This window comes from Desulfobacula phenolica (genome assembly GCF_900105645.1).
Taxonomy (GTDB): Bacteria; Desulfobacterota; Desulfobacteria; order Desulfobacterales; family Desulfobacteraceae; genus Desulfobacula; species Desulfobacula toluolica.
Genome location: NZ_FNLL01000016.1, coordinates 1 through 57,671 on the forward strand (window position 1 = coordinate 1; position 57,671 = coordinate 57,671).

A 57,671-nucleotide genomic window follows, 5' to 3' on the forward strand; every position below is an offset into this window, starting at 1 on the left:
AATGGCTGGAAAACACCTGCTCATTGTGAGCAGGAATGGTATAACTTAAAAAAAGTGGCTTAACTCGCTCTCCAGTTTTTTGGGGGAGGATCAAATTTACAGAAACACGCTTACACTATTTTAAAAAAAGTTTTATCCGTATAAGCTTGCCGCCCGGGATGCCATTGTTTTGTTTAGAGATTCTTAATTTTTTTTGCGGACAAACCTGGGCGAAAGACCGGGTTTGCCCGTGACAGTCATACTGAACCTAATTAAAAGGATTCAAAATCATCATCTCCGGCAAACCGTATCTCCTGGTCTGACCTGACTTCATTTGCACCGGACAAAAATTTATTGCCCTGACCTGAAGCCGCGTCATGTTTTTCTGAAATCGTTCGGGTTATTATCCCATACGATCTTCCGGAGTTTCTATTCTTGTCTCCGGTAACAAGGGAAACAAGATCTGCTACAAATTCTTTGAGCTGTTCTGCCTGGGCATTCAACTCTTCGGATGCGGAAGCAGACTCTTCGGCATTGGCTGCATTTTGTTGAATAACCTTATCCATCTCACCGATAGCACTATTAACCTGTTCAATTCCATCAGACTGCTCTTTGGAAGCATGTGATATCTCTGATATTAGAGCGGCTACCTTGCCTGAACTTTCAGTAACTTTACCAAACGCTTCATTGGCAGTTAAAACCAGCTTGGAACCATTATTGACCTTGTTAACGGTTCCTTCTATCAGCGAAGACGTATCATTTGCAGCATTTGCCGCCCTCATGGCCAGGTTTCTTACCTCATCTGCTACAACGGCAAATCCTGCGCCTGCTTCTCCTGCCCTGGCAGCCTCAACAGCAGCGTTAAGCGCCAGAAGATTGGTTTGAAAAGCAATCTCATCAATGGTTTTTATGATTTTAGAAGTTTTTTTACTGGCGGTTGAAATCTCTTTCATGGACTGGATGAGTTGATTCATTGATTCATTGGCAGCGCTGACAACCTGACTTGAATCTTTCATGATCATATCGGCCTGTCCTGCATTTTCAGCATTTTTCTTTGTCATTGAAGACATCTCCTCCATGGAGGACGAGGTCTCTTCTATGGAAGCTGCTTGCTCTGAAGAGCCTTCAGCCAGGGACTGACTGGTTGAAGACACTTGGCTGGAAGCTGAGGCAACTTGGTTGGCTCCTTCGCCCAGGCCCTGGATTACTATGTTCAGTGGCTTGGTAATGGTTCTTGTTATAATGAATGCAAATAAAAGACCCAGAAAAATCGCAATAATTGTTCCGGTTAGCATGATGCGGTTTGCAGTTGAAATCTGGTGTCCCATTTTTGCCTTTTGATCCACCCTTGCTAACGTACAGACTTCATTGACACCCCTTGCTGATTTGACCATGCTGTTATCGGCAGTTTCTTGTGCTTTCATAAGTTCTGTAAAATTATTAAACGCTTTATCATATTGCCGGATAGCAGCAATAACAGAAGTTATTTGTTCAATATTCCGGCTTTGTTTAAACCGTAATTTTAAATCATATGACAACGCCAGGATCTTTGCTATGTTTGTATCAACATTCTCCCGCCATTTGTTTTCTCCTTTGGTTATGATGAATTCTTTTTCGCTTTTACGACCGTCCATAAACCATTTGATAAGCCTGTTAGCATCATCCGCTTTTTTAAGCTTATCATTGATAACATCATAGCCGGCAAAATTTTTCATTGCTTGAGCCAGTTCTCGTTTTTGATCTTCCCTGATGGCTTCAGACTGTGCTAAAACTTTTCTTGCCATGGAGCGCATTTCTTCCATGGCCTTCTCTTTTTGATGATCCAGTTCCACATATTCCTTAAATGAATTGGAATAAGCAGTTGCTTTTTCAATCACCTGGTCCATCTGGTCTTTGTTGATGGCCTGATCAAACTTGTTTTTTGTTTTAGTAGCCTGTTCAACAAGCTTTTCCATATCTTCTTCAACTTTTTTTATATAAGAGTGATCCCCCCTGATAATATAATTTTTCTCCTGCTGGCGAGTGTCCAAAATTATTTTAACGATACGATTCACGTCATCGGCCTTGTCCACCCGGTCAATCACTCCTGACAGGCTTTTAAACCCGATAAAGGCAACGATACAAAGAAAAACAAGTACCAGGGCGAACCCACTGAAAATTTTCGTACCAAGTTTCATGTTTTTAAACATTTGCTCTTCTCCTTTTTATGATTTTAAATGCTTTTATAAAACTCAATTGTCCGGTTTTCAGTAAACTGAAAAAGGCTGGATAAACAGTTGTTTTAAAAAATCAGAATAAAAAAAAACGGAGCATTGAGTAAAATATAATTATTTACAAGTCTCCCTGAACGGATGAAATCGTGTTTGTTGGCAGCACCTGATCAATATTTTTGAATTGGCGGATCAATTTGTGAACAATACAAACTGGAGACGTGAAATAAGATTGATTTCATATGTATTATCAATATATTATTTGATTGTCCAGTGTTTAATTCGTTATTTTATAAAAATCAGATGAATGAATTTTTTGAAAGGAAATTAAGACCGTTTTTGAATCCAGGCTAAAGGCATAGGATCGCAAAACCCTATACATAATCAGGGGCCATAATCAAATGCCCCCGGGCGAATTGCATATCGGGAAAAGCAGGGGAAGCGCCAGTTGCGATAAATAATTTATAATAGTCAAAGCTGAACGTGTCTCCTTGCACTGTGATAACGGTTACCTTTTTTTGACTCACGGTCTATAGCTGTTGCGCGATGCACGGTCAAAAGATTTATTTTATTATTCTCAATAAACGGCCATGGCAGATTGATCTGCCACAACAAGAAAAATTAAAACTCTCATTATTACAAAATGTTAGACGGGGTTTTATATAAAAACATATAGGCTGTTTTGACGATAAATTTTTTCATGTCTCTTTTCGGGTTGGCGATATTATAGGGCATACCACAGGCAATATACGAAACATCATAGGTTTGTTCCAATACAACAACTTCAATATTGGGATCAGTTCTCTTTGACCGGCTTGCAGCAATTATCTGTGATGCATCACCACCGATAATAACAAGATTCATGATTTATCTTTTTACAGGGGGCGACAATATACATATCATGGTTTATCGCTGGTTAAAGCATTTAGCGCATTTGTCAGTAATCCTTTAAACCGGTCCAGCGTAATTGGATATGACTGCATGGGTATTCCCATCCAGTCACAATATTCAAGAAATTCTTCCGGGCTTTCCTCCATATACCGATCCAGGTATCCAATACCATCAAGAACAATGGCACCCCCGGTATGTCTTGGAAAATTTTCATTGGCAACCCCTTTGTCCCAGCCTTTAAACACCTGTCTGCGATATTTTATCCAGCCCGGTGTCATAAACCAGACCGGTTCACCACCGGCAAGTTCATTTGCCGCCTGCTCCATTTCATTGTCGTCGGCAAGCATTCCCATACAATGGGTTGCCTCAATCCTGACTACATTCATCCCTTGTTCCTCAATAATTGTTTTCATTAACCGGGTCGGGTTATCTGGATTAACATAACAGTACTTGCCGCCGTAGACCACAATCACCCCATTGGCAATGGTCTTGGCTTTTTCTATGAATTTTATAAGTTGTTTTTCAAGTTCCATAATATCCTGATGAAGACCCGGGGGTGTAAAAAAAATGTGTCGGGTATCAAGAAATCCTTCTTTTACAAGAAAATTAATTTCAGGACTCAAGGTTCCACAGGATACTATTGCAGTATTGCCAAATGATTTTTGTTCCATTTTACCTTCCTATTTTAAAATAATTATTTGCATGCCTGTTAAATTCATAACAACAATTATGCCATGAATTGAAAAAAAATCAAAATCAGCTTTTAAGAAGACAGCTTCTAAGCCGGATAAATTTTATTTTATCAATTCATGCTCTTTACTCCAGGCTTTGACTGGTTTTAAAAAATGGTACTTTTTTATAGTTTCTTAAAAGTAACGCTACCTGCTCTCTTTTTTTGATAAAAAGATAGGTGTTATAAGCGTTATACGATAATTTCATCTTATGATTCAAATTTCACCCACAAAGGGTTAAATTATGGCTTTTTAATGGTTTCAAAAAAATTCAAATCTGGTATGCTATTGACCCTGAGAGAAGGTAAAAAAGCGATAAAGGCCACTATTATGGCCGATATCAGGCCGGACCGAAAGGTAGAAAACGGCAAAAAAAATAATTAAAATTTTTATTTAATATTGGAGGTTCTTATGAAGGAAATAAATGATCTCAATTTAGCAGATGACGTAAAATATACAAAAGACCATGAATGGGCAAAATTATCAGGTGATACGGTAACCATAGGTATTAACGATTACGCCCAGGATCAGCTTGGGGAAATTGTGTTTGTTGAACTTCCTGAAATCGGTGACACTTTTTCCATAGGAGATGAATTTGGAAGCGTGGAATCGGTAAAAGCGGTTTCAGAAATTTACATTCCAATCTCAGGGGAGGTTGTAAAAATCAATGAAAGCCTTGAGGATTCACCTGAAATGGTGAATGAATCCTGTTATGATAACGGGTGGATTATCAAAATCAAACCCGATGATGTTTCACAACTGGATAACCTTATGGACAAAGCTGCATACCTTGAAATGCTGAAAGGATAAGATCCTATGCGCTATCTTCCCCATACCAAAGAAGATATTGAAAGTATGCTCAAGGTAACAGGCAATTCTTCGCTTGATGATCTGTTTGATTGCATACCGGATGATCTGAGGACAAAGGAGAAAATTGATATCCCGGAAAGCCTGTCAGAGTGGGAACTCAATACCCATATGGAAGCGCTTGCATCCGCCAATATCGCCTGTAAAAACTACAAATGTTTTATCGGTGCCGGCAGCTATGACCATTATATCCCGGCCATTGTCCCCTATTTGATTTCCCGGTCCGAATTCATGACCGCCTACACCCCCTACCAGCCTGAAATCAGCCAGGGAACATTGCAAGGCATTTATGAATTCCAGACCATGGTGACCCGGTTGCTGGGAATGGACATTGCCACGGCATCCCATTATGATTGCGGAACAGCTCTTGCGGAATCCGCCTTAATCGCCTTGAAAAAAAACAAAAAAACAAAAAAAATAGCCGTATCTTCCCTGGTTCATCCCAGTCACCGGCAGATTGTTCACACCTATCTTGCCCCTGCAGGCTATGAAATGGTTGAGATCCCCTATACAAAAGAGGGACTCACTGACATCGACGCTATTGAAGCCATGGGAGATCTTGCAGGCATTGCTGTTCAGTCTCCGAATTTTTTCGGCAACATAGAAGATTTAAGCGCCTTCAAAGCAATTGCAGACGCAAAAAAAGGGTTGTTCATTGTCTCTTTTACTGAGGCCATGGCCTATGGGCTTTTGAAAAGCCCCGGCAGCTTTGGTGCAGACCTGGTTGCAGGTGAAGGCCAGAGCCTTGGAATCCCCAAATCATTTGGCGGCCCAGGTCTGGGATTGCTTGCCGGAACCAAAAAGCAAATGAGAAATCTTCCCGGCCGGTTTGTAGGAAAAACAAAAGATGCAAACGGAAAGGACGGATTTGTTTTGACCCTTGCCACTCGGGAACAACATATCAGAAGAGAAAAAGCCTCTTCCAATATCTGTTCCAATAACGGGCTAAATGCCATGACTGCCGGGATTTACCTTGCCACGGTTGGAAAAATCGGCATCCGGGAAATTGCACAGCAAAATCATGACAAAGCCCAGTATATGAAAAACAGCCTGCTGAAATCAGGGTTTGAACCCGGATTTAACACTCCGTTTTTCAATGAATTTGTTTTAAAAGTACCAAAAGGATTTGAACAGAAAAGATCTGCCATGATTCAGGACAGCTGTATTTTTGCAGGGCTGAACCTTGAACCTTTCTATCCTGAACTCAAACAGCATTATCTGTTTTGTGCAACCGAAACAATTTCAAAAAACGACATTGATCAACTGGCAAAGGAGGTGCAATAATGAGTCAGCAACCTGGAACAAGCGGTCTTGTGTTTAATGAACCGCTGCTGTGGGATAAAAGCCGTGAAGGGCGGTGTGCCGTATCCCTGCCAAAACCGGATGTTGAACGTGCAGTTCTGGACAAAAGCCTCACAGCAGATGCACCTGAACTGCCCCAGCTGTCTGAGCTGGATGTGGTCCGGCATTACACCCGCCTTTCCCAGTGGAACTTTGGAGTGGATTCAGGCATGTACCCTTTGGGGTCATGCACCATGAAGTACAATCCCAAAACCAATGAAGTTCAGGCGGCCCGCCAGGGATTTGCCGGTGCCCACCCCTTTGCAGGAGAAGAATTTTCCCAGGGCGCGTTGGAGATGATGTATAATCTTGAGCAATATCTTGTCCGGATTACCGGATTTGATGCTGCAACCCTTCAACCGGCTGCCGGTGCCCACGGGGAATTTGCAGGCATACTCATGATCCATGCCTATCATGCAAAAAACGGAAAACAGCGTTCCAAAATAATCGTCCCGGACACGGCACATGGCACCAACCCTGCCAGTGCAAGCCTTTGCGGGTATAAATCCGTTAATATCAAATCCGGAAAAGACGGCATTCTTGAGCCGGAAGCGGTTGCAGCCGTCATGGATGAAGACACGGCCGGCATCATGGTGACCAACCCCAATACTTTGGGATTTTTTGAATCCAATATCAAGGAAATTGCAGAGATCGTACATTCCAAGGGCGGACTTGTGTATGGAGACGGTGCCAACATGAATGCCATTATGGGGATTGTAAAACCGGGGCAAATCGGTATAGATGTCCTTCATTTTAATCTTCACAAAACATTTTCAACTCCCCATGGCGGAGGCGGCCCGGGATCTGGACCAGTAGCGGTTGTCAAAGCCCTTGAACCATTTTTGCCCATACCAAGAGTGGTCAAAGAACTTGATTCCTACAGGTTTGAGACAAACTGCCCGGATACCATCGGCAGGCTTCATACCTTTTACGGACATGTCGGCGTCATGATCCGAGCCTATTCCTACATTCTTTCCATGGGAGGCAAAGGACTCAAAGATGCCAGCACACTTGCCGTTCTCAATGCCAATTATATCAAAGAAAGCCTGAAAGGCACGCTCAATCTGCCCTATGACAGCCCCTGCATGCACGAATGCGTATTTAATGACGAGCTGCAAAAAGAAAACCACATTACCACAATGGATATGGCAAAACGACTTCTGGATTACGGATTTCACCCCCCCACGGTTTATTTCCCACTTGTGGTTGAAGGCGCGTTTATGGTGGAACCCACGGAAACCGAATCAAAAGAGGATATTGACCAGTTTATTGACGCTGTCAAATCCATTGCCAAAGAAGCTGTGGAGGAGCCTGAACAATTGAAAACCGCTCCTCATCTGTCCAAGGTTACAAGGATGGATGAAGTGACGGCAGCAAGGAAACCATGCCTGAAAGGATAAACTCATCAAAGCGCTCTGCCGTATTTACAGATCTTGGTCTGATGGATTACAGCAGGGCACTTGATCTTCAGATACAAACCTTGCAATCAAAGGTTGATAACCATCTTATTAAAGACAGGATTTTTTTTGTGGAACATCCTTGTGTATTCACACTTGGAAAAAGGGGCGGAGAAGAAAATTTAACTGTTTCAAGAAAATTTTTAAATTTGAAAAACATTGATGTTGTTCAAACCGATCGCGGCGGGAACATAACCTATCATGGTCCCGGCCAGGCCGTCATGTATCCCGTTATTGACCTTGAGAAAAATAAAATCGGTATAAAGGATTTTGTCCACGGTCTTGAAGAGATCATGAAGCTCACTGCAATGGAGTTTAACATTGCTGCAGACAGAAATCCGAGAAATCATGGCATCTGGGTGGGAAATTCAAAAATCGGCAGCGTCGGGTTATCCGTCAAAAAAGGGATCTGCTTTCATGGACTTGCCATGAATATCAATACGGATCTTGAACCTTTTTCATGGATTAATCCTTGTGGGCTTACCAATGTATCCATGACATCCATTAAAAAAGAAATGGGCCTGCCCAATAAAAGGCTTGGTAAAAGCTCCAATAAAAACCCTGGTAAAAGTCTTGGTACAAGCCCTGGTGAAAATCATGATGATATTTCCATGGACCGGATAAAGAAAGCTTTTGTAAAATATTTTTCATTTGTATTTGATTATTCAATTACAATTGGGCAAGAGGACAGATTTGAAACCTGTTACCGCCATAATCCATTATCTTAAAAGGAGGAGCGATGCAGTCCCGAAAAAGACAAAAAAAACCTTCATGGCTTAAAAAAAGCCTTCCCAAAGGCTCAGATTATCAACGGGTCAAAAGCCTTCTGTCAAATGCGGGCTTGCATACGGTGTGCCAGGAAGCCAACTGTCCCAATATGTTCGAATGTTTTTCCAAAAACACTTCCACATTTATGATTTTAGGATCTGAATGTACTCGAAACTGCAGGTTCTGTAATGTTGTCTGCGGCATCCCCTTGCCGGTTGACCCGGATGAACCGGCAAGGGTTGCCAGGGCCGCCCGTGATTTAAACTTAACCTATGTCGTGGTGACATCCGTGACAAGAGATGATCTTGAAGATGGCGGTGCCGCCCATTTTGCAGATACTATCCACGCCTTAAAATCCACCCTTCCGGGCAACCCGAAAGTGGAAGTTTTAATCCCTGATTTTCAGGGAAATGTTGAAGCATTAAAAATTGTATTATCTGCAAAACCGGACGTGTTGAACCACAATATTGAAACGGTTACCTCACTGTATTATCGTGCAAGGCCAGAAGCCGATTATCAGCAGTCTCTTGATCTTTTACGCAATTCCAAAGCCATAAACAGTTCAATACCAGCAAAATCAGGTATAATGGTCGGTCTTGGAGAAACCATCAAAGAACTTGAGCAAACCATGAAGGATCTTTTTCATTATGGCTGTGATATCATCACCATAGGACAATATCTTCAGCCCACAAGAGAGCATCTGGATGTTCAAAAATATTATTCTCCCGAAGAATTCAAACTGCTTGAACAAAAAGCCAGGCAAATTGGGTTTAAAAAAGTAGCTGCCGGGCCTTTTGTTCGAAGCTCCTATAATGCACAGGATTTATTTGAAACCTGAACAGTTCCCATAAGTCATCACGAACACGGGCAGACCCTGGATTTTATACGGGTTAGCCCGCAACACAGGAAACACAATCCCAATAAACCCAAATCTATCCGTGAATCGGCATACCGGCAGCCTTTAAAGAGACTTCTCCCATAATCTCAGCCAGGGTGGGATGGGCATGGATGGTATGGGCGATATCCTCGGCACTTAACCCTTTTTGGATTGCAAGGGTTGCTTCGGCAATAAGATCGGTTGCATGGGCACCGATCAAATGAACACCCAACACCTTGTTTGATTTTTTTTCAACAATCATTTTTGCCATTCCTGCCAGTTCATCTATGGCCTGGGCTTTGCCAAGAGTCCTGAAATTAACACTGAACGCCTCCACCTCATACCCTTTTTTCTTGGCCTCAACCTCACTCAATCCAACCGTACCTATTTCCGGCATGGTAAAGATACCTCCTGGAATGACATCATAATTCATGACACTGTCTTTGCCCATGGCATTTTGGGCCGCAACAATCCCTTCATGAGATGCCACATGGGCCAGCATTACTTTTTGAGGCCCGAGGATATCTCCTATGGCATACACTCCTTTGATATTGGTTTCCAGGCGCTCATTAACATCAATCCATCCTTGTGCTGTTGTATTCAGATCAATATTTTCCAGCCCCAAATCAGAAGAGAGTGCAGACCTTCCTATGCAGACCGCCATTTTTTCAGATTGGATAACACTTGTTTTTAATTTCTTGGGTTTTGGATTGTCTGTAAACGGGGATATGTCAAGATGGATAAAAATTTGATCATTTTTTGTTTCCAAAGATTTGACAATGGTATCACAGAATACAGAAATTTTTCTTTTTTTCATTTCTCTGAGCAGCAATTTGGAGCAGTCTTCATCAACTGAGGGCAATGGAAGCAATCGTGACATGGCCTCAACAATGGTCACCTTGGAACCTAAAGCTGAAAATATGAACGCAAACTCGCATCCAATCACCCCGCCCCCGACAATCACCATGGATTCAGGTATGTGATCAATCTGCAACAGATCATTGGATGATATAACCCGGTCATGATCAAAGGGAAAATCCGGCACATTCAATGGCGTTGTTCCTGTGGCAATAATCAATTTTTCATACTCAAGCTCTTTTTTATTGCCGTCATCAAAAATAACTTCAACGCTTTTTAATGATTTTATAACCGCCCTGCCCATTTCCACGACAATGCCATTTTGTTTTAACAAGCCGGCTATCCCTTTTCTCTGGGTGTCCAGAATTTTATTCTTTTTTTGCATCAAGGCCGGCATATCAGGAGTTATTTTACCTTGAACATTGATGCCAAATTGTTCTGCTTTGAGAAATTTAAGAAAAATATCTGCCGAATTTTTCATGATCTTTGATGGAATACACCCCCAGTTCAAACAGGTACCGCCCAGATTTTCTTGTTCAATAAGTGTGACTTTTGCTCCAAGAGCAGCAGCCCTAAGTGCGGCAACATATCCGCCGGGACCTGCACCGATGACAATGAGTTTTGTTGTCATAAATAACTCCGGTTAAATTATGATTATTTTAAATTAACTGCATTTTTCCTTAAATTTTTTGGCAGTACTGATTTCAATATAAGAGGCACCCTGATCAACGCCAAAACTGCTGGCAAGGATAATAATCAAATCATCCGCCTGGAATTGTTTTTCATTCAGTAACCTGCAAATAGCTGTTTTTAAGGGTTCAGTGCTGGTCGTATCCATAGGGATATGATCGGCGAACACCCCAAAGGAGAGAGCCAGTTGCCGCATTAAACGCTTGTCGTATACCTGGGCATATATTGGGCTGTCACCCCTGTAGGCGGCAAGGGAAAGAATGATTTTTCCTTTTAATGAGCCAGCTATAATCGCCCTTGTATTCAGCCTCAAGGCGGCTTTAACTGCAGATTTGGCAAGATAAGCTGTTATTTTATTTTCAAGAGTATAGGGGACATCAAGAAAGCTGCTTTTTTTACTCTCCACTTCCTGTGCGATTTTTGCCATGGTTCTGACAGCTGTTTCCGGATATTTTCCATTGGCTGTTTCCCCTGAAAGCATTAGGGCATCCGTATGATCCAGGCAGGCATTAGCCACATCCGACACTTCTGCCCTTGTGGGCCTGGGTGATTCAATCATGGAATGCAGCATCTGGGTGGCAACAATCACTGGTTTGCGTTTTTCAATGCAGGTACTGACGATTTGTTTTTGAATCAGCGGGATCTGCTCTGTTGGAATTTCAACGGCCAGATCCCCTCTTGCAATCATCACCCCATAAGCATGATCAAGAATTTCATCCAGATTTTCTACCCCTTCGGCATTTTCTATTTTTGCAATGATTTTTATGGCGCAATTTTTTGTATCCAATATCTTTTGAACTGCCAGTACATCATTTTTATTTCTCACAAAAGAGTGGGCAATAAAATCCAGATTATTATCAGCTGCAAATTCAATAAATTTTTTATCTTTTTCACTTAAAGCCGGCAGTTTTACATGAACCGAAGGAATATTGATGCTTTTCCTGGCATTGATCACCCCGTCATTTTCCACATGGCAGCTCAAATATTCATCATCTTTTTTCATGACCGTCAAGGCGATATATCCGTCATCAATGAGTATAAAACTGCCTACGGGAATATCTTTGACAAAATCCTCATAAGACACACAGATGATATCATCCGTTGATGTTTCACCAGGAGCCCCCTTGATTCTTACCATGTCACCGTATTTTACGGCCAGGGGGGTGTTATTTTTACAGGTCCGAATTTCAGGGCCTTTGGTGTCCAGTAAAATTGCTATTTTATCCGACACCTTTCGTGTGTTTTCAATCACTTCCAGCGCATCATCATGTGTCATGTGGGCCGTGTTCAGCCGGACAACATTCATGCCTGCCTTATAAAGCCCTTCAATAAATTTTGGTGAACAATTTAGATTAGATATGGTGGCGACGATTTTTGTTTTCCTGGGCATATTCAAATCCTCCTTTACTGCAACTTTTGATGATAAAGCATTCAATTTTTGTTACTGCGTCAACCGATGAAGATTTTAGCTGGTAATCCAGGTCGCTTAAAAAAAACAGTGCGTGATTGAGTTCAATAAAAGAAAAATTTTCAGACTTTTGAAATACCTGGAAAACAGGATATGGATTTTTGGAATTGGGTGCAAGGAAAAGATCGTTGGATGTCTCTTTTTTTTTCTTTAAGGGCTTTTTATCGTTTGGATCTTGTTTTGATAAATACTCATTTCTGGCTGTAATGTCTGACTTTGTCCGTTCATCATGCTGGATGACTTTTGGCATAACAGTTTGTTTGAATGAATTAAAATTGATGTTTTTAAAATTAATGGTATGATTTTGAGAAAATTGCCGGGTAAAAGATTTTACAAGGATAAGCTTGCGAATCAGGTTTTCAAAGGATTTCAGGATCTGTAGAGGATGAAAACCCTCATTAAAAAGTGAATTTAAATAAAAAAGTGTTTTTGTAACATTTTTTTCCATAAAAGCATTTGTTAAATTAAAAATCGGATCTTTTTTATCTCTTATAATCACAGCTTTTACATCTGTGATTGAAACTGTTCTGTTGTTCCCGGAATAAACAACCAGCTTTTCAAGATTTTGAGCAAAAAGTTCCATGTTAAACCCTGTCAACTCCACCAGAGAGTTGAAGGCCTGATTATCCATGGTTTTTTTATAGCGCGTTAAAATCTTGCCGGCAACAGTTTGCAAAACAGATCTTTGCTCATCAACATCTGCTTTTCTTGCTCCTGTTGCAACAGAACCGTCTATAACCAAGCCCATGTCGGCAATAGTTTTATAGATCTTTTTTCTTTTATCAATATGGGGAGTTGTCAAAATCAAAAAATGATTTTCAGGTATCCCTTTTTCAATAAAATCCATGAAACGATCAAGGTCTGCCGGAGAAAAACCTATTTCCGGGCCACCCTGCTGTGCCTGAAACAAGGGAATATTTTTGACTGCCACAATTTTTTTGGAAACAAGGAATGAAAACGTGGACACCTGCTCAATGATATCACCCATGGAAACAGATCCGCCTTCAAGGGTTTCTATAGCAAACCGGTTCTGTTCAGATCCAAGCAAAAAGGCAGATATTATTTTGAATGACTCACGGATCAGATAAGGCTCCCCGTAAATAAGAACCAGAGGGGGGATATCATTTTGATTAACAGAACTTAGAAAGGATTCCAGTTCATAAAATTTAACATTATTATTTTTCTTTTGGGCCATAAAACAGGTTTGACCGTTTAAGTATAATAATAAGGGCAATCACAAAGACAAAAAATCCTATTCCCTGTGACATGGATATAAAATTAAAAAAGAAGGTTCCCCGAAAATCACCCCGGAAAAATTCAATAATAGACCGGAACAAAGAATAGAGCATAATATAGCTTAAAAATACCATGCCGTTGAATTTTTTTCTTTTTTGCAGCCACAGGAGAATAAAAAACAAAATCATGTTTGAAAGCACCGAATAAAGCTGGGTCGGATGCAGATAGACCCCAATGGGAGCCAATGACTCCGGGTTTGTAAATTTAACAGCTATGGGCAGATCGCACTCTTTTCCATAGCAGCATCCGGCAAAAAAACAGCCGATTCTTCCCATGGCATGGCCAAAGGCTGCGCCCGGTGAAATGATATCTGCAATTTTCCAGATGTTAAGATTTCTCATTTTAAGATAAACAGCCGTAACTATTACGGCGGCAAGAAATCCACCAAAAAAAACCAGCCCCCCGTTCCAGATCTTAAAGATATCCAGCCAATTGTTTTTATATGCGTCAAAATTGATCAATACATATAAAAACCGTGCGCCGACAAGTGCGGACACCAGGATAATAAAAAAGACATCCGTAATGGTCTGATCGGATATGTCATGGGATCTTGCATTTTTCTTTGAAATCCAGATAGCAGTCATGAACCCGATGGCAACAAAAAGCCCATAGGTGTAAAGTTTAAAACCGTAAATTTGAAGTAAAATAGGATGCATAAGTTTAAAAATCAGGAATTTTGTTAAACAGAATATGATAAATTAATATGCCCATCCCAATGCTGATGGCACTGTCGGCAATATTAAATGCCGGCCAATGGGCAGACCCAATATAAAAATCAAGAAAATCCAAAACCTTTCCATATCGGAACCGGTCTATCAGATTTCCAATGGCACCACCGAAAATCAAGGCAAGTCCATAGGACAGGAAGACAAAGTTTGCGGCACACCGTTTGTAAAACCACAAAACAAAAAGCGCAACCATAGACGACATAAACAGAAAAATAAATTTTCTGATTCCAGGGGACTGGGATGCAAAAAAGCCAAAAGCACCCCCCGGATTAAGTATATGTGTCAGGTTGAAAAATTTTTCAATAACAACGATATGATCATAAAAAGCTAAATTCAGCTTGATCATATACTTGGTGACCTGGTCAGCGACAACAATGCCACCGCTGACCAGAATCAATCTAAGCCATATGTTTTTCAAGGCTTTGTCACCTGTTTTGTTTGAGAAGCTGATATTCAATTTACACTATCTTTTTTAATGCTGCAGAACACCGTTCGCAGGCGGTTGGATAATCCGCATCAGAGCCGATACCTTCGGCAAACCGCCAGCATCTCTCACACTTGACGCCGGTTGCCTTATTGACCTTTATGGCAAGACCGTCAATCTCCTGTCCCTGATATGAGGCATCATCAATGGACTCTACCAGCACTGCATGTGAGACAATAAAGATATCACTGAGATTTTCATTTAATTTTTGAATATGCGCTTTCAATTGTGTATCCGGCAGTTTGATTTCAAGAGCTGCATCCAGGGGATGGCCTATCAGCTTATTTTTCCTTGCTTCTTCCAGGGCTTTTGTCACTTCCCCTCTCAGGGTTCTGATATTTTCCCAAATATCTGCCAGCTCTTTGTCTTCCCACTCATCATTGAGCTCAACCATGGAATCAAGGTGAATACTCTCTTTATGATCCAAACCTTTAGGAATATGCCGGTAAATTTCATCGGCTGTAAACGGCAGAATCGGGGCCATGATTTTTACAACGGCATCCAGAATAATAAACATAACTGTCTGGGCATCACGCCTTAACGGGTCAGACGCAGGTGAGGTATACAGCCTGTCCTTAATAATATCCAGATAAAAAGAAGACAGATCCACCACACAAAAATTATGCAGAGTATGATAAATGGTATGAAATTCATAATTATCATACGATGAAAGAGTTTTCTTTACCACATGATGAAGCCGGTGAAGAATAAACCTGTCAAGCCCGGACATCTCTTTGATGGGTCTCAAATCCTTTGTAATATCAAAATCTGAAAAATTGCCCAGCATGAACCTGCAGGTATTTCTGATTCGCCGGTATGCGTCTGACAATTGTTTGATAATGTTATTGGATATACTCACATCTCCCCGATAGTCGGCCGAAGCTGCCCAGAGTCTTAATACATCCGCACCATACTGCTTGATAACCGAATCCGGTGCCACGACATTGCCAACAGACTTGGACATTTTATGCCCTTTTTCATCCACAACAAATCCATGGGTGAGAACAGCTTTATACGGTGCTTTTTTGGTTCTTCCAACACTGGTCAGCAAAGAAGAGTGAAACCATCCTCTGTGCTGGTCACTTCCCTCAAGATACATGTCCGCAGGTCTTTGAAGGCCTTGCCTTTCATCCAGAACAGCCGCATGACTGACGCCGGAATCAAACCAAACATCAAGGATATTGTGATCTTTTGTAAACTCAGTCGATCCGCATTGTTCACATTTTGCACCCTGGGGCATCAAGAATTTTGCATCCTTGTCAAACCAGATATCAGAAGAGTGTTCAGTGAACAATTCATGTATTTTATCCACAGATTCTCGTGTAACATAAACTTGCTTGCAGTCTTTGCAATGAAATACCGGGATGGGAACTCCCCAGGATCGCTGCCGTGACAGACACCAGTCCGGCCGGTTTTCGATCATGGCATAAATTCTTTCACGGCCCCATGACGGAATCCAGTGAACATTGTTGATTTCATCAAGGCTTTTCTGCCGAAGGGCCATTTTATCCATTGAGATAAACCATTGAGGCGTTGCCCGGTATATTACCGGTTTTTTACACCGCCAGCAATGTGGGTAGGAATGAGAAAGATTTTCATTTTTCAGCAAAAGATTCAAGCTTGCAAGCTTTTCATTGATATTCTTATTGGCCTTAAAAATAAATTCACCGCCAAAATGCTCAACATCTTTTGAAAATACCCCATTGTCTTCAACCGGTGAATAGCATTCCAGTCCGTATTTATTGCCTGCAACATGGTCATCTGCGCCATGGCCGGGTGCAGTATGAACACAGCCTGTTCCGGCTTCAAGCGTTACATGGTCACCCAGAATGATCAAGGAATCTCTGTCATAGATCGGGTGTTTGCATTTTTTATTTTCAAGTTCTCTGGAAGAGATCTCTTTTATAATAGTATAATCCTCAACTCCAACGGTTTTCATCACCTGGTCTGCCAGATCCCTGGCAACGATCAGAACCCCTTGATTTTGAGTTTGGACTGCCGCATACACAAAATCAGGATGAAGGCATACCCCTAAATTGGCCGGAATGGTCCAGGGCGTTGTGGTCCAGATCACGACAAATATATCATCTTCAACATCCGGGAGAAGGGCTGACAGATCATCTTTGACTGGAAATTTTACATAAATGGACGCAGAGGTATGATCATGATATTCAATCTCGGCTTCGGCAAGGGCTGTCTTGCAATTACAGCACCAGTAAATGGGTTTTTTGCCTAAAAACATATCCCCGGACAATGCAAACTCTCCGCACTCTTTGGCAATCCTGGCTTCGTAAGGATAGTTCATGGTCAAATAAGGATTATCCCATTCTCCCATAACACCAAATCGCTTGAATTCATCTCTTTGAATATCAACAAATTTGGCCGCATAAGATCTGCATTCTTGTCGAACCTGGACGTCTGTCATATCTTTTTTCTTTTTGCCCAGTTTTTTGTCCACGTTATGTTCAATGGGCAGTCCGTGGCAATCCCAACCCGGAACATATGGGGCATTAAATCCGGCCATCTGCCTGGATCTGATTATAATATCTTTTAAAATTTTATTGATTGCATGTCCCATGTGCAAATGACCGTTTGCATACGGAGGGCCGTCATGGAGAATAAAAGGAGGCTTGTCTTTGGATTGTTCCCTTAATTTCTGATAAATTTTTTGTTCTTCCCATTCTTTTAATTGCTGGGGTTCGCGTTGTGGCAGATTGGCCTTCATGGCAAATTTTGTTGAAGGCAGATTCAAAGTTTTTTTATAATCCATTATTCCTCCGATATTCGGATCAGTTGATTTTCAATAATTGAACTTTTCTTTGTACGGACAAATTGGTAAAATGTCAAGAAATAACAAGCGTTTTACCTTATAGCAACTGTGTCATAAAAATTATAGTTGTTGCAAATATAAACATCAAAGTAACTTTTCTTGTGTGTCTTTAATTCTATTACACTCACAGATTCTGCTCCTTCAAAATTTTTAATTGACTTTTCATATTAAAAATGATCCTATCCTGACAGACGAAAAAATGTCCTGACAGACGAAAAAATGAATAATCTCTCATAAATTTAGGAATGGTCATGTTTAAAAGAATAACTTTTCTGCTTGTTATTATTTTTTCAATTTTTGAAGCATCAGCCTTTGCCCAGAACTATGTTGGCGGACTTAGAAACGTTAAGGGTTCGGGGGCTGTTCTTCGAAACGGGGATCAAATCACGGCCAGAGACGGAGTCAGAATCCATAAAGGGGATAAAATTATCACCGGAAAAAATGGAGCCATGGGCATCATATTTACAGACAATACAAGGATTTCCCTTGGCCCGGATAGTGAAATCATTATTAACGACTATATTTTCAACCCGGAACAAGGTAAATTCGCTTTTTTGACCGATATGGTACAGGGAACAGCCTCGTATCTTTCAGGAGCCATCGGCAAATTTTCCCCCACGTCTGTAAAGTTTAAAACGCCAACGGCTACGGTTGGAATCAGAGGTACTTTTTTTTTGGTCGAAGTTGAATCAAAATAATAAATTATGAGGTTTGAAATGTATAGACAACTTGGCATATTTCTTTTTACCTTAACTCTTTTGGCCGCCTGTTCTGCTAAAAAGGATCTATTTGTGCTTATGCCTGATCCTGGCGGCAAAGTGGGGGCGATTACCCTATACAATAATGTTGGAGAGGTTAAGCTGACAAAGGCCTTCGAATCCGTTCGATTTGCAAAGGCAAAAGCGCCCAAAGTGCCTGTTGTTATTTCTGCAGAGGAAGTTAATAAAACATTTAATGAGGCTTTGGAAGTTCTCCCCCAAGCTCCTGACAAATATATTCTTTACTTCATTTCAGGAACAACCACCCTTACCCAGGAATCAAAAAACAAATTACCCGACATCCTGAAAAATATAAAAAAAAGAATCCCATGCGACGTGTCCGTAATTGGACATAGTGATACCAAGGGAAATTATAAAAACAATTTAAAACTCTCTTGGCAAAGGGCTGTTAAAGTTAAAGAGGAACTTTTGGCCATTGGGGTTTATCCTGAACTAATCGAAGTGGCATCTCACGGAGAAGCAGCACCTCTTGTTCCAACCGGTGACAATGTTTCAGAACCTCAAAACAGAAGAGTCGAAGTTTCTGTCAGGTAAAATTGAACAATTCGACTGCAAATGATAAAATACCCGTCTACAATTTTAATTTATACCATGCAATCCGGCCTAAAAATAAAAGGACAGCGCTGCTCTTTTTTTTGGCCGGACTTTTTCCAACATTAATATTTACAATTCTTTGTGCCCTGAATCTTCCAGTATTCTCAAGCATCAGCCTTAAAATTTACGACCATTATTTATGGTCTTCCCACAATGCAACCACAACCGGAATTCCTTTAATTGTTGATATTGATGAAAAAGCCCTTAAAAAATACGGGCAGTGGCCCTGGTCCAGATTTAAAGTAGCTGATCTTATGGAAAAAATCAACAAAGATGCTCCACTTGCCGTGGGAATAGACATTCTTTTTTCTGAACCTGATGGAACTTCTTTAAAAAATATTTATGAAGATTTATCAAACCGGTTTGATTTTAAAATCAAAATTTCAGAGATTCCGAACTATCTTCATGATAATGATACATTCCTGGTAAATGCCCTGGCTCAAGGAAAATTTGTCCCAAGTATTTATTTAACTTTTACAGGTGAAAAATCATCTTATAATTGCAAATTGCACCCCTTAAAGGTAATTGTCAAATATGATAAAGGAGCCTGTGAAGATAATTTAAACTTATTTAAGGCGGATGGTATTGTCTGTAATCTGCCTATTTTTGACGATGCCGTGCAAATGTCCGGTTTTATAAACATGAATCCTGATGCTGACGGAATTTTGCGCAAAGCACCCTTGCTGATGGAATACAAAGGAAATATTTATCCCAACCTATCCTTGGCAACACTAATTTTGGCTTTGAGTCCCAAGAGCCAAGTACTTATGGTTTCCGAATATGGTGTGGAAGGCATTCTTTTGGACAAACTTTTTATACCATTAGATGATCATGGATATTTTCCCATCAACTTCAGGGGGCCTTTTCGCAGCTTTGAATATGTCTCCGCTGCAGATATACTGAGCGACAACATCCCTCAAGGTAAATTTCAAAATAAAATTGTTTTTATAGGGACTTCTGCTGCCGGGCTTAAAGATAATCATCACATCCCCTTTGATTCAACTTTTCCGGGAGTGGAAGTTCACGCCAATATTGCAGACAATATTCTAACAGAAAATTTTCTTAATCAGCCTCACGGGGTAAAGGTAATGGAAATTGCCATTGTCCTCATAACCGGATTGATTGTCGCTTTTCTTTTTATCCGGCTTAACGCCGGTAAAGGGTTGGCTGTATTTGCAATTGGGGGAGCCGGAATTTTTTTTGGTGCCCAAGCCCTCTTTGCATCTAATGGTATATTTATATCACCACTTTATCCTACCATGTCCCTTGGTTTGAATTTTTCCATTATCTATCTGCTCAAATATTATATTTCCGAACTTAGAAGGAGCAAACGAGAAAAAGAAATTGCCCAGATGCAGGAAGCTATTATCGAAGCAATCATAACGGTAACAGAGACACGAGATCAGGAAACCGGCGGACACATCAGGAGAACTCAAAACTACATTAAGATTATGGCTGAAAAACTATTGATAATTGAAAAATATAAAACAATTTTAACACCAGAGGAAACAGATGCCATTTGCAGAGCCGCCCCTCTCCATGATGTGGGCAAAGTGGGTGTATCGGATATTATTTTATTAAAACCTGGAAAACTTACCAAAGAAGAGTTTGAAGAGATAAAAGAACACACAACTTGTGGAAAAAAAATCATTGATTCTGCTTTAAATAAAGCTGAGAGAAACTATTTTTTGGAAACCGCTCTTGACATTGCTTACACTCATCATGAAAAATGGGATGGAAGTGGATACCCTCAAGGTATTTCCGGTGAAAAGATCCCTTTTTCAGGGCGACTGATGGCAATTGCCGATGTATATGACGCACTAATCTCAAGGCGTCCATACAAAAAACCCATGAAACATGAAAAGGCTGTCGATATCATAAAAGAAGGTAGAGGAACTCACTTTGATCCAGATCTCATTGATGTTTTTATTCATGTACATGAATGTTTTAGAAAAATAGCGATAGAATTTGCTGAATCTGAAGAAGATAAAGTATTTTTAAATAACGGCCATGGCAGATCAAGCCGCCACAACAAAAAATGAAAAATATTAATTTCAGCAGGTTAAAAGTTCTTTCATGTAACCGCAACGGGCAGGCTTGGTCTTTCAACCTGGCTTTCTCACAACAAAGATTGAAAGTCACTGTTTGAATCTTTGAAGACTTTCACATAAAAAACAAAGATTTAAATACATGCCGTCAATAATTTGTTGGATAAGACTCTCAAGAAACTTTATTGCCTGACAACTTGATCAGTAACCTATCTGATTTTTCAAAAGGAAGCTTGTAGTGGTCTGATTTTAAATTAAAATTATTTAATATTGCCGGTGTTATTTCCTGCTTTGCATTTTTCCCTTTCATGGCATAGATTGTACCCTTTCTATTTAAAAAAGGAGCTGCTAAGTCAACAAATCTTGAAAGGTCTGTAAATGCCCTTGATATGACAGCATCAAATTTATTTTTATAAGCATTGTTTTCATGGAGATCTTCAACTCTTGAATGGATCGCATCAATCTTATCAAGATCCAACATGCGTATGACATGCTTGAGGAAATTTATTTTTTTTCGGGAAGAATCTATGAGGACAACATTCACAGAGGGATTCATGATCTTAATTGGAATGCCTGGAAATCCTCCGCCTGATCCCAAGTCAATAACGGACTGTTCATTTCCAAGAAAAGAGGCGGCGGCAATGGAATCAATAAAATGTTTTTCTGCAATTTGTAACGGTTTCTTAATGGCTGTCAGATTTATTTTTTTGTTCCACACCATCAGCTCTCTTGAATGCACCAGCATCTGTTCTGCTTGATGATCGGATACCTTGATTTCCAAAGCATTTGATCCGTTTATTAAATGATGTTTAAATTCCCGGACGGATTGTTCTGATAAAATAGTCACAATTAATAATTTTCACTTGACAATTTAGTAGGTTAAATATATAATATTCGCTTTCATAAGCTAAGTTGAACTTCGGATTCACATTAACAAAATCGTAATAATTTAGCAATATAAAAAATATGGCAAAGCCTTTGCCAATAATTGCGTTCTTATGTCTATTATTTATGCAAAGGCAACTTTTATATTTATAAGGATGACTTTAAAATGATCAGAGATCTAGAAAGAGTAAGAAATATCGGAATCAGTGCACATATTGATTCCGGTAAAACCACATTGACCGAACGAATCCTTTTTTACACTGACAAAATCCACAAGATCAATGAAGTCAGGGGTAAAGACGGTGCAGGTGCGATCATGGATTCCATGGAACTTGAGAGAGAAAGGGGCATTACCATTGCATCGGCTGCCACCTATTGTGAATGGGACAAGCACAACATTAACATCATCGACACCCCGGGCCATGTGGATTTTACCGTTGAAGTTGAGCGATCCTTAAGGGTTCTGGACGGAGTTGTACTGATCCTTTGTTCTGTATCCGGTGTTCAGTCCCAGTCCATTACGGTTGATCAGCAGATGAAACGCTATCAAGTCCCCTGCATTGCCTTTGTAAATAAATGTGACCGATCAGGTGCCAATCCCGTCAAGGTCAGCGGACAGCTCAGAGATAAGCTGGGCCATAATTCCGTCATGATGCAACTTCCCATAGGGCTTGAGGATAAACATGAAGGCGTTATTGATCTTGTTACCATGAAAGCCTATTATTTTGAAGGTGAGAATGGTGAGAAGGTTGTCACTAAAGATATTCCGGCAGAAATGATGGATGATGCGCAAACAGCCAGGGAAGAAATGATTGATGCAGTCTCTCTTTTTTCAGATGAATTGACTGATGCCATTCTGGAAGAAAAAGAGATAACCAAAGAATTAATTATGCCTGCAGTTCGAACAGGAACCATTTCAAGACAGATGACCCCCGTATTTCTGGGATCTGCGTATAAAAACAAAGCTGTTCAGCCTTTGTTGAATGCGGTAATCGACTATCTGCCAACCCCGCTTGACATTGAAAATGAAGCCATTGACCTTGATAATGATGAAGAAACCGTTATCCTGGAAAGCACTTTTGACAAACCCACCGTTGCGCTTGCTTTTAAACTGGAAGACGGTCAATACGGCCAGTTGACCTATATCAGGGTCTATCAGGGATGCATTAATAAAGGCGATACACTGGTAAACTCAAGGGATGGAAGAAAATTCAAAGCTGGCCGTCTGATCAGAATGCATTCTTCTCAGATGGAAGAAGTAGAATCTATTCCGGCCGGACATATTGGTGCCATGTTTGGGGTTGACTGTGCGTCCGGAGACACATTTGTATCTCCAACAATCAATTACTCTATGATTGCCATGCACATTATGGAGCCGGTTATCTCCCTTTCCATAGTTCCCAAAGACAATAAAGCCCAGATCAATATGTCAAAGGCATTAAACCGCTTCACCAAGGAAGATCCTACATTTAAAACCTACGTTGATCATGAAACCGGTGATACAATTATCCAGGGCATGGGCGAGCTTCATCTTGAAGTCTATGTGGAAAGGATGAAAAGAGAGTATGGCGCAGAAGTCGAAACCGGTCAGCCAAGGGTTGCCTACAGGGAAACCATTACCAGAAAAGCTCTTTTTAATTATACCCATAAAAAACAGACTGGTGGTGCCGGGCAATTCGGCCGCATATCCGGGTTCATGGAACCGGGTGAAGAAGAGTTTGAATTTGTAAACAAGATTACCGGCGGCAGAATCCCCACACAATATATCCCGGCATGTGAAAAGGGATTTGAAGCGTGTATGGATAAAGGCCCCAAGCTTGAGTTCCCTGTAACCGGCATTAAAATCACAATTGATGACGGTGCGTTTCATGCTGTCGATTCGTCGGAGATGGCTTTTAAAGCCGCAGCCAGAGGAGCTTTTCTTGAAGCATATGCAAAGGCAAAACCGGTTATCAATGAGCCAATCATGAAAGTTGTGATTGAAACTCCCAATGAATTCCAAGGTGCCTGCATGGGCCTGATCAACCAGAGAAGAGGCATTATTCAGGGGTCTCAGGAAGAAGGCGTGATGTCTGTTATTGAATCCCAGGTACCCTTATCTGATATGTTTGGATTTTCCACTGTGCTTAGATCCGCCACACAGGGAAAGGCACAGTTCACAATGGAATTTTCAACATACAAACAGGTACCGCAGTCCATTGCAGAAGATATTGCCAAGACAAAACAGGAAGAAAAAACAAAAAAACAATAAGACCTTTTATACAAAAGAGAGAGGAAACATGCTAAAAAAAGATCTCATGCTTAAAAGCCCGGTTTCAAAAACCATTGGGATTGAAAATCTAAAAGACGGCGGGTTCGGTGCTGTTCTTTCACGAGCCGGTGTTGGAAAGACCAGGTTTCTTGTGCAAATAGCACTTGCACAACTTTTAAGCGATGAAAAAATACTCCATGTAAGCCTTGATGATCCGATAGAAAAAATAAATTTAAGATATAGCGAGGGATACACTAACCTTGTGGACAGTATCGGGTATGTTGATCCCCAGAAAGCTGTCAGGCTCTGGGAAGATATCAATCTCAACAAGGTGGGAATCAGTTACAATGAATCCACCTTTGATACGAACAAGATCAGGGATTATCTGAAAAGTTTTAAAAAAGCCGACATTCCCCTGCCCTCGATCATGATCATTGACGGTCTTGATTTTGATACTGATATTTCAGACACCCTTGAAAAACTTGAAGCCCTGCACCGTGAATTTTCCGTTTTCATCTGGTTTTCCATGAAATGTCATAGGGAAGAAAACCTTTGTGAAGATGGATTTCCGATCCAGCTTGAAACTTATAAAGACAGTTTTGACAAAGCTGTCTTTCTTCAACCGGTTGAAGATAAAATAGAGGCGGTTATTTTAAAAGACGGCGACAGAACCGATCAAAGATACCAGATGTATCCTGCTACAATGACTATAATTGAATAATTGCCCATCTGGGTTTGCTTTAACTTTTACTTGATTTTCAAACTTAAATCATAGCAGGCGTAACAAACTTGGACTTAGCAGACCCTGATTTATCTGACTGGATCAGGCTTGTTTTATTGTGATTTTTATCAAACAATACCACCAAACCGATAAAAACATGCAATAATGCAAGCCTGATTTCCACCATGACAACCACATAAACTTATCCCCCTCCCATTATTTAATAAATTGTTTAACAAACTGTTCAATGGCCTTATAAATTCTTTGAACGCCCTCCCCTGTTAAGATCCCGTGCCTGTCATAATCAAAGATATAATATTCTTTATTATCAGATCCCAATTGTTTAAATAATTTAAGGGTTCCCTTTGGATTTACCACAGGGTCTTTTCTGGATTGGATCACCAAGGTTGGCTTTGTGATAGTTTTTAGTTTCGGTTCAAGGTATTCCATGAGTTTTTCAAGCTGATGGATGCCTGAGACAGGATTTCTTCGATAGTTGATATGGGAATTTTCAGGATGGTTTTCAATAAACTCTTTTGCAATGGTGTTCAGATGAATCTTTTTTATCATGGCATTCCATGCATCAATGGCAGGGACAAAATATGATCCTAAATCCTTGAGTCTCATAGGCGGTGCCACGGCAAATACAGCAACGATATCATTTACTCTTGCGGACAATTCCAGAGCAAGTCCGGCACCGGTTGAAAAACCGCCGACAATTATTTTTTTACACGAATGCCTTAAAATAATAAACGCCTCTTCCACCGATTCTATCCATTGTTCATAAGTGGTTTGGGCAAGATCTTCAGGTGCCGTTCCATGTCCTTTTAGCCGAGGCACATAAACCGTAAAAGAATTTTCATACAAATAGTTTGCAAAGGGTTTCATCTCTTCAGGGGCAGCCATGTACCCATGAATCAGCAGGATACCTGCAATTTCATTTTCATGCTTTAAAAATATAGGGCTTCCGATTCTTTTTCTTTTAGACTCCTCCACAATATAATGATTATTATAATCCCGGGAAAAATCATTTGCTGTCTTTTCAATAATTTTATCTTTTACACAGCTGATAATTTTATCATAAGAGGTTTGAGCAATTTTTTTTAAAACCGTCCCAACCTCTTTAAGGGGTTCAACCTCATTGGCCATTACAAGAATGGGATTTTCAATCCGGATGGTATGAAAATTTGACCGGGTCATAAATTTGGTCTGGTCTTTAACTAATTTGTTATCTTTTAGTTTGATAACACCAGTATTTTCAGCAATAGTTAAAAAATTTTCAAATCGATTGAATCTGTCATCAATTAAAAGATGAATCTGGTTGTCATGAAATTCCTCAGACACGAAATATGTTTTATCCGAGACCAGCCAGCAAATTGCAATATACGCCTTGCATTTAAACTCATATATATCGATTCCCTGTTTTCTATAGGGAAAATGCATCAAGATGCATGCCAGAACATGGTCATAATTCAAGCATGTCATGGCGTATACGGCCGACATATATTTTTCCATAATGATGTTGGAAAATTTTCTTGTAAGCTGTTTTGAAATGATATCATCATCAAATTTAACTTTGCGCTTGACCGTCAGCATGCTTTCAATATAGGGATCATTTAAATACCCTTTTACTTTAATGGGTTCTCCGAATCGAATATTGATACTCACATCGGAAAACAGAATGCTGCCTTCTGTCATCAATTCCTCCATCACCCTTTCTGAGGGGGATTTCATTATAATACGGGCAATTTTGCTTAAAATATTTTCCTTTGGGCTTGCCGGATAATATGTAATGTTAACCGGAACAATATGGGTTTGCCCGGAGAGAACCAGGTCGATATTTTTAATTTCAAGTTCATGAACCAACCGGTCAAATTCAGGAGCCCCAATGGTTTTCATTCTTCTGAGTCGTTCCCGGTAAAATTCACATCGCAAGGCTATGATAGCAGCACCAGTATGCGGCCGCGTTACGAATGTATCCTCAATCAAAGCAAACCGGTTTTTTCTGATCAGCTTCTTGTTTTTTACCATCATGCCTTCGGGAAATATTACCCATTGCACATTTCCGGAAAATAATGTTTTTAAAATAAGGTCATCCCTGTTCGGATCTTTAGTTGATACTGCCCCCAGCTTATCTAAAACGCCTTGTAAAATCGGCACATTAAATAATCCTTCACTGGCAAGTGACCAGACCTCTTTTTTGGTGATATTATGAATATGATAGGGTAAAAAGATAGTCTCTATCCGTGTGAAATGGTTGGCTGTAAAGATAACGGAACCATTCGGGATATGATGCTCTCCGAAAATTCTAATCTGTGATTTTGAAAATCCTGAAACCGTTTTAAAAGTGTAGCCGGATAATGCAAATGCAAATCTGTTCATGGATCACCACCTTTAAAACAACATTGTTTATCTGTTTAAATTGTTATATAACTGCCATGGGCAGACTTGGCCATTTTATACTACAATCTGGTCATCCTGGTTTGCCCATAAAAAAAGGTTGAAAGTCTGTGTATAAAGTTTTTAGACTTTCATATAAAAAAAATAAGCGATATTAAAATAAATGGGCATGCACACAACATGGGGCCAATGCCCCTCCCAAATGGCCGAAATTGTGATAAAGCTCAAATAAATCTTGACCTAATAAAAATAATACTTAATATGAGGGGTTTGTCAAAGAGAATTATTTGTATCGGTTAAAAATCGGAGGTTTAAATTGTATTCAAAAATAATCATACTGAATTTTCCTGCAGAGGTTACGCAAAAAGCGATAGTATGCCAGTTAACAAAAAAATATGATCTTTTATTTAATATTTTGCGTGCCCAGATATCTAATAAAAAAGAGGGCTACATGGTGATGCAGATTTCATCAGAGTCCAAAGCTGCGTTCAACAAAGGGGTGAAATTCCTTAAAGATCAGGGAGTCTCAATTTCCAGCCCGGAACATCAAATCTATAAAAACGAGGAAATCTGTACCCATTGCGGGGCTTGCACAGCAGTCTGCCCGACTGACGCTCTTTATATCAAACGACCTGAGATGGAAGTTATTTTTGATAAAGAAAAATGCAGCGTATGCGAGCTTTGTATTGTAACCTGCCCAACACGGGCAATGGGACTTTTCTCTGAAGAAACCCAAGCACTTGTCTGATGAAGCATCCTGTTATTGCAATTGCTGTAAGCGGCGGGATTGATTCTCTTGTTTCCGGCTATCTTTTAAAACAAAAATACAAGCATGTTTTCGGCATTCATTTTACAACCGGATATGAAAAAGACTTGGCAGATATGGCACGGCTTGAAAAACAGCTTGGGTTTCCAGTGACCTACATTGATCTTTCAGATGCGTTTGAAAAAAAAGTTGTTGATTATTTTATCCGGACATATCTTGAGGGCAAAACGCCAAATCCCTGCATTATCTGCAACAAAGAAATAAAATTCGGGGAACTGCTTAAGCACGCCCAAAATATGGGAGCGGATTTTCTGGCCACAGGACACTATGCCACCATAATCAACCCCATCTGTTTTCCAGATAAAACGATTTGTCATTGTTATCTTAAAAAAGGGATGGATTCGTTAAAAGACCAAAGTTATTTTCTTTCCCTTTTATCTGCAAACCAACTTGAAAAAATTATTTTTCCATTGGCAGGAATGACAAAAAAAGAGGTTAAACAATTTGCCGGCTCAAAGAATCTGATCCCCATTCACCCCAGTGAAAGCCAGGATATCTGTTTTATTCATGACAACGATTTTTCCGGTTTTATAACTGATAAAACCGGTCATCATCCCAAACCCGGCAATATTATAAATCACCACGGAAAAATAGTGGGCCGTCACAAGGGACTGCATAAATTTACCATAGGACAAAGACGCGGCATAGACTGCCCTGCAAAAGAACCCTATTATGTCAAAAAGATTGATGTTAAAAATAATATTCTCGAGGTCTGTTTTAAAGAAGATCTGTCTGAAAAAAAAATGATTGTTGACCAGATAAACTGGAATGTTTCAGATCAAAAAAATCTCTCCAATATTACAACTGATATGATGGCCAACATTATGACTAAAATCAGATATAGCCACAAAGGCGCCTTGTCCAATCTCTCTTTGAAAGGGGCTACAGTAAAAGTTGTGTTTGATGAACCCCAGAATGCGATTACTCCCGGACAGGCAGCCGTATTTTATAAGGATTCCAGGGTCCTTGGAGCCGGCATTATTCAATGAAAAAATTTTATATCCAAACATTAGGCTGTAAAGTCAATCAATATGAAAGTGATGGCATTGCGTTAAGCCTTGAAAGACAGGGCTGGCAAAAAGCCAAAAAAAAGCAGGCTGCAGATGTTTTCATCATCAATACCTGCGCTGTTACATCCAAGGCAGGCATGCAGTCAAGGCAGGCCATTCGTAAGATTATCAGGGAAAATCCAAATGCAACTGTCATTGTTACAGGATGCCACGCCCAGACCGACCCTGATCAGATAAAAAAAATTGATCAGATGAATCAGACCGGTCACATTGTCTGCCATAAAGACAAGACCAAAATTGCAAAACATATTACGGATATCTGTGATAACTCGTCCCCACTGAACTTTAAAAAAACCGATCACACCAAAGCAAGTGTTTTTCACGGGTTTGATCATGCGGTAAAAGGGGAAATGACACGGGCATATCTTAAGATCCAGGATGGGTGTAATGCGTTTTGCACCTATTGCATTGTCCCCCATGCCAGGGGAGCTTCCGTGAGCATGCCGGAAAAAGAGGTTTTTAAACATTTAAAAGAGCTTAACAGTTCAGGATTTAAAGAGGTTATTCTTACCGGAATTCACACGGGCATGTATGGCATTGATCTTGAAAAAAAATCATCGCTTGTGCAATTGCTTGAGAAAATCAACGACCAACGGCCCGTTCACAGGATCAGGCTCAGCTCCATTGAACCTGCAGAACTCAACGATGGGATTATAAATCTTGCCGGACAGGGAAATATTTTATGTGATCATTTCCATATCCCCCTGCAGTCCGGGGATGATGATATTTTAAAAAAAATGAGGCGGCCCTATGATGTTGGTTTTTTTAAAGAAATCATCCATAAAATTCATAAAACCATACCCAATGCAGGCATTGGGATTGACACATTGATCGGATTCCCTTCGGAAACCCAAAAACAATTTGAGAATACCTATAATCTTCTTGAAACTCTTCCCATATCTTATCTTCATGTTTTTCCATTTTCTGCCAGAAAGGGCACCCCGGCCTATCATTTTGATGATAAGGTTGATGCCGGGGTCATTAAACAACGATGCGAGGCAATGCGAAAGCTTGATAAAATCAAACGAAAGTCCTTTATTGACGCAAATCTGAACAGGAGGCTCGAAGGTCTTGTTCAACACAAGCCTGATCTGAAAACAGGCCTGCTCAAAGCAGTAACATCAAATTACCTCACTGTTTTTTTAAACAAAAATCATGATCATAACCTTAAAGGGAAAATCATTGATCTTGTCCCTGCACAATATGACAAAGATATGAACATTCTGGGAAAAATCATAGAATAATTATAGAATATCGAATAGTGGTGCCATATAACATATACAGCAGATTTGTCTGCCACAATAAAGACTAAAACTCTTAATTATTACAATATGTTGGGCTGAATTTTATATAAAAAGAAAGAAAAAAAAGCCTATAGCCGCCTTTCCTTTTTTATATGGTCATAAGCATCCTGGATTTCCTTGAACTTGTCATTGGCAAATTTTATAAACTCTTCAGGCAGCCCTTTGGATTCAATTTTATCTGGATGATATTCGGTAACAAGCTTTCGATACTGTTTCTTTATATCTTCATTGGATGCACTCTCATCACATTTCAAAACATTGTAATATCTATTGGTTTCTTTGACATACTTTGATTTAAGCCTTGCATAGTCTGTATCAGAATAATTAAAAATCCTTGTGGCGGATAAAAGCATGGTTTCTTCCCGGCTTGAAATGCTTCCGTCTGCGGCAGACACCCTAAGCAATACATCCATCATCAACTCTATGATACGGGATTGGGATCTGAATACAGAATAAAACTGCAGGGCAAATGCATCAAAGCTTTCAGCAGAATGAACCGCCTGTCTGAAGATATTCTGGGCAGTTTGTTGACTGTTAAAATCAAGCTGAAGATCGCGTTTCATAAAGGTGTCAATTGCAGAAATTTCATTTTCTGTTACAGCACCGTCTGCTTTGCAGATTTTACCCAGCATGGAAAAGGCTGCAGTAAAAAAAACAAGCTGAGCCTCTTCGTTTGAAGAGAGAGTATCCTGTGATCCATATTGTTGTGATCCCGGTCTTTGAAAGCCTGATCCATGCAAATCGGGTCTTGACGAAAGATACGCCTGTTCTTTTTTGTCCACAAACGTATGCCCGAATGCAGCCCCTGCCACAGCACCCAAAGGGCCACCCAATGCAAACCCAATGGTTCCCCCGATCATTTTGCCAAGCCAACTCATTTGCTTTCCTTTCAAATAACTGTCAAGGGCAGACCTGGTATCTAATTTAAGATTTGCCCACAACAAAGTATAAAAGTCTGTGTTTGAATTTTTTAAGACTATTATATAAAAAAAATCAAAATCCTTGTTTCCTTTTTAAAGATTATATATAAACACATTTGCTTTATGCGTCAAACGATTAACCAAACAAAGTTGAAGGATATGCTGCCTAAAAAAATCATTGGAATAATAATTTTTCTTAATATAGCAGGTTTTGGATTTTTACTATATATTGTTGGTATGATACTAAAAGATAAGTTTCTGCAAAAGAAAAAAGACATCGCGGTTCTACAAGAGCCTGTTAAACCTGAAAAAAAGCCTGCTATTGTTAACGATGATATCATACCGGATGAAGATGATTTGCTCAAAGATATGGATTTATCAGATCTTGAAGACCTTGATTTTAAAGATTTTGACTAAGGAGGTATGCAATGAATTTTCAAAATTTATTTTTATTTTTTGTATTGACAATCGCCCTGATTCTTACCGGATGTGGTGCTGCGGTCGTCGGTGGTGCTGCATATGGAGGGTATAAGGGCGTGACGGACAAACGCTCAATAGGTACTATGGTGGATGATTCAGTGATTTGTACAACCGTTAAATCCAAAATGATTGCAGATGAATTTGTAAAAGCCCGGCATATTGATGTGGATGTACTAAAAGGGGTGGTATACCTGATAGGGGTGGTTGAATCTTCATCTCAAAAAAGAATGGCAGCAGACATTGCAAGAGGAGTTGAAGGGGTTCAACGGGTTGAAAACCAGTTAATTATAGGTAGAACAAGCGCAGGTCAGGCTTTTGATGATACTGTTCTGACAAGCAAAATAAAAACCGAACTTTTAAAAACACCTGAGATCCGGTCAATCAATATTGACGTTGACACAAATAATAATGTAGTCACACTGACGGGGATTGTTAAAACACAAAGAGAAAAAGACAAGGTTCTTTATATTGTATATAAAATTGCCGAAAACCGGCAGATAGTTGACAATCTGTCAGTGAGCAATTGATTTTCAATTTTTATTATTAAGCCAGGGTTTGTTTTTCTTTTGTTTTTCTTTAACCGGGGCACACCTGGTTTCAATGGAACCCTTGCCCAGCAGGTCGCTTACTCTGCCGAAAAACGAGGGATCAGAACAGGTATTGTATTCATCCGAAAGTTTAACCAGTACCGGCGGCTTATCATCAATTTCTATTTTTAAACAAGCGGTACACTCTCCAGGAAATGTTTCAATAATTGATTTAAGTTTTTCAAGCGTATCTGAAGACGCATCCTGCGCATTAACATTGATCAATACGCCATTGGTCCATTCGCTAGAGGCCAGCTCAATTGGAACAATTTTTTCCGCTATAAGCTTGGTAATATTTTCATTTTTTTGAACCTCTGCTTCCAGGATAACAATATTATCACCAGTCAGAAGAGTGTGGCTTTTTGCATAAAGATTGGGAAATACCACAACCTCAATGCTTCCGAACTGGTCTTCGATGGCTGAAAATGCCATCATGTCCCCTTTTTTGGTTTTATGGATCTTAAGGATTTTTAAGGCACCGCCCATACGAATCATTTTTCCATCAGCAACATCATTAATATTAACTGAGTTCACAGTGGTATATTTTTGAATCGTATCTTCATATTTATCAAGAGGATGTCCGGTAATATAAAATCCCAAAGACTCTTTTTCCAGGGACAAAAGCATATTATCATCCCATTCTTCAATATCCGGAAGCTTTGGCGTACTCACGGGAAGTGCGGTCCCCATATTTGAATCTGCAAACAAATCCATTTGTGAATCAGCTTTTTCCTTTTGAATTCTGGAGCCGTGATCAAGGGCATCTTCAAGAATTGCCATCATCTGGCTGCGCCGAGTACCGGTTAAATCAAAAGCCCCGCACTTGATCAATGCTTCAAGGACTTTTTTGTTAACCTTTCCGACATTAACCCGTTCGCAAAAATCATAAATGCTTTCGTAACCAGCGTCTTTTTCTCTTGATTCAACAATCGATTCAATAGCTGCTTCACCAACATTTTTCACGGCTGCAAGACCAAACCGGATACATCCGTCAGATACGGTAAAATGAGCATCACTCTGATTTACATCCGGCGGCAGCACCTTTATTTTATGGCTACGGCACTCATCTATATATTTGATAACAGCATCGGAATTGCTTCTTTCACTGGTCATTAACGCTGCAATAAACTCAATGGCAAAATTGGCCTTTAAATAAGCAGTCTGATAGGCAATGAGGGCATAAGCCGCACTATGGGATTTATTAAAACCATAACCGCCGAATTTTTCCATTAAATCAAATAGTTCACCAGCCTTTTGAAGATCATGGTTATTTTCTTTTGCCCCTTTCATAAAAAGCGCCCGATGCTCTTCCATCATGGAAACAATCTTTTTTCCCATGGCTTTTCTAAGCCCGTCCGCATCCGCCATGGTATAATTTGCCAATACGCCGGCAATTTTCATGACCTGTTCCTGGTAAAGAATAACCCCATAGGTTTCTTTTAAAACCGGTTCCAGTTCGTCAAACAGATACACAACTTCTTCGCGACCGTTTTTTCGTTCAACATAGGAGTCTGCCATGCCACTGTCCAAAGGTCCAGGCCGGTACAAGGCAACCAAGGCGACAATATCGGAAAAACTTGCAGGCTTGAGCCGTAAAATCAAGTCTTTCATACCTGAACTTTCAAGCTGGAACACGCCTGTGGTATCAGCACTTTGTAACAACTCAAAAGTTTTTGCATCGTTGTAATCAAGATCTAAAAGATCAGGGGGAGTTTTCCCCTGCTTTTTAATCAATTCAATACAATTTTTGATAACAGTAAGGTTTCTTAATCCTAAAAAATCAAATTTAACCAGCCCAAGCTTTTCAACATAATTCATGTCAAACTGGGTAACGGTCTCCCCCTCTTTGCCTTTGTACAAGGGGAGATATTCGTTCAACGGTTTGTCGGCAACCACCACACCTGCCGCATGGGTAGAGGCATGCCTTGGCAATCCTTCAAGAAGAAGGGCAACCTCAAGCATCTTTGTCTTTTCTTCAGACTCTGCACATTTGTCCCGGATTGCCGGAACTTCTTCAATGGCCTTTGTAAGATTTTTGGCATTATCCGGGATCATTTTGGCAATTTCATCCACCTCGGACAGCAGAACCCCGATAGCCCTTCCCACATCCCTGATAACAGCCTTGGCCTTAAGCCTTCCAAAGGTGATAATCTGGCATACATACTCAGGGCCACCATACCTTTCTATGGTATATTTATACACCTTGTCCCGGCCTTCAATACAAAAATCAACATCAATATCCGGCATGCTGATACGGGACGGGTTTAAGAATCTTTCAAAGATCAAGCCGTGTTCTATTGGGTCCAGGGCTGTAATTCCCATAGCATAGGCCACCATGGACCCGGCGGCAGACCCTCGTCCCGGACCCACCGGCACATTGATTTTTTTTGAATGTTCTATAAAATCTGCAACAATGAGAAAATATCCGGGAAAACCCATATCAAGGATAATGCCGATCTCATAATCAATTCGATCCCTGTACATTTGCTCGTCAATGTCCGGGTTGGATTGCTTTATGAGTTTGAGCCTTTCTTCAAACCCTTCCAGGGCTTTTTGCTTGAAAAGGTCATCTTCAGACTCATCTTCAGACTGGGCATATCTCGGAAAATGATAGGTCTTGTCATCAAACTCAACATTGCATTTTGCTATGACTTCGCGTGTGTTTTCAATGGCACCCGGATACTTGCCAAATGTTTGGATCATCTCCTCAGGAGATTTGAAATAGAGCTGGTTGGAATCAAATTTAAACCGGTTCTGATTGGTAAGGGTATCTCCTGTCTGTATGCACAGCAAAATTTCATGAGCGACATCATCACCCTTGGAAAGATAGTGGCAGTCATTGGTGGCCACGATTGGAATGGACAGCCGCTCACTGATATCAAGGATACCTTGATTTACCTTATGCTGGATCTTCATTCCATTTTCCTGGATTTCCAGAAAAAAATTATCCTCGCCAAAGGTGTTCAAATAAAACCTGGCCGCATCATCAGCCTCATCCATCTTGTTTTGGAGAATATGCTTGGGAATATCCCCTTTAAGGCAGGCTGAAAGCCCGATCAAGCCTTTGGAATGGTTGACCAGAAGCTCTTTATCAATTCTGGGTTTATAATAAAAGCCCTTGAGCTGGGCAATGGAAACAAGTTTGCAAAGATTGGCATATCCTTCCCGGTCTTTTGCCAGAAGAACCAGATGGCTCAATCCCTTATGATCCATCTGGGTTCGGTCATTCAAGGTTCTTGGGGCAACATAGACCTCGCACCCGATCACGGGTTTTATGGATTGCTTTTTGGCCTTTTCATAAAACTCTGCAACACCGAACATGGTGCCATGATCTGTCATGGATACGGCATCCATGCCATATTCATTGCACTTCTTAAATAAGGAGTCCAGTCTTATGGCACCATCAAGCAAAGAATACTCGGTATGAAGATGAAGGTGATAAAATGGTGACGTAGTGTTGCTCATTTGAGATTAGTGACTTTCAATCCTGTAATTGGGTGCTTCTTTGGTAATAATAACATCATGCACATGGCTTTCTTTAAGTCCTGCCGAACTGATTTTAATAAATTTGGCCTTTTCATGAAGATCTTCAATAGTAGAGGCTCCCAGATATCCCATTCCGGCTTTAAGCCCTCCGATCATCTGGGTAATATTTTCTTTAACTGTGCCCCTGTATGGAATTCTGCCGACAATACCTTCTGGAACCAGTTCGTCATCTTCACCGGTATCTTTCTGGTAATAGCGGTCTGAACTGCCTTTTTTCATTGCTTCAACCGATCCCATTCCCCGATAGGCTTTGTAGGACCGCCCCTGGTAAAGAACAATTTCACCCGGGCTTTCCTGTGTACCGGCAAGAAGGGTTCCCAGCATGACGGAATCAGCACCTGCACCCAGGGCTTTTGCAATGTCACCGGAAAATTTGATCCCTCCGTCTGCAATAATGGGAACACCGGTTGCCTTTGAAATATCTTTACAATTTTGAATGGCAGTCAACTGAGGCACACCAACCCCGGCAACAATCCGGGTCGTACAAATGGAACCAGGGCCAATTCCTATTTTAACCGCATCGACTCCCGCATCAATCAAGGCTTTTGCACCGGCTTCCATGGCCACGTTTCCCGCAATAAGCTGGCAATCCGGAAATGCATGTTTGATTTTCTTGACTGCGTCCATCACATTTTTTGAATGACCATGGGACGTATCAATGACAAGGGCATCGGTTCCTGCCCGTAACAATGCTTCCACCCTTTCCATCATGTCAGAGCCTACACCAATAGCAGCACCCGCCCTTAACCTGCCCAGCGAGTCTTTGCAGGCATTTGGATATTTCTTGATTTTTTCAATATCTTTTATAGTTATCAAGCCTTTGAGTTTGCCTTCTTTATCCACAACCAGAAGTTTTTCTATTCTATGCTTGTGCAGCATGATTTTGGATTGTTCAAGAGTGCATTTTTCAGGAACCGTCACCAGATTTTTACTGGTCATCACTTCTCTGGTGGGTTTTTCCAGCCGGGTCTCAAACCTCAAATCCCTGTTGGTCACAATACCTACAAGTTTATCCCCTTCCGTCACAGGAATTCCTGAAATCCTGTATTTGGCCATAATCTTCAATACTTCTGAAATCGGAACATCCGGATGAATGGTAATGGGATCAACAATCATTCCGCTTTCTGATTTTTTTACCCGGTCAACTTCAATGGCCTGCTCTTCTATGCTCAGATTTCGATGAATAAAACCCAGTCCCCCTGCCCGCGCCATGCTGATGGCCGTCAAGGCTTCGGTGACCGTATCCATAGCCGCACTGACAATGGGAATATTCAGTTCAAGTGCTTTGGTTAATCGTGTCCGGGTCTGAACTTCATCGGGCAGGATAGCAGAATAATCAGGTAATAAAAGGACGTCATCAAATGACAGTCCTTCCTCGGATAATATATTTGACATAAATTATAACCTCCAGAAAGGAAAATGTTTATTGATACTATTTAGGCTGGCAATCTAATGAGGAATTAAACCACCAGCCCTATTTGAAATCAAATCAGTATATAAACACGCACTTTTACCAAATATCCGTTTTTTTGGCAAGATCAATATTGTTGTACAAGACAAAAGCCTGCAGCCGGAAAGTTTTAAATTCATTATGGGAGCAAAGCATTGAAAGACGGTCTCACTAAATGCTTTGCGATCATACCAATTCTATTTCCATGTTATTTTTGAGTAGGATGCTATGTCCCCGGCAACCCTTTGAATTTGTTGTTTTATGAATAATAATTTCTTTTTTTGATTTTTTTTTTCAGACCGTTTTAAAGAAAAGAAATGCTCAATTTCTTTTTTGAACGAATGATACCGGTTGAACCGCTTATTTATTTTTTCTTTAAACTCCCTTGTGCCTGCCTCAATCAAAGGGATAAAATAGTTGGTTCGCAAGCTCATATGATACTCTTCAAATTGATCTCTTATGAGTTTTTGATGTTTCTTTTTAATTTTTAAAGCTGCTTTTTCCAATCCAGGAGAAAATGAAAATCCTGATTTTCTATCAAACATGCATGAAAGTATTTGCACCAAAGTTTGCAGCCCAAAATCAGCAAACACATTTGCCTTGATTTTAGAGGTATATTTTGCCTCAAACATTGCGGTGGGCAATTGAAGACCCAGGATTTTTTTTATTTTATCAATATCAACAGGATCTATAAAGTCACTGTATTGCGTTGTTAAATTTGACATGTTTTCAAATTCAGAATAATGATCGGCTTTTAACAGGTCAATCTGGTATGAATCAAACAAAGATTGAAAATAAGAGGTGATTCTTTTTTCCTGTGCCTCAACAATTTTTTTTAATTGAGGGTTAACCTGTTCAATACCATATAAATCCAACTTTCGTTTAAAATCCTGAAACAGCAAATATAAAGTTTGATTAAACCCTGATTCCTTTACCGCGAACCTGTATTTTTCAACATCAATGGAAGCTGTCCTGATGTACTCCCGGGCTTTTTTTAAAATACCAAATTGATCCTGAACAAAGGCCTCTTTTAAATTCAAATCTATTTCATCTTTTAACCCCCTGACAGCGCCTTGTATGGAGTTTGCCACGATGGATTCCAGGCGGGATGCATTTTGATGTAAATGCTCCAGGGTCTCTAAAGCTGCTTTTTCCTTTAATTTGTCAGAGGACAGCAAATTAATAAAAATATTTGTTCGTTGATCCAATTGATCAATGATAATGCCAAGGCGCTTCAAATGGTTTGAAATCAACAACTCAAATCTATTTTTATCAATTTTCTGTGTAAAAAAGGATTCAAATTCCCGGGTTTTCAAATCACAGTATTGAACCATTTTTTTTTCTTCCTGCCATAATTTTAAGCGGCTTAAATCTTTTTTAGTTAATTTTGATTCAAGCTTTAGAAAAAGATTATACAGTGAAGAAAAAGAAAAAATTTTGGGTTGAATATCTAAAAATTCAAGGTTGGCACAAATACTGGTTTCTATTTTAATCAGATCATCAAGGTTTTCATGTTCCGTCAGGTCACAATTATTGATAAAAAGAATATTATCCAGAAGCCCCAGATTTTTAATTCGTTTTAAAAACGTCATGTCAGACTGCCTTAAACCGGTTCTGGAACTGATGCAATATATAATCAGATTGGATGATTCAAGATAGGTTAAAATTTGAGCCAACTGAGCAGGATCGGTTGAATCGGCTCCTTGGCAATCGGCAATTTCAATATTGGGATCAATTATTTTTCCAAAAATATTAAGGCAGACATCCTTGATATAAAACGCATTATCAGGATCAGAAGTATAGGGTTTGTGCTTGTCAAACTCTTTTGATTCAAAACAATAAAGGGTTTCATCAGCCTGAACCAGATCCTTACACATATCAAATCCTTGAAGCGCATGCCGGATTAAAATGGTTTCAGGCATGATTTCATCATTTGTGACTGAAAAATCATTAATAAGGGTTTGATATGCTTTTTTTAGACAATTCCGATCATTTTTTCGTCTGATATCAAAGTCATTTTTTATGGGTGTCTCCAAGCCGTTATTCCCTGATTCTTCATGGGGAAATAACATCAAGGCTTTTTGAAGTTGAGAATTAATGTCATCCCATGATTTAAAATAAAGATTGGCCTGATTTTTTTTCCCTTTTCGAATTCTTGTGGTAATTGATGTGAGAACGCCTGCCCCTCTTTTCACCAGTTCCTTTCCAATCAAAGAATTGACAAAGGTACTTTTTCCAGATTTAACGACACCAACAACTGCTATCTTCAGGCATCCCGCCCGAATATCCTCAGGAATACGCTGGCAAATTGTTTGATACTCTTTAAATGAAGTATCACTCATTTGCGGGAGTTCTTCGATAAGGTGAAGAATTGTTAACGTATCATTAACTATTTTTTCAATGGAATTTAACCGTGTTTTCGTATTTGTCATTATATTGGCAGGAGAAAATTAATATATCATCATCATCGCTTTATCATATTTCAATTCAGTACTGGTCGAAAAAATGATATCTTCGGATATCGGGCAGGTCAACCAGGCTGAATCATGTAATTCATTATCCAGTTGCATCGGTCCCCATCCTGCACATCCCAGAATGATCATAAAGGATTCAGGACCTTTTTGGACGGCAATTGCCTCAAGTATATCTCTGGAATTACTCAAGGCAAGCCAGTCTGCAACTTTCAAACTTTCATTCCAGTCAAAGGGAGGTCCATGGAGAACAAACACACCGCTGGGCTGAACCGGCCCGCCAAGATAAATTTCAAGCTTATCAACACTTTTGTCACACTTAATACCCAAATCATCAAACAATTCCCTTCCGGTTAAAAGAGGATGCACTTTATTAACAATAAAACCAAGGGCACCGGATTCGTTATGCTCACACATACACGTCACGGTCTGGGCAAAATTGGGATCAGGTAACCCGGGAATAGCAAGTAAAAATTGTCCCTTCATACTTTGCGAGATGTAATCAGTCATGAACCAGCTCCGTAATTAATCTTGACATTACAATTATAGTTTACATATATTCAGTAAAACGATAGTTTTAAATATTTTTGTTTGATTTGCAATACTTTTTGTCATCAAAGGACAGCTTTATGAACGAAATCAATCCCAAAACAGCAAGCATTAATAAGATATCCTCAGTTGTCCCCCGGATAATACAAAAAAATTCTTTTCAAGAACCGGGTGGTTTATTCAATGAACTTTTGACCAGTCAAATCGAAAAAAACTGTAATGACAGCACCTTAAAAGAGGTCACAACCCTTCCTGAAATTCAAGGCAGTTTCAAAGCACAACAACTGGACCTTTCACTTGATCAAACTCAATTGACCCAAAAACTGGAAGACTCTTTGGATTTGTTTGAAACATATGCATCCTGGCTTGGCGATCCTGAAAAAACCTTAAAGCAGACCCATGGACTCCTTGAACAGGTATTGAGCAGTACAAAGGCCCTGGCACTGGATGTCAAAGAACATGGAACTTCCAGCACGGATTTAAAACAAATCCTTACCCAATTGATGACCACGGCACAGGTGGAGCAGATCAAATTGAACCGGGGTGATTATTCGGGTTGATATTGTTGCCTTCATGCCTTTTATCAATTTTCTTTTCTTCCGTAAACATCATCAAATCTGACGATATCATCCTCTCCCAGGTAGGAACCAGACTGAACTTCGATCAGCTCCAGGGGGATTTTACCCGGATTTTCCAACCGATGTGCGGTTCCCAAAGAGATATATGTGGATTCATCTTCTTTGAGAAGTATCTGCTTTTCTCCTTTGGTGACAATTGCCGAACCAGAGACCACTGTCCAATGTTCTGCGCGATGAAAATGCTTTTGTAAAGAAAGCTTTGCCCCTGGTTTAACCGTAATTCGTTTCACTTGAAATCTGGTTTCAATATCAATGGTTTCATAACTGCCCCACGGCCTGTAAACTTTCCGGTGAATAACAGATTCCTCCCTGTTATGATCCTTTAATTGTTTAACAATTTTTTTAACATCCTGGACCCGGTCTCTCGGAGAAACCAAAATAGCATCCTTTGTTTCCACAATAACAAATTTTTCAATGCCAACCGCTGCAATCAGGCTGCTTTCGGACTTAATATAAGATTCTTTGACATCATGGGTCAAAACATCTCCTTTTATGACATTCAAGTTTTCATCTTTTTTACCCGTCTGCCACAGAGCATCAAATGATCCCAAGTCATTCCAACCCGCTTCAAAGGGAATAACAATGCCTTTGAAAGTTTTCTCCATGACTGCATAATCAATTGACTCCGACTCAATATTTTTAAACCCGTCAAGGCTTAACCGAAAAAAATCAAGATCCTGAACTCCTTTGGAGATAACCTCTTTACACGGCATCATAATATCCGGTGCATGGGCCTCAAGTTCCTTTATAATAGCAGACGCCCTGAACATGAACATTCCTGAATTCCAGCAATATGATCCTGATTCCAGATATTTCCGGGCTGTATCCAGGTCCGGCTTTTCAACAAATTTTTCTATTGTAGCGGCACCGGTATCAGTTTCCAGCACCTCTCCTATTTTGATATATCCATATCCGGTTTCAGGGGAATCCGGAATAATTCCGAATGTTATCAAATTGTCTTTTTTTGCATATTTCAGGCCGGCCTTTATGGCGGCATGAAAAGCGGCAATCTTTTCTATTACATGATCTGCCGGCAATACCAGAAGTATGGGATCATCACTGTTTTCCATAGCCTTTAATGCTGCAAGGGCGATGGCGGGTGCCGTGTTTCTGCCTACAGGCTCCAGAATAATGGCATTTGGTTCAATCTCTATGTTTCTGAGTTGTTCAGCCGTCATAAACCGGTGTTCTTCATTGCATACGACAATGGGAGACCCAAGCATTTCAAGGCCTTCAAGTCTTAATACCGTATTTTGCAGCATGGTATGTTCATTGTATATGTTAATCAGCTGTTTTGGATAAAGCTCCCTTGATAACGGCCAAAGCCTTGTCCCTGATCCCCCTGCAAGAATTACCGGAATAATCATTGTTTCTCCTATAATGTTTGTTTTTTTGCCGTGAACACATTAATCGTCAATCCGTGATTTACAGGATAAGACTCAATTGCCTTAAGATGAAAACCTGTATCCGTCAACCAGGTTTTTATCTTTTCTTTTTCAAATCCAAGCCATGAACCGCCCATGATATCTTTTATTTTTTCCTGATTATGTTTTTCAAAATCGGACAGGATAAATATTCCTCCCGGTTTTAGTACCCTGTATACCTCGGCAATTGATATTTCAGGCTGTGAGATGTAGTGTAAAACCATATTCATTATGGCGGTGTCAATTTCTTTGTTTTTCATTGGAAGATGCTCTATCTCACCCAGTCTCAACTCGGCATTGTCTGTCCCCGCAAGTCTTAACCTTGCCTGTTCCAACATTTCAGGAGAACTGTCGATACCAATAAGGGTGTGTGACGTTTCACCTGACAAATTTTCAATGAGTTCCCCTGTTCCACAGCCCAGATCTGAAATATTGCCATAAAAAACTATTTTTTTCATAATCATGGAATTCAGATTAAAATTGCCTAACACCTCTTTTTTCAATTTATCCCACTGGGGTGCTACGCTCTTGAAGAACCGCTTTGTTATGTTTTGCCGGATTTTAATCATTTCCCGGGCTTTTTTAACATCCTGACCTGTAAGTTCTTCTTTTTCAAGACTCTGATCAATCAATTTGATAAAGGTCTTTATAATTTCATTTTTGGCCGCAGAATAATAAATAAAGCTGCCGTCTCTTCGAGAGGTCAGGAGTCCCGATTCCATAAGGATTTTCAAATGCCTTGAAACACCTGACTGTATCATGTCCACAACCAGAACAATTTCATTCACATTGAGTTCATATTTGTGCAGTACATACAGCAGCCTAACACGGGTTTTATCAGACAGAGCTTTAAAACATTTTATCAATTCCATTTTAACAATACTTTTCAATTATGCTTATATGTTTATTTTTGACATAAATTTTAAGATTGACAGCTTAAACACTCATTTTCAAGCTTTTTCAATCTATTATTTCACTTTTTTTTATATGCAAGTCCTTAAAAAATTCAAACAAAGACTTTCAATCTTTGTTGTGGGCAAACCAAGTTGAAAGACCAAGTCGGCCCGTGGCAGTTATTGAAAACTTGAGGATACAACAAAGCCTGAAAATATTTCATGTGTTAATACTGATAAATATACTTTATTATAGCTCAGAATTCGTTTATATATAAATATAGCAACCAATAACAAGAGTCAAACAGGATGGTATTATGGGACACGAAGATAAAGGACATTTTGCAGCAAAACATCAAAACAAAAAAATCGATAAAACCATAGCTGAAAAAATACAGGCACTGGCCGATGACAATTGTTTAACTTGTTCTGCTGCCCATCGGGCAGGCAAGGCTCTTAACGTATCGCCTTCTGAAATAGGCGTGCAGACGGATCTTTTAGAATATCAAATTACCGAGTGTCAGCTCGGATTGTATGGTTTTAGTGATGGAGAAAAAAAAATTAATCCAAACATTGAAATTTCTCCCGACTTAAATGAACAACTTGACAAGGCAGCTGAAAACGACAGGATATCCTGTTTGGAATGCTGGAATATTGCAAAAAATTTAAAAATGAAACGCATTGATGTCAGCTCAGCTTGTGAGAAAAAAAATATCAAAATAAAACCGTGTCAACTGGGTGCCTTTTAACTTTTTTTTTCATATAAAAACCCAGTTCAATATACTGTAATAATTCAACCTTCTGGGGTAATAAATATTATTGTGGACAAAGCAATTTGACTATGATTGTTGGTACAGGCAAAATTAAATTCAGATTATTCCATATAAATTCTTTAAAAGAAAAACGTAAAATTGTTAAATCAATTGTTCATAGAATAAAGAACAAATTTAACATTTCAATTGCTGAAACCGATTTGAACGACAGTCATGACTGGGCACAAATCGGTTTTGCAATTATTGGAAATGATTCAAGGCTTATAAACTCAAAATTAGATAAGGTGATCAATATGGCCGATGATTTAGGCCTTGCCATGATAGCAGACACCCATATCGAAATCATTCATTTGTAGCAAGTTTTTTTTGAGTTTTACGCTTTCTTCGTTGTTTTTGTTTTTTTATTCGTTCTATCTTTTTTTGTTCTTTGTCAGAAGTTCCGCTCAGATGCGCTTCTATTTTTTCAATCAGTTTTCTTAATGCCAAAAATCTGTTTAAATGTTGGGATCTTGCTTTTCCGCATTTTACTGACAAATTTGTTTTTTTATGTTTCAAAAATACGGCAGAATTTGATTTGTTAACCTTTTGCCCTCCCCTGCCCGAGGACTTGATAAATTTTTCTTCAATATCCTCTTTTTGAATTCCCAGGGCTGCCATTCTCTTTTCAAGATCTAATATTTTTTCTTTACCCGGACCCATTTTCCTCCTATGGTGCCATTCCATCGGCTTTTTTCATCGGTATCTGTATTGTATGATTTTATTATAATTTGTCCAGGAATGAAAATTCATGTATAGTGTTTTTTTTAAAAAAAGATGAGTTAATATGGATTTAAACTGAATGGAGCGATGATGACCCTTATTTTAAGTTTCTTATTTAAAAGTCTGGCTGTTTTTATTGTGGCAAAGATGCTGCCCGGAATACATATAAAAAATTTTGGAACCGCTGTTCTTGTTGCAGGTATTTACAGTTTGATTAATTTGCTTCTGGGAAAAGTCCTGTTCTTTTTAGCATTTCCAGTGATTTTTATTACATTCGGGCTGTTTGCCTTTATCATTAATGCATTTCTTTTATGGCTTACGGATAAAATGATTGAAGATTTTAAAATTGACAATTTTGGTATCACCATTTTAGCCGCATTTTTGATAATGGTATCAGACAAACTGCTCAACTGGATTTTTTTATAACTGCCGCGGGCAGGCTTAGTCTTTCATCCATTTTTGCCCACAACAAAGATTTAAAGTCTCTGTATGAATTTTTTAAAACTTTCATATAAAATGACATATCTGTCATAGCAGATGTAAGCCAAACCCTATATTTACAAAACCCTTCTGATTGCAACAGATCTTTCTTCCCTTTCAGCATCTGACAATTCATTCCAGGGTGTATCAAAAAAACTGTCAAAAGATTCTGGGTTATCCTCTATTTCAAGGTCTAACCATGACATGGCATTAAAATTACCGGACATATCTTCTTTTTCTGCAACTTTTGCTGCTTCTCTGACATGCTCCATTAAACTTGTCATGACTTCTTTTTTATCCGCTTTTTTAAAAAAAGAATCGTCTTCCGGTTTTTTATAAAGTATTCCCTGGCCATTAATTATATCCGGCTTGTAAACCTTTTCAGCCCAGTCAATTGGTTCGATTTCTTCAAAGGATACGGAAACAGATGCTTCTTTGCATTCCGCAATTGCAACAACATTTTGCACTATTTTCTTGGTAAGTTCTATTTTTTGCTGTTCTGACCTTCCAGGATAAAGCTTCACAATTATATGTGGCATATGGTTCTCCTTAAAATATTTTTTTATACAAAAAAAATATTTTTAATTTTATATAAAAGGACTTTTAACCTGCTGAAATTAAATCTCTTTCATTTTTTCTTGTGGCAGGTCAATCTACCATGGACGTTATTTGTAACCTATTTTATCTGATAAAGGTATTTTGCTTCTAACAAAAATACCTGTTGCTCTTGCAATCTCTTTGTCGTTGGAATCGAACAAAACCGACTCACATATAAACTGGGACCGGTTCTGATTAACAACCTTGCCGATTGATTTTACAACACCCTCTGATACCGGCCGGGTAATGTATGTTGTAAAACTGGTTGTCAGTACAAAAACATCCTCGACCAAAGAATTGGCTGCAAAAAATGCTGCATTGTCTAATGCAAAAAAAGATAGCGTACCGTGCATGGCACCTACGGCATTGAAAAACTCCTTTTTTACAGGCAAGGTAATGTGTGCTTCACCTTGCTTGACACTCACTTTTGCATCAACCAGTCGTGAAAACGGTGATGAATGCATCATATTTTCCAATTTTGTGTAATGATCACTATTAATCATTATTTATCTCCATTTGAGTCTATCCCATTTTTTTTATGACCTGATCAATAAGAATATCGGCCACCTTTTCTTTTTCCATTAACGGGATATCAAATAAGCTACCGTCCCTGAAAAAAAGTTTTACCTTGTTGGTATCTGCCTTGAATCCTGAATCGGATGATCCCACCAGATTGGCGGCAATCATATCAAGATTCTTTTTTTTGATTTTTAACAGGGCGTTTTTTTCAAGATCATCGGTTTCTGCGGCAAACCCGACAACAAACTGATCTTTTGTTTTCTTTTCCCCAATGAGTTTTAAAATATCAGGATTTTCCGCCATGGAAATACAAAGGTCTTTGTTATTGTTGTCTTTTTTCTTTATTTTGCTGGTTTTCGGATCTATTGGTTTATAATCTGCCACTGCTGCAACCTTTATAATAATATCCGCCTGATCAAGATTGCTAAGCATTTGAGATGCCATCTGTTCACAGGTTTCCACGTCAATGCGCTCAACCCCGACAGGCGCATCAAGATTGACAGGCCCGGATACCAAAGTCACTGTTCCCCCTCTTTTTTCTGCTGCTCTGGCAATTGCATACCCCATCTTCCCGGAAGAGTGATTGCTGACAAACCTGACCGGATCAATAGGTTCAACTGTGGGACCTGCAGAAACAAGAATTTTTTTACCTTTTAAATCCTTTCTGGTCAAAATGGCTTCAAGCCTGTCAAGAATAAACCATGGGTCCGGCAGCCTTCCGGCACCCACGGCTTTGCATGCCAGTATCCCGGAATCCGGATCAATAATATGCCATCCATCTGTTTCAAGGATATCAAGATTTCTTTGCACCCGGATATTTTGATACATATCAGTGTTCATAGACGGGCAGATCATGACCGGAGCTGTGACCGCAAGCAAGGTGGTGGACAATGCATCATCTGCAATGCCATGGGCAAGCTTTGCAATGGTATTTGCCGTTGCCGGGGCAATGACTGCAGCATCAGCCCAGGTGGCAAGATCAATATGCTTTACCAAAGATTGTGTATCAAAATATAAATCCGATAAAACCGGGTTTTCAGATAACACTTCAAATGTTGTCTTGCCGACAAATTTAAGTGCGCTTTTTGTCACAATGATATTCACATCGGCACCGGCCTTTTTCAACAGTCTTAAAAGTTCAACTGCCTTGTATGCGGCAATGCCACCGGTAACCCCCAAAAGGATATGTTTGTCTTTAAACATCATTATTCCACCAGCCCTGATTCAGAAAAACCGGATTCGCCCGTAATAGTAGGGGCCACGCCGACCTCAACATAGGTATAAAACTGCTCGTCACGAATGGTAATGACCGAAGTTCTTGAGGGTTTTTGAAACACCATGATGGTGGTGCCTGGGGATTTGATCTGGCTAACAATACTCCAATTATCTTTTTGCATGTTATTGTTAAAAAAATCAAACAAAGATTGTCTTTCAACCCGGCCCTTGAGTATAAGAATTCCCGAGGTAAATCCGGGTGTTGATATGATAACTGTTTTGTCGCTTACAACTGAAAGTTCCATGGGGATCAATACGTCTTCAAAATCATGGTATATGGCTGTTGTTTGTTTGGATACCGCCTGATCGATCGATATCTGATCAGCTTCAGTTTTTTTTGAAACCTTACTGCCCAAACATCCGGAAACAAACAATACCAGCAACACGGTTGCCGATATAGTTACAATTGATTTAATATTACATTTTGGTTTCATCTTTTCTCCTAAAAGCCAAGGGTTTCAATTTGAATTAAGACTCATATCTTCTAAAACTATTTATTTTAAATGTCAATTGTGTGATTTGATTCTAAAAAGTTGAAAACAGTCCTATTTAATTGTTAAATTTGGATAATATGTATTTTGCAGCTCTTGATCGTGGAAATTTTTCAATCAACATTTTTGAATATTTTTCAGCATTCTTATCATCATTCAAGCTCTCAAAAATTCGAATAATATTTAAAAGATCTACAGGCTCTGGCTTTTTCTTATAAGCCAGTTGGTAACACTGAATCAGCAGTCTATTATATTTATCTTCTCTAAGAGATTCATCTTTAATTATCTGTTTTAATATTCCTGCTGCCTGATAACAATTTTGTCTTTCTGAATTAATTTTAAGCGCTTCTTGAATTAAGTCGTATGCCTTATTGTAATTAAGCTTATTTGCTTCATCCTGGGCTACAATTAACAACGAAAAATCTCTCCATTCACTGTCCCTTGAAATTTTTACGGCCTTTTTGAAAAAGGGAAGTCCTTCCTCGAAACTTAAAACAGAGCCATATTTGTATAATACTTTCCCGTTAAAAGGATTCTTTTTATATGTATCTTCCCAAAGACTTTTTTTATCCTTCCACACATGGATTCTTTGAATGGAGCCAATACAAAAAATAATCAATATTGAAACAGCAATTGTTTTAATTATATTAGTCCTTTCCGGATATTTCAGTATTTTTTTATAATACAAATCCCCTGCAAAAAGACAGATTACCGGTACCGACAAATAAAGATATCTTTCTGCAAATCGTGTCCAGGCAACATCTCCAAGGGCAACAGGCAGAGCAGGGGAAAAAGAGATAATAAATAATAAAATCCAAAAAGGATAATAAAATTTTCTTTTTAGAACAAGTGTCAGGCTTATTATCCCAATAATGACAAAACCTATCGAATACAGGGTCAAATTTATCTGGGATATAGCGAAGTTAAGCGGAAAAGGACAAACAAGTTTCTTTAAATAGAAGGCTATGGCAGCCGGTAAAGCAAAAAGACCTGAAATCATTTGAGATCTTAATGACACACCGTCTTGAAGGTGCAGTCCTTGAATAGGAAGAGCTTGAATTTGTTCCTGAATAAGGAGCAATCCAAAACCGGCAAATCTAAAATAAAAATATATAAAAAAAGAAGTACTAAGAATACCAGCCCACTTTAGTGATCTTATCAATGACACTTTAAAGCCTTTGGAAGGATAACAGATAACGAATTCGGATAAAACGATAATAATGAACATGCAGACGGCATTTTCCTTGGCAAAGAGTCCTAACAAGAAAGAGATAGAAACAAATACCGACCTGAATCTTATTTTTGAAATATAAAAAAAAAATGATGATAAAGAAAAAAAGGTGGCCAAGATGTCAGTTCTCCCTGATATCCAGGCAACCGATTCTATTGTTAAAGGATTTAGTACAAAAGCAATTGACAGGAAAAAAGAAACGACTTTAAATTGCCTTTTTCCTTTAAAAAAGGCAACTGCAATAAAGTACAAAATAAGGGCATTAAACAAATGGAGAACTATATTTGTCAAATGATACCCTGAATATTCAAATGCCCAAGTTTTACTATCAATGATGAAAGAAAGCATCAATAATGGGCGATAATAGCATCCAATAGTATTCTTCCAAAACATTTTTTTAGCTGAAAAATATTTGTCAGGATTATTTAAATCAAGGATCATAGTAGTATCATCAAGATCAATGACATTTGAATTCAAGGTTGGATAAAAAACCGCCAGAGATATTCCTATAATCAACAAAATGGCTATATATTGTTTTTCAAAAAGGCGAATCAAATAATTAAGTCCATTTTAAAAAAAAGATGTATTTACTTGTTATTTGTTTTCATAACCATATTGCTTGTTGTATATATACGGCCGTTTTGCATAATGATAAAATCGCCTCCATATGGATCTTCAGGAATTTTATCAATCAATCTTTTTTTGACAAGTTCATTTAAAGAAGCAGGGTATACACCAAACAGTTTATGATACTCGGTGATCTTGTTTTCAAGGATTTCCAAAACCTCAAGAGTGGCAATCCTTAATTCAAATTCCTTTTTTGCGCGCTCATCTCTTGTTTCTTTAAGCATTTCCTCTAAAAAAATAATACCATCTCTGTGCTGAAAAGAGTAAACGGCAAGTCTTGCCGCAAGACTTGCAAAATAGTAACGACTCCCAGGAAGTTTTGAGGCCTCCATTAAATATTGACTGCCTTTTTCATTGTCTTTTAAAAAATAGAAATAATTAAACCCGATATAATAAGGTGGCCGATAATCATTTATCCTGTATTTTCTGGCTTTCTCAAGAAGAATATTGGCATCTTCAACCTTGTTATTCAACGCAAGAAACATTTGAGAAAAATAATAGGCATCCCAATAATAAGGATCAAGATCCGTTATGGTATCAAGGGCACAAAATATGTATTGTGACAATTTTGAATTATTTTTATTCAGATCTTCTATTCTTCCACCAATGAAAGTCATGAATTTAAAAAGCAAAAAGTCTGAAGTAAGACCTTTAAATTCAAGGCAGAGAGGTTTTACAAATTGTGATGGAAGAACATAATCCACAAAATTGCATTCCAAAAACAACTCTCGCTCATGCTTTAATTTGGGAAAGGCGACGTTCCAATAAAAAATGCAAATTAAAAGAAGGCTTATTATTTTCAAAGCCTTTACCATTAATTAATCTCCCGTTTATTAAAAATCAAAGAAGCAAGGAACAAAAGCAATGTTGTATAAACAATACTATAAGTTAAAAGAGCTGTCGTATGGCTCAAAGTCATCAATTTGCCGTGGCTTGCAAGGATTTTTATATCAAATGCTGAAAAATTGGGGAAAATATATTGGGCAATATCCACTATCCATTGATTAATTTCTGAAATTTGTTGACCCAAAGCTTCTTTTTTTAAGAACTCCATGACTTCTTCAATGGTCTGACCTGCAATATAAGTTGCCAATGAAAAAAGAAGGGTCAAAAATGAACTTGTTGAAATAGAACTAAAAAAAATCACGACACTGTTCAAGACTGCAAACATAAGAATTTCATACAGATATGCCTGGAAATAACAAAACCATGAAAAATCTTTGAAATAGATTTTTGAATAAAAGGATTTAACAAAACACATTATGCCGGTACTAAAGACCAGAAGAAAAAAAAGAGCTGTAAAAACGATGAGCATCAGTCCGGCGTATTTGCCCAGCATATACTCGGTTCTTGAAATCGGCTTTGACAGAACACAATAAATTGTTCTTTTATCAATATCCTTAGCCATTAAATTGATATTAACAAAAAATGTTAATAATAGACCGGCAAAAGCAATAGTGGATAAATTTAAATCGACCAGAACCTTGCCCAGTTCATGGCCGAACAGACCGGTAAACAAAATTGTGGCAAGAAGCATGCTCAAAGCGATAATAAAAATACCCATCAAGGCCCTGTCACGAATACCTTCCTTAAAGGTGAGAATGGCCAGGGCAATAATTTTACTCATAGGCTACCTCGCTTTCAATGGTATCCAGAAAGATATTTTCAAGAATATTGGTTTCACTTCCGTCTGCCGCTGCCGGTTTATCATCCAGCTTTTCCATGAGTTCTTGCTTGGAAAGAATTTTTTTCAAATGCCCCTTATCCATGATAGCCATGCGATCGCACAACCGCTCCACATCATTGAGGATATGAGAGCAAAAAAGAATGGTTTTTCCTTTTTTTTTCAAATCCAGAACCATGTCCACCACCAGTTTCCGGCCCAAGGGATCCAGACCGGACATGGGCTCGTCAAAAATAATCAACTCAGGATCGTGAACCAGAGCAAAACAGATCCCGGCCCTTTGGGTCATTCCTTTGGAATATGTTCTCAATCGCCTTTTTCTGGCATGCTCAAGGTTCAAGGTCTTTAAAAGCGTCTCAATGCGGGGCTTTATATCCTGTTTTACCATGCCGGATGTGGTTGCACTGAATTTCATCAGATCTTCAGCAGAAAGATGATCATAATAATAAGGATTTTCAGGAAGGTATCCCATTTGAATTCTGGCTTCAGGATCAGACGGCCGTTTATCTCCGATTAAAATGGTTCCTGAATCATGCCGGATAAATCCCATAAGCATTTTCAACAAAGTACTTTTCCCGGCCCCGTTAGGCCCCACAATTCCCAAGATCTCCCCTGTTTTTACCGAAAGGCTCAAATCCACAACCGCATGAACTTTTTTCCGGGCAAAACTGGAAACAAACGTCTTGTTTACCTGATCAAAAACAACTTCCATGGTCACCTGTTTCTTTCTGTTTCAGAATATAATAAAATAGGATAAATTACTGACCGTCAGTAATTTATCCTATTGTTAATTAAAAAACTATCCAAAAATTATTGTGAGCCACCTCTCAGCATCCAGCTTCCTGAAAAATTAGTGCCAACAAGATAACCATCAACAGTACCTGTAGCAATTGCAGTACCGGCTGCGGCCTTCTGGTATACACCATTGTCATCTGTGTCGAGAGGATCCATGGAGGATCTTACGGCAAAATAAAGGGCAATATCTTTATCCGCTTTTAAGCTGGCCGCACAGGCTGACATGATCTGACCGGCTGAGCCAGCATAACCGCCAGCAGTGGCTGCACCTGAATAGTTGGCATAACTATTGGCGGATATGGCAATACCGGTGATACCAGGACCAGCACCGACTGAATCATCCAAAGTGATGCTACCACTTGATGAACCTGATTGCGCTGCATAGACAGGCGATGCGATTAAGGCAATTAAACATATGGCATAAAAAATTTTTTTCATTTTATAACTCCTAATTATTTAAGATTTAATAAAGTGTGTTTAGGATCATATTCCTGAATTAATACGGAAAATGATCATATTCTGCATAATATCCGCCTGCCTCATTCTTGATGTTTCTGGCATCACTGATAGCCTGGGTATTAAAAGATCTTGCGCGATACTTTGTGAACTGTGGAACAGCAATCGCCGCAAGAATGCCGATAATTGCAATAACAATCATCAGCTCAATCAGTGTAAAACCCTTCTGATTTCTTTTTTGTCTTAGCCAATTAAACATTTGTCACCTCCATTATTCATTGATTGATATTAATACTACTGTTACTGATCCTAAAAAAAAATTTTGTATATTTTATCAATACAAGAAGGATGCCAGCATTTCTAATGCAGGTAAATATTTTTCTAACAGATTGATTTTTAAGTATTATTTTTATCTAACCCAGAATAATCCATTACTCAAAACCGGGATAAGTGTCAAGCAAATAACAATTTTTGATTCTTTTTTTCAAATTTTGTCATCATAAATCACATTTTATCTTTATTAGTATTCAGATAAGCAACTGCACTGAAAATTTTAGAAAACACTTTTCAATCGCATTTATATAATGATAAACTCTGACGTTTTTCAATTGGCACCATGACCATACTTCTGGGATTTAAGAAACAAATTATGGAATATAACACTTCAACCTTTCAAACTGATTTAAAAAATTATATTGTTCTTTTACGTCCCTATCAATGGATTAAAAACCTGCTATTGTTTTCCCCCCTGTTTTTTTCCGGAAATTTTGTCAACAGATCGTTATTATATATCACGGGTATAGGTGTTTTTGTTTTCTGCCTGACATCCGGTCTTGGATACATCGTGAACGACTGGATTGACAAAGAGAATGACAGATTCCATCCCATCAAGAGACACCGCCCCTTTTGCAGAGGCACCATAACCGGTCTTAAAGCGTTTTTTTTATCCGGCTGCATTCTGCTTATCATCATAATTTGTATACGTTTATTCCCTTTTCCTTTAGAGTTTATTTGTTATCTTCTTGCATACATGATCCTGACAGCAAGTTACAGTTTGTATTTAAAACAGATTGTCATCCTTGAAATATTTTCTGTGGCCTTTGGATTTGTTTTAAGGGTTCTGGCTGGAGGGGCGGTTTGTAATATTGAAATTTCAAACTGGCTTTTTTTAACCGTCTTTTTCATTGCCATGATGATTTCCATTGCCAAACGGCTGACCGAGTTAAAAGAATTGGGAGAAAAAAATGCCATTCTCCACAGAAAAAGCCAAATCGGATATTCCTTGACGTATTTGAACAGCATGTTCTGGACTTGCGGAAGTGTCACATTAGTGGTCTACTCCCTTTATGCGGTTGAACATGGAAGCCTGGTGATTTATTCCGTCCTGCCTGCTTCTTACGGCATTTTCAGGTTTATTTATCTGACCGACCTTGGCCGGGGCAGCGACCCCATTAAAACCCTTTTTTCCGACAAGCAGCTTTTATTGACAACCCTGATATTTTTATTCGTTTTAACTTTGGTGATATACTGGCCATGATACATTCCATTCAAATAATCAAGCAAATTGATCGCATTCTGGGGCCGGTTCTGCTCAAAATTTTTCCCAGAGCGCTCAAAAGAAAGAAAAAAAGCCCTCACCCCAATAAGATATTGATCATCAGACCCGGTGGTATGGGGGATGCGATTCTTCTGCTTCCTGTTTTAAAAGCTGTTTCAAAAAAAATAAAACCTGCAAAAATCGACATTTTATGTGAACATAGAAATCAGGAAATTTTTCATGCAGTGCAGTTCGTTAACAATACCTTATCTTACAAAAATCCAACCGATCTTATCTCAGTTTTTAGAAAGCAGTATGATATTATCATTGATACGGAACAATCTCATTTTTTAACGGCTATTATTACACGACTGCTTAAGGCAGACTTGAAATCAGGATTCCATGTCAATGGACGACAAAAAATGTATACAATATCAATGCCTTACCGTCATGATATTTACGAGGCTGACTCATTCTGGAATCTGATAGCCAAAACATTGGATTTCAAGGAATCCTTTTTATGGGATTTTCCGTATTTCAAACAGTTAAAAAACAACTTTATCTCCGACATTTCCTTTGAAAAATATATATGTGTGTTTCCCGGGGCATCCATTGATGAACGATTATGGCCTGAAAAATCCTGGGCAAAGGTTATTGACCGGCTGACGCAATCCGGATGGAAATGTGTTCTTCTCGGCAGCCACAAGGAAATTAATCAATGCAGGACCATTATTAAATATTGTAAAACCCGGGATATTATAAATCTTTGCAGCCAACTGACAATCCTTGAAACAACCCTTGTGCTGAAAAAATCATCCTTATTAATCAGCACGGATTCAGGTATCCTTCATCTTGGCGTTCTCAATGATGTTTCCACTGTTTCTCTGTTTGGACCCGGCATTGAGGCAAAGTGGGCGCCCAAAGGACACAATCATCTTGTCATTAATAAAAACCTTGACTGCAGCCCTTGTACAAAATTCGGAACAACACCGCCGTGCGGAAATTTTAAATTGTGTATGCTTAAAATCACCCCTATGGATGTTATAAATAAAGCAAAAAAACTGATTACACTTAATGAATAGGCATACTGTGTTTAACCATCTTAAACTTCAAGGAACAACTTTGCGCGAAAAAATTCTGAAATCCATATTAAAAACCTGCCCGGAAGGTGACCTGAAAAGCCATGAAAACAACCAATATCGCTTAAGCTGTGTTTTTATTTTTTTTCAGCGGTATCACCTGATGGACAATATCCTTCATTGCCTGAATTCCCAATCCCTCAAAAAAGACAAATTTCAGATTGTTTTAGTGGAAGATAAGGGTGGGTCAGGCGAAGGCGCTTCATTAAGGCAAAAATTTTCCGGATTAAATATTGACTATTTTGCCCCGGATCATGATTGGGGCAAAATGGGGTTCATGAGAAATTACGGATTATCAAAGGCTAAAGGAGAGATCATTTTATTCCTTGATGATGATACCGTACTTATGGATACTGATTTTTTAAAAAATCTTATTGATTTTTTTGCTGCCGATCCATCCCTTGATGCGGTCATGCCGAAAGGGTTTGCCTCCCAAACTTTAATAATGGGGCAATATGAATATCATGATCCTTTCTTTTTTACCAATCGCTGCATGGCCTATAGAAAAACCTGTCTTTTAGATCTCAAAGGATTTGATTCTAATTTTATCGGCCAGGAGGATGTTGAATTTGCCATCCGGTTTACAGCAAAAAATTATAACGTGTTAAAGACACCATCGCTTCAGTATTATCACCCCCCCCTGGTTTATGAGGATACTTCAAAAGGACATGCTGTTGGCGCGTCCTTTGCAGGATCAAAATACAATATGATCATTAAATGTTTTTTATTCATTAATGGTATCAGATGGCTTCCGTTATATTTTTTGCCTGGACTAAAAAACAAATTTATGGCACGGTTTGCTCTTGGGTTTTTAAAGGGATTTGTTGGAAAAATCTTTAAAAAAAACAAAAAGATAGATTATCAATGAAAACTGTAGATATTCTGATTGTGGGGGCTGGAATCACCGGGATTACAGCGGCCAGTATCCTTGCCCGTGAAAAAAACAAGACCGTGTTGATTGTTGAAAAGAGACATCACATTGGCGGGAATTGTTACGACTGTTTCAACGAAGACGGAATTTTGATTCACCTTTATGGTCCACATATTTTTCATACCCAACATAAGGATGTATGGGATTATCTTTCCCAATTTACTGACTGGCTGGATTATGTTCACCATGTCAAAGCCTTTGTGGATGGAAAATATATTTCTTTCCCCATTAACATTAATACGTTTGAACAGCTTTTTGAAAAGTCGTTTACAAAAGACGACGTCCTAGCATATCTTGAACGGGAAAAAATTGATCTGCCGGAAATAAAAAATGCTGAAGACATGGTGATTTCCCGCATGGGAAACACGATTTATAATAAATTTTTCAAAAACTATACCAGAAAGCAATGGGGGGTTGACGCAAAAGATCTTGCACCTGAGATCACTGAAAGGATTCCCATCAGGTTTGACCGGGATGATCGATTTTTCACTGATCCGTATCAGGGAATGCCTGAAAAAGGATATACCGAATTGTTCAAAGCCATGCTGGATCATGAAAAAATACAGGTAATAACTGGGAAAGATTATCGTGATATAAAAGACCAGGTTAATTTTGATAAAATAATCTATACTGGGCCTGTTGATGCATTTTTTGACTATAAATATGGATATCTGCCATACCGGGGGATTAATTTTTCCTTTAAAACTTATGATCAGGAAAACCGTCTGCCTATGGCTGTGGTGAATTGTCCCAATGATCATTCTTATACCAGGATCACTGAATTCAAGCATATGACGTTTCAAAAACATCCGAAAACAACCCTGTGCTATGAGTATCCGTCAGACGTTCAAGCGGGCCGGAATAATCCTGTACCATCATACCCTATCCTAAACAATAGCTCTATAAAAAAATATAAAAAATATTTAAACCTATCTCATAAAAAAAAAGATACTATCTTTATAGGGCGCCTCGGGAAATTTCAATATTTAAATATGGATATTTGTGTAAAACATGTAATGGATCGGTTGATTTTTGATTAGCCCCATATGACAGCAACGCTTAAAAA

The 57,671-nt window shown here is 39.1% G+C and carries 51 protein-coding genes and 2 pseudogenes; 23 read left to right on the forward strand and 30 right to left on the reverse strand.

Features of this window, described 5'->3' with window-relative positions; all coding sequences use genetic code 11:
• Nucleotides 1-251: 251 nt before the first annotated feature.
• The 4 genes and pseudogenes from BLT94_RS22760 to BLT94_RS19345 form a co-directional block, all read right to left on the reverse strand.
• Nucleotides 252-935 (reverse strand): annotated as a pseudogene (locus BLT94_RS22760) (methyl-accepting chemotaxis protein); the annotation flags it as partial.
• A gap of 792 nt (nucleotides 936-1,727) precedes the next feature.
• Nucleotides 1,728-2,168, reverse strand: a pseudogene (locus BLT94_RS22765) (methyl-accepting chemotaxis protein); the annotation flags it as partial.
• Nucleotides 2,169-2,825: 657 nt separating this feature from the next.
• Complete coding sequence (locus tag BLT94_RS19340) at nucleotides 2,826-3,053, reverse strand: hypothetical protein (RefSeq protein ID WP_092237805.1); 228 nt, start codon at nucleotides 3,051-3,053, stop codon at nucleotides 2,826-2,828.
• Nucleotides 3,054-3,088: 35 nt separating this feature from the next.
• The gene (locus BLT94_RS19345; protein ID WP_092237808.1) at nucleotides 3,089-3,751 is read right to left on the reverse strand and encodes a DUF1638 domain-containing protein; all 663 of its coding nucleotides are present in this window, start codon (nucleotides 3,749-3,751) and stop codon (nucleotides 3,089-3,091) included.
• Between the two features lie 471 nt (nucleotides 3,752-4,222).
• On the opposite strand from BLT94_RS19345, the gene gcvH reads away from it, so the two are divergent.
• The 5 genes from gcvH to lipA are packed head-to-tail and all read left to right on the forward strand — an operon-like array spanning nucleotide 4,223 to nucleotide 9,082.
• On the forward strand, nucleotides 4,223-4,621 hold the full coding sequence (gene gcvH / locus BLT94_RS19350; protein WP_092237811.1) for a glycine cleavage system protein GcvH: 399 nt from the start codon (nucleotides 4,223-4,225) through the stop codon (nucleotides 4,619-4,621).
• 6 nt (nucleotides 4,622-4,627) lie between these two features.
• A complete protein-coding gene (gene gcvPA, locus BLT94_RS19355; RefSeq protein ID WP_092237814.1) occupies nucleotides 4,628-5,962 on the forward strand; it encodes an aminomethyl-transferring glycine dehydrogenase subunit GcvPA in 1,335 nt (444 codons plus the stop codon).
• Nucleotides 5,962-7,419, forward strand: a complete 1,458-nt coding sequence (gene gcvPB / locus BLT94_RS19360; RefSeq protein WP_092237817.1) for an aminomethyl-transferring glycine dehydrogenase subunit GcvPB — start codon at nucleotides 5,962-5,964, stop codon at nucleotides 7,417-7,419. The genes gcvPA and gcvPB overlap by 1 nt, the downstream gene beginning before the upstream one ends.
• Nucleotides 7,404-8,204: a lipoyl(octanoyl) transferase LipB gene (gene lipB, locus BLT94_RS19365; protein WP_092237819.1), complete on the forward strand. Its 801-nt coding sequence runs from the start codon at nucleotides 7,404-7,406 to the stop codon at nucleotides 8,202-8,204. Before gcvPB ends, lipB begins: the two co-directional genes overlap by 16 nt.
• An 11-nt stretch (nucleotides 8,205-8,215) precedes the next feature.
• Entirely contained in the window at nucleotides 8,216-9,082 is an 867-nt protein-coding gene (lipA, locus tag BLT94_RS19370) for a lipoyl synthase (RefSeq protein ID WP_092237822.1), read from the forward strand.
• A gap of 94 nt (nucleotides 9,083-9,176) precedes the next feature.
• Here lipA and lpdA read toward each other — a convergent pair whose 3' ends face one another.
• Genes lpdA through ileS form a run of 6 tightly spaced genes read right to left on the reverse strand, consistent with a single transcriptional unit; the run spans nucleotide 9,177 to nucleotide 17,415 of the window.
• Nucleotides 9,177-10,610, reverse strand: coding sequence for a dihydrolipoyl dehydrogenase (gene lpdA, locus BLT94_RS19375; RefSeq protein ID WP_092237824.1), 1,434 nt, complete (start codon nucleotides 10,608-10,610; stop codon nucleotides 9,177-9,179).
• A 33-nt stretch (nucleotides 10,611-10,643) separates the two neighbouring features.
• Nucleotides 10,644-12,059: a pyruvate kinase gene (gene pyk / locus BLT94_RS19380; RefSeq protein WP_092237827.1), complete on the reverse strand. Its 1,416-nt coding sequence runs from the start codon at nucleotides 12,057-12,059 to the stop codon at nucleotides 10,644-10,646.
• Nucleotides 12,022-13,332, reverse strand: coding sequence for a DNA polymerase III subunit delta (holA, locus tag BLT94_RS19385; protein ID WP_092237830.1), 1,311 nt, complete (start codon nucleotides 13,330-13,332; stop codon nucleotides 12,022-12,024). The genes pyk and holA overlap by 38 nt, the downstream gene beginning before the upstream one ends.
• Complete coding sequence (lgt, locus tag BLT94_RS19390; RefSeq protein ID WP_092237834.1) at nucleotides 13,313-14,089, reverse strand: prolipoprotein diacylglyceryl transferase; 777 nt, start codon at nucleotides 14,087-14,089, stop codon at nucleotides 13,313-13,315. The genes holA and lgt overlap by 20 nt, the downstream gene beginning before the upstream one ends.
• 4 nt (nucleotides 14,090-14,093) lie before the next feature.
• Nucleotides 14,094-14,579 carry a signal peptidase II gene (gene lspA / locus BLT94_RS19395; RefSeq protein ID WP_092237937.1) on the reverse strand — a complete coding sequence of 162 codons (486 nt, stop codon included), beginning with the start codon at nucleotides 14,577-14,579 and terminating at the stop codon, nucleotides 14,094-14,096.
• A 40-nt stretch (nucleotides 14,580-14,619) separates the two neighbouring features.
• Nucleotides 14,620-17,415, reverse strand: coding sequence for an isoleucine--tRNA ligase (gene ileS / locus BLT94_RS19400; RefSeq protein ID WP_092237836.1), 2,796 nt, complete (start codon nucleotides 17,413-17,415; stop codon nucleotides 14,620-14,622).
• 311 nt (nucleotides 17,416-17,726) lie between these two features.
• Here ileS and BLT94_RS19405 point away from each other — a divergent pair, with 311 nt between their 5' ends.
• From BLT94_RS19405 to BLT94_RS19415, 3 genes are read left to right on the forward strand one after another with little or no spacing between them, the layout of a single operon-like run.
• Nucleotides 17,727-18,173 (forward strand): FecR family protein, encoded by a 447-nt coding sequence (locus BLT94_RS19405; RefSeq protein ID WP_175530425.1) that lies wholly within the window; start codon nucleotides 17,727-17,729, stop codon nucleotides 18,171-18,173.
• An 18-nt stretch (nucleotides 18,174-18,191) separates the two neighbouring features.
• Entirely contained in the window at nucleotides 18,192-18,788 is a 597-nt protein-coding gene (locus BLT94_RS19410) for an OmpA family protein (protein WP_175530426.1), read from the forward strand.
• A gap of 2 nt (nucleotides 18,789-18,790) precedes the next feature.
• The gene (locus BLT94_RS19415) at nucleotides 18,791-20,890 is read left to right on the forward strand and encodes a CHASE2 domain-containing protein (RefSeq protein ID WP_092237845.1); all 2,100 of its coding nucleotides are present in this window, start codon (nucleotides 18,791-18,793) and stop codon (nucleotides 20,888-20,890) included.
• A gap of 178 nt (nucleotides 20,891-21,068) precedes the next feature.
• On the opposite strand, the gene rsmG is transcribed toward BLT94_RS19415, so the two are convergent.
• On the reverse strand, nucleotides 21,069-21,743 hold the full coding sequence (gene rsmG, locus BLT94_RS19420; RefSeq protein ID WP_175530427.1) for a 16S rRNA (guanine(527)-N(7))-methyltransferase RsmG: 675 nt from the start codon (nucleotides 21,741-21,743) through the stop codon (nucleotides 21,069-21,071).
• Between the two features lie 204 nt (nucleotides 21,744-21,947).
• Here rsmG and fusA point away from each other — a divergent pair, with 204 nt between their 5' ends.
• Both fusA and BLT94_RS19430 read left to right on the forward strand, forming a co-directional pair.
• Nucleotides 21,948-24,032, forward strand: coding sequence for an elongation factor G (fusA, locus tag BLT94_RS19425; RefSeq protein WP_092237851.1), 2,085 nt, complete (start codon nucleotides 21,948-21,950; stop codon nucleotides 24,030-24,032).
• A 28-nt stretch (nucleotides 24,033-24,060) separates the two neighbouring features.
• Complete coding sequence (locus tag BLT94_RS19430) at nucleotides 24,061-24,753, forward strand: hypothetical protein (RefSeq protein ID WP_092237940.1); 693 nt, start codon at nucleotides 24,061-24,063, stop codon at nucleotides 24,751-24,753.
• Between the two features lie 216 nt (nucleotides 24,754-24,969).
• Here BLT94_RS19430 and BLT94_RS19435 read toward each other — a convergent pair whose 3' ends face one another.
• On the reverse strand, nucleotides 24,970-27,135 hold the full coding sequence (locus BLT94_RS19435; protein WP_092237854.1) for an alpha/beta fold hydrolase: 2,166 nt from the start codon (nucleotides 27,133-27,135) through the stop codon (nucleotides 24,970-24,972).
• A gap of 334 nt (nucleotides 27,136-27,469) precedes the next feature.
• On the opposite strand from BLT94_RS19435, the gene BLT94_RS19440 reads away from it, so the two are divergent.
• The 3 genes from BLT94_RS19440 to mtaB are packed head-to-tail and all read left to right on the forward strand — an operon-like array spanning nucleotide 27,470 to nucleotide 30,293.
• Nucleotides 27,470-27,901: a 4Fe-4S dicluster domain-containing protein gene (locus tag BLT94_RS19440; protein WP_014957584.1), complete on the forward strand. Its 432-nt coding sequence runs from the start codon at nucleotides 27,470-27,472 to the stop codon at nucleotides 27,899-27,901.
• On the forward strand, nucleotides 27,901-28,968 hold the full coding sequence (gene mnmA / locus BLT94_RS19445) for a tRNA 2-thiouridine(34) synthase MnmA (protein ID WP_092237857.1): 1,068 nt from the start codon (nucleotides 27,901-27,903) through the stop codon (nucleotides 28,966-28,968). The genes BLT94_RS19440 and mnmA overlap by 1 nt, the downstream gene beginning before the upstream one ends.
• Nucleotides 28,965-30,293 carry a tRNA (N(6)-L-threonylcarbamoyladenosine(37)-C(2))-methylthiotransferase MtaB gene (gene mtaB, locus BLT94_RS19450; protein ID WP_092237860.1) on the forward strand — a complete coding sequence of 443 codons (1,329 nt, stop codon included), beginning with the start codon at nucleotides 28,965-28,967 and terminating at the stop codon, nucleotides 30,291-30,293. The genes mnmA and mtaB overlap by 4 nt, the downstream gene beginning before the upstream one ends.
• Before the next feature lie 128 nt (nucleotides 30,294-30,421).
• On the opposite strand, the gene BLT94_RS19455 is transcribed toward mtaB, so the two are convergent.
• Nucleotides 30,422-31,231, reverse strand: a complete 810-nt coding sequence (locus tag BLT94_RS19455) for a TerB family tellurite resistance protein (RefSeq protein WP_092237862.1) — start codon at nucleotides 31,229-31,231, stop codon at nucleotides 30,422-30,424.
• 201 nt (nucleotides 31,232-31,432) lie between these two features.
• Between BLT94_RS19455 and BLT94_RS19460 the strand changes: the two genes are divergently transcribed.
• Both BLT94_RS19460 and BLT94_RS19465 read left to right on the forward strand, forming a co-directional pair.
• Nucleotides 31,433-31,690: a hypothetical protein gene (locus BLT94_RS19460; RefSeq protein WP_139169080.1), complete on the forward strand. Its 258-nt coding sequence runs from the start codon at nucleotides 31,433-31,435 to the stop codon at nucleotides 31,688-31,690.
• Nucleotides 31,691-31,701: 11 nt separating this feature from the next.
• Nucleotides 31,702-32,280: a BON domain-containing protein gene (locus BLT94_RS19465; RefSeq protein ID WP_092237867.1), complete on the forward strand. Its 579-nt coding sequence runs from the start codon at nucleotides 31,702-31,704 to the stop codon at nucleotides 32,278-32,280.
• Between the two features lie 3 nt (nucleotides 32,281-32,283).
• Here the strand turns inward: BLT94_RS19465 and dnaE are convergent, their stop codons facing one another.
• From dnaE to BLT94_RS19485, 4 genes are all read right to left on the reverse strand, one after another.
• Nucleotides 32,284-35,805: a DNA polymerase III subunit alpha gene (gene dnaE / locus BLT94_RS19470; RefSeq protein ID WP_092237870.1), complete on the reverse strand. Its 3,522-nt coding sequence runs from the start codon at nucleotides 35,803-35,805 to the stop codon at nucleotides 32,284-32,286.
• A gap of 6 nt (nucleotides 35,806-35,811) precedes the next feature.
• Nucleotides 35,812-37,281 carry an IMP dehydrogenase gene (guaB, locus tag BLT94_RS19475; protein WP_092237873.1) on the reverse strand — a complete coding sequence of 490 codons (1,470 nt, stop codon included), beginning with the start codon at nucleotides 37,279-37,281 and terminating at the stop codon, nucleotides 35,812-35,814.
• 252 nt (nucleotides 37,282-37,533) lie between these two features.
• A complete protein-coding gene (locus tag BLT94_RS19480; protein ID WP_092237876.1) occupies nucleotides 37,534-39,768 on the reverse strand; it encodes a dynamin family protein in 2,235 nt (744 codons plus the stop codon).
• 18 nt (nucleotides 39,769-39,786) lie between these two features.
• On the reverse strand, nucleotides 39,787-40,317 hold the full coding sequence (locus BLT94_RS19485) for a YqgE/AlgH family protein (RefSeq protein ID WP_092237878.1): 531 nt from the start codon (nucleotides 40,315-40,317) through the stop codon (nucleotides 39,787-39,789).
• Between the two features lie 119 nt (nucleotides 40,318-40,436).
• Between BLT94_RS19485 and BLT94_RS19490 the strand changes: the two genes are divergently transcribed.
• A complete protein-coding gene (locus tag BLT94_RS19490; protein WP_092237881.1) occupies nucleotides 40,437-40,916 on the forward strand; it encodes a hypothetical protein in 480 nt (159 codons plus the stop codon).
• A 23-nt stretch (nucleotides 40,917-40,939) separates the two neighbouring features.
• Here BLT94_RS19490 and BLT94_RS19495 read toward each other — a convergent pair whose 3' ends face one another.
• Together BLT94_RS19495 and BLT94_RS19500 are read right to left on the reverse strand one after the other, a co-directional pair.
• Entirely contained in the window at nucleotides 40,940-42,361 is a 1,422-nt protein-coding gene (locus BLT94_RS19495) for a mannose-1-phosphate guanylyltransferase/mannose-6-phosphate isomerase (RefSeq protein WP_092237882.1), read from the reverse strand.
• An 8-nt stretch (nucleotides 42,362-42,369) separates the two neighbouring features.
• A complete protein-coding gene (locus BLT94_RS19500) occupies nucleotides 42,370-43,290 on the reverse strand; it encodes an ArsR/SmtB family transcription factor (protein WP_092237885.1) in 921 nt (306 codons plus the stop codon).
• Between the two features lie 338 nt (nucleotides 43,291-43,628).
• On the opposite strand from BLT94_RS19500, the gene BLT94_RS19505 reads away from it, so the two are divergent.
• Nucleotides 43,629-44,060, forward strand: coding sequence for a hypothetical protein (locus tag BLT94_RS19505; protein WP_092237888.1), 432 nt, complete (start codon nucleotides 43,629-43,631; stop codon nucleotides 44,058-44,060).
• A gap of 92 nt (nucleotides 44,061-44,152) precedes the next feature.
• The gene (locus tag BLT94_RS19510) at nucleotides 44,153-44,440 is read left to right on the forward strand and encodes a DUF503 domain-containing protein (RefSeq protein WP_092237891.1); all 288 of its coding nucleotides are present in this window, start codon (nucleotides 44,153-44,155) and stop codon (nucleotides 44,438-44,440) included.
• Here BLT94_RS19510 and BLT94_RS19515 read toward each other — a convergent pair.
• On the reverse strand, nucleotides 44,427-44,783 hold the full coding sequence (locus BLT94_RS19515) for a peptide chain release factor family protein (protein ID WP_014957598.1): 357 nt from the start codon (nucleotides 44,781-44,783) through the stop codon (nucleotides 44,427-44,429). The two genes, BLT94_RS19510 and BLT94_RS19515, sit on opposite strands and share 14 nt — an antisense overlap.
• Before the next feature lie 147 nt (nucleotides 44,784-44,930).
• Between BLT94_RS19515 and BLT94_RS19520 the strand changes: the two genes are divergently transcribed.
• Nucleotides 44,931-45,269, forward strand: coding sequence for a phage holin family protein (locus BLT94_RS19520; RefSeq protein ID WP_322787307.1), 339 nt, complete (start codon nucleotides 44,931-44,933; stop codon nucleotides 45,267-45,269).
• A 131-nt stretch (nucleotides 45,270-45,400) separates the two neighbouring features.
• On the opposite strand, the gene BLT94_RS19525 is transcribed toward BLT94_RS19520, so the two are convergent.
• The 10 genes from BLT94_RS19525 to BLT94_RS22570 form a co-directional block, all read right to left on the reverse strand.
• Entirely contained in the window at nucleotides 45,401-45,862 is a 462-nt protein-coding gene (locus BLT94_RS19525; RefSeq protein WP_092237897.1) for a tautomerase family protein, read from the reverse strand.
• Between the two features lie 126 nt (nucleotides 45,863-45,988).
• A complete protein-coding gene (locus tag BLT94_RS19530; protein ID WP_014957601.1) occupies nucleotides 45,989-46,423 on the reverse strand; it encodes a PaaI family thioesterase in 435 nt (144 codons plus the stop codon).
• 19 nt (nucleotides 46,424-46,442) lie between these two features.
• On the reverse strand, nucleotides 46,443-47,645 hold the full coding sequence (coaBC, locus tag BLT94_RS19535; RefSeq protein ID WP_407641569.1) for a bifunctional phosphopantothenoylcysteine decarboxylase/phosphopantothenate--cysteine ligase CoaBC: 1,203 nt from the start codon (nucleotides 47,643-47,645) through the stop codon (nucleotides 46,443-46,445).
• Nucleotides 47,645-48,148 carry a hypothetical protein gene (locus BLT94_RS19540; RefSeq protein WP_014957603.1) on the reverse strand — a complete coding sequence of 168 codons (504 nt, stop codon included), beginning with the start codon at nucleotides 48,146-48,148 and terminating at the stop codon, nucleotides 47,645-47,647. The genes coaBC and BLT94_RS19540 overlap by 1 nt, the downstream gene beginning before the upstream one ends.
• A gap of 115 nt (nucleotides 48,149-48,263) precedes the next feature.
• A complete protein-coding gene (locus BLT94_RS19545; protein WP_092237901.1) occupies nucleotides 48,264-49,991 on the reverse strand; it encodes a tetratricopeptide repeat protein in 1,728 nt (575 codons plus the stop codon).
• A gap of 32 nt (nucleotides 49,992-50,023) precedes the next feature.
• Complete coding sequence (locus tag BLT94_RS19550; protein ID WP_139169082.1) at nucleotides 50,024-50,782, reverse strand: hypothetical protein; 759 nt, start codon at nucleotides 50,780-50,782, stop codon at nucleotides 50,024-50,026.
• Nucleotides 50,783-50,877: 95 nt separating this feature from the next.
• Nucleotides 50,878-51,690, reverse strand: a complete 813-nt coding sequence (locus BLT94_RS19555) for an ABC transporter permease (protein WP_092237907.1) — start codon at nucleotides 51,688-51,690, stop codon at nucleotides 50,878-50,880.
• Nucleotides 51,683-52,459, reverse strand: a complete 777-nt coding sequence (locus BLT94_RS19560; RefSeq protein ID WP_092237910.1) for an ABC transporter ATP-binding protein — start codon at nucleotides 52,457-52,459, stop codon at nucleotides 51,683-51,685. The genes BLT94_RS19555 and BLT94_RS19560 overlap by 8 nt, the downstream gene beginning before the upstream one ends.
• 98 nt (nucleotides 52,460-52,557) lie before the next feature.
• Entirely contained in the window at nucleotides 52,558-52,980 is a 423-nt protein-coding gene (locus BLT94_RS22770) for a hypothetical protein (protein WP_092237913.1), read from the reverse strand.
• Nucleotides 52,981-53,038: 58 nt separating this feature from the next.
• A complete protein-coding gene (locus BLT94_RS22570; protein WP_092237916.1) occupies nucleotides 53,039-53,257 on the reverse strand; it encodes a prepilin-type N-terminal cleavage/methylation domain-containing protein in 219 nt (72 codons plus the stop codon).
• Nucleotides 53,258-53,647: 390 nt separating this feature from the next.
• On the opposite strand from BLT94_RS22570, the gene BLT94_RS19575 reads away from it, so the two are divergent.
• From BLT94_RS19575 to glf, 4 genes are read left to right on the forward strand one after another with little or no spacing between them, the layout of a single operon-like run.
• Nucleotides 53,648-54,535 (forward strand): UbiA prenyltransferase family protein, encoded by an 888-nt coding sequence (locus BLT94_RS19575; protein ID WP_175530428.1) that lies wholly within the window; start codon nucleotides 53,648-53,650, stop codon nucleotides 54,533-54,535.
• On the forward strand, nucleotides 54,532-55,617 hold the full coding sequence (locus BLT94_RS19580) for a glycosyltransferase family 9 protein (protein ID WP_092237922.1): 1,086 nt from the start codon (nucleotides 54,532-54,534) through the stop codon (nucleotides 55,615-55,617). The genes BLT94_RS19575 and BLT94_RS19580 overlap by 4 nt, the downstream gene beginning before the upstream one ends.
• Before the next feature lie 40 nt (nucleotides 55,618-55,657).
• The gene (locus BLT94_RS19585; RefSeq protein ID WP_175530429.1) at nucleotides 55,658-56,542 is read left to right on the forward strand and encodes a glycosyltransferase; all 885 of its coding nucleotides are present in this window, start codon (nucleotides 55,658-55,660) and stop codon (nucleotides 56,540-56,542) included.
• On the forward strand, nucleotides 56,539-57,645 hold the full coding sequence (gene glf, locus BLT94_RS19590) for a UDP-galactopyranose mutase (RefSeq protein WP_092237928.1): 1,107 nt from the start codon (nucleotides 56,539-56,541) through the stop codon (nucleotides 57,643-57,645). Before BLT94_RS19585 ends, glf begins: the two co-directional genes overlap by 4 nt.
• Nucleotides 57,646-57,671 lie beyond the last annotated feature (26 nt).

Excerpts from the sequence above, each read along its gene's own strand:
- fusA (WP_092237851.1), top strand. The coding sequence starts at position 21,948 with ATGATCAGAGATCTAGAAAGAGTAAGAAATATCGGAATCAGTGCACAT.
- BLT94_RS19530 (WP_014957601.1), bottom strand. The coding sequence starts at position 46,423 with ATGATTAATAGTGATCATTACACAAAATTGGAAAATATGATGCATTCA.
- BLT94_RS19520 (WP_322787307.1), top strand. The coding sequence starts at position 44,931 with ATGATGACCCTTATTTTAAGTTTCTTATTTAAAAGTCTGGCTGTTTTT.
- BLT94_RS19480 (WP_092237876.1), bottom strand. The coding sequence starts at position 39,768 with ATGACAAATACGAAAACACGGTTAAATTCCATTGAAAAAATAGTTAAT.
- coaBC (WP_407641569.1), bottom strand. The coding sequence starts at position 47,645 with ATGATGTTTAAAGACAAACATATCCTTTTGGGGGTTACCGGTGGCATT.
- BLT94_RS19490 (WP_092237881.1), top strand. The coding sequence starts at position 40,437 with ATGAACGAAATCAATCCCAAAACAGCAAGCATTAATAAGATATCCTCA.
- dnaE (WP_092237870.1), bottom strand. The coding sequence starts at position 35,805 with ATGAGCAACACTACGTCACCATTTTATCACCTTCATCTTCATACCGAG.
- BLT94_RS19460 (WP_139169080.1), top strand. The coding sequence starts at position 31,433 with ATGCTGCCTAAAAAAATCATTGGAATAATAATTTTTCTTAATATAGCA.
- BLT94_RS19430 (WP_092237940.1), top strand. The coding sequence starts at position 24,061 with ATGCTAAAAAAAGATCTCATGCTTAAAAGCCCGGTTTCAAAAACCATT.
- BLT94_RS19340 (WP_092237805.1), bottom strand. The coding sequence starts at position 3,053 with ATGAATCTTGTTATTATCGGTGGTGATGCATCACAGATAATTGCTGCA.
- holA (WP_092237830.1), bottom strand. The coding sequence starts at position 13,332 with ATGGCCCAAAAGAAAAATAATAATGTTAAATTTTATGAACTGGAATCC.
- BLT94_RS22770 (WP_092237913.1), bottom strand. The coding sequence starts at position 52,980 with ATGAAAAAAATTTTTTATGCCATATGTTTAATTGCCTTAATCGCATCG.
- BLT94_RS19555 (WP_092237907.1), bottom strand. The coding sequence starts at position 51,690 with ATGAGTAAAATTATTGCCCTGGCCATTCTCACCTTTAAGGAAGGTATT.
- BLT94_RS19405 (WP_175530425.1), top strand. The coding sequence starts at position 17,727 with ATGTTTAAAAGAATAACTTTTCTGCTTGTTATTATTTTTTCAATTTTT.
- mnmA (WP_092237857.1), top strand. The coding sequence starts at position 27,901 with ATGAAGCATCCTGTTATTGCAATTGCTGTAAGCGGCGGGATTGATTCT.
- lipA (WP_092237822.1), top strand. The coding sequence starts at position 8,216 with ATGCAGTCCCGAAAAAGACAAAAAAAACCTTCATGGCTTAAAAAAAGC.
- BLT94_RS19495 (WP_092237882.1), bottom strand. The coding sequence starts at position 42,361 with ATGATTATTCCGGTAATTCTTGCAGGGGGATCAGGGACAAGGCTTTGG.
- gcvPA (WP_092237814.1), top strand. The coding sequence starts at position 4,628 with ATGCGCTATCTTCCCCATACCAAAGAAGATATTGAAAGTATGCTCAAG.
- BLT94_RS19500 (WP_092237885.1), bottom strand. The coding sequence starts at position 43,290 with ATGGAATTGATAAAATGTTTTAAAGCTCTGTCTGATAAAACCCGTGTT.
- gcvPB (WP_092237817.1), top strand. The coding sequence starts at position 5,962 with ATGAGTCAGCAACCTGGAACAAGCGGTCTTGTGTTTAATGAACCGCTG.
- guaB (WP_092237873.1), bottom strand. The coding sequence starts at position 37,281 with ATGTCAAATATATTATCCGAGGAAGGACTGTCATTTGATGACGTCCTT.
- BLT94_RS19410 (WP_175530426.1), top strand. The coding sequence starts at position 18,192 with ATGTATAGACAACTTGGCATATTTCTTTTTACCTTAACTCTTTTGGCC.
- BLT94_RS19525 (WP_092237897.1), bottom strand. The coding sequence starts at position 45,862 with ATGCCACATATAATTGTGAAGCTTTATCCTGGAAGGTCAGAACAGCAA.
- BLT94_RS22570 (WP_092237916.1), bottom strand. The coding sequence starts at position 53,257 with ATGTTTAATTGGCTAAGACAAAAAAGAAATCAGAAGGGTTTTACACTG.
- BLT94_RS19580 (WP_092237922.1), top strand. The coding sequence starts at position 54,532 with ATGATACATTCCATTCAAATAATCAAGCAAATTGATCGCATTCTGGGG.
- ileS (WP_092237836.1), bottom strand. The coding sequence starts at position 17,415 with ATGGATTATAAAAAAACTTTGAATCTGCCTTCAACAAAATTTGCCATG.
- glf (WP_092237928.1), top strand. The coding sequence starts at position 56,539 with ATGAAAACTGTAGATATTCTGATTGTGGGGGCTGGAATCACCGGGATT.
- BLT94_RS19485 (WP_092237878.1), bottom strand. The coding sequence starts at position 40,317 with ATGACTGATTACATCTCGCAAAGTATGAAGGGACAATTTTTACTTGCT.
- gcvH (WP_092237811.1), top strand. The coding sequence starts at position 4,223 with ATGAAGGAAATAAATGATCTCAATTTAGCAGATGACGTAAAATATACA.
- BLT94_RS19575 (WP_175530428.1), top strand. The coding sequence starts at position 53,648 with ATGGAATATAACACTTCAACCTTTCAAACTGATTTAAAAAATTATATT.
- pyk (WP_092237827.1), bottom strand. The coding sequence starts at position 12,059 with ATGCCCAGGAAAACAAAAATCGTCGCCACCATATCTAATCTAAATTGT.
- lipB (WP_092237819.1), top strand. The coding sequence starts at position 7,404 with ATGCCTGAAAGGATAAACTCATCAAAGCGCTCTGCCGTATTTACAGAT.
- mtaB (WP_092237860.1), top strand. The coding sequence starts at position 28,965 with ATGAAAAAATTTTATATCCAAACATTAGGCTGTAAAGTCAATCAATAT.
- BLT94_RS19465 (WP_092237867.1), top strand. The coding sequence starts at position 31,702 with ATGAATTTTCAAAATTTATTTTTATTTTTTGTATTGACAATCGCCCTG.
- BLT94_RS19515 (WP_014957598.1), bottom strand. The coding sequence starts at position 44,783 with ATGGGTCCGGGTAAAGAAAAAATATTAGATCTTGAAAAGAGAATGGCA.
- BLT94_RS19560 (WP_092237910.1), bottom strand. The coding sequence starts at position 52,459 with ATGGAAGTTGTTTTTGATCAGGTAAACAAGACGTTTGTTTCCAGTTTT.
- BLT94_RS19455 (WP_092237862.1), bottom strand. The coding sequence starts at position 31,231 with ATGAGTTGGCTTGGCAAAATGATCGGGGGAACCATTGGGTTTGCATTG.
- lgt (WP_092237834.1), bottom strand. The coding sequence starts at position 14,089 with ATGCATCCTATTTTACTTCAAATTTACGGTTTTAAACTTTACACCTAT.
- BLT94_RS19505 (WP_092237888.1), top strand. The coding sequence starts at position 43,629 with ATGGGACACGAAGATAAAGGACATTTTGCAGCAAAACATCAAAACAAA.
- BLT94_RS19540 (WP_014957603.1), bottom strand. The coding sequence starts at position 48,148 with ATGAAACCAAAATGTAATATTAAATCAATTGTAACTATATCGGCAACC.
- BLT94_RS19510 (WP_092237891.1), top strand. The coding sequence starts at position 44,153 with ATGATTGTTGGTACAGGCAAAATTAAATTCAGATTATTCCATATAAAT.
- BLT94_RS19345 (WP_092237808.1), bottom strand. The coding sequence starts at position 3,751 with ATGGAACAAAAATCATTTGGCAATACTGCAATAGTATCCTGTGGAACC.
- lpdA (WP_092237824.1), bottom strand. The coding sequence starts at position 10,610 with ATGACAACAAAACTCATTGTCATCGGTGCAGGTCCCGGCGGATATGTT.
- BLT94_RS19435 (WP_092237854.1), bottom strand. The coding sequence starts at position 27,135 with ATGAACAGATTTGCATTTGCATTATCCGGCTACACTTTTAAAACGGTT.